Below are 55,275 nucleotides of genomic sequence, written 5' to 3'. Positions count from 1 at the left end.
CTTCTCGCTCGAAGGTCAGGGCAATGGCGGCGCGGCGGGCTTTGCCAAGGGCGGCGCCGAGGTGGTGCTGACCGAACAGGACGGCGGCACGCTGCTGTCCTATACCGCCAAGGCCGATATCGGCGGCAAGCTGGCGCAGCTTGGTAGCCGCCTGATCCAGAGTACCGCCAAGAAACTGGCCGCCAAATTCTTCAAGAGCTTCTCCGAAGAGATGGAACAGGCCCAAGCAGCCTAAGGATGATTGAGGACCTTTAGGCGGCACTTACTCACAGAACCGAGAGAAGAACGGGGGCGGCGCGCATGTGTCGCCCCCGTTCACCATCTTGAGCAAAGACATGCGCGTTGTTGCCCTCTTGTTGAGAGGGGCGGAACGTGCTTTGTCACAGCCCTGAAATGGATGGAGGAGCCGATGAAAGTGCCAATGAGTGACGAGGCATTGAACCGCATTGCTGAAGCTTTGGAGCGGATGTCGCCAGCACCGCTTGAGGCGCCGGATTTTGATGCGGCCCCTGCCTTTGTCTGGCATGTCTCTCCAGACCGCCTCGCGCCGGTCGAAGCGGTGAGCCGGGTTGATCTGGAGCTTCTGGTTGGCATCGACCGCTCGCGCGATACACTGCTTGAAAACACCCGCCGGTTTGCCGAAGGGGCTGCGGCCAACAATGCTCTCCTGTGGGGCGCACGGGGGATGGGCAAGTCGAGCCTCGTCAAGGCGGTGCACGGCAAACTCGTTGGCGATCACCCCGACCTGAAACTGGTAGAGCTGCAGCGTGAGGATCTGCCATCTGTGGCGCGGCTGCTGAACCATTTGCGCGCCTCTTCCAAGCGGTTCATCCTGTTTTGCGATGACCTGTCTTTCAGCCATGATGATCAGCACTACAAGAGCCTGAAGGCGGTACTGGATGGCGGCATCGAGGGGCGGCCCGAGAATGTGGTGTTCTATGCGACCTCCAACCGGCGCCACCTGATGCCACGGGACATGATCGAGAACGAACGCTCCAGCGCGATCAACCCCTCCGAAGCGGTGGAGGAGAAGGTTTCGCTCTCTGACCGTTTTGGGCTGTGGCTGGGCTTCCATCCTTGCGATCAGGATGAATTCCTGTCGATGATCGACGGTTACTGCGCCGCCTATGGAATCAAGGTCGACCCGGAGGTGCTGCGCGCCGAAGCGGTGGAATGGCAGGCAACCCGCGGCGCGCGCTCGGGCCGGGTGGCGTGGCAGTATTTCACCGATCTGGCCGGACGGCACGGCGTATCGCTGCGCTGAGGCATGAAAGCGCGCGAGGACAGATATCAGGGTGGATGCCTGTGCGGCGCGGTGCGGCTTTTGGCCCATGGTACGCCGCTGCGGGTGGGGATTTGCCACTGTCTTGACTGCCGCAAGCACCATGGCGCGCTGTTTTATGCCGCCGCCGTATTCTCTGACGGGGTGGTCACGGTCACCGGAGACACGGGGTCTTACAAGGGGCGCCATTTCTGCCCGCGCTGTGGCTCTTCTGTGTTTGCCCGCAGCGATGGCGAGGTTGAGGTGCATCTTGGCGCGCTGGATGCGACGGGCGGGTTGGTGCCGAGCTATGAGCTTTGGGCGCAGCGCCGGGAGGGCTGGCTACCGGAGTTTCCCGGCATGACAGGGTTCGCAGGTAATCGCCCGGATGCGGGCGATACAGATACGTGATCCCCCCGTCTGTCAGTCTGAGGATAGCGGTCAGTTCAGATAGACCATTGGGTCCAGGCTCTCGGTGCCGGAACGCACCTCAAAGTGCAGAAAGGCGTCATCCCCAGGGCGCAGCTTCGCAATGGGCTGCCCACGTTTGACACGCTCGCCCTTCTTGACCGAGATGTCTGTGACGTTGATGTAAAGGGTCAGCAACTCTTTGGAATGGCGTATCACCAGGATGGGGATGTTGTTGGAATCCTTGGTGATGACGGCAACCGTTCCTGCCTCTGCGGCTTTCACCTCCTGACCGGGCTTGCCGGCAATATCGATCCCGTCATTGCTGCCTTTGGAGTAGGTCGAGATGATCTTGCCCTGCAGCGGATAGGCCAAGGCCGCGTCGCTGCTGCGGGTGGGTTCGGGAACCTCTACCGTTGGCAATGGACCGGCCCCTTCCGAGGCAGGTGCCACCTCTTCGGTGGGCAGCGGTTTGGTGGCACTTGGGGGCGTCGGGGTTGCGCTGCCTGCACCGGGTGCTGTCACTGCGGCTGTGGCTGTTGGGGCGGGCTGATCCTTGAGGGGGATCAAAAGGTACTGTCCCTCGCGGATCGCGAAATCGCTGCCCAGACCGTTCCATTCGGCCAGAGATCTCACGGGGACCTGATAGAGGCGGGAGATAGTATAGGCGGTTTCTCCGCGCACGACCTTGTGGCGGACCGGCTCAGGCCCGTCCTGAACCTGCACCGTGTCAGCAGGGCGTGCCGTGGGTTGCAACGTGGTTGTCGTGACCGATCCTGGGCTCGGCGTGGTACTGGGCGAACGGTCAATGGCCTGACCGGCCAGCGAAGCAATATCAACGCCGCCTGGCTCGGGGGTTCCAGAGCGCGCGGGGCTATCGGGCGCGCGTCGGGGCAGGGCCAGAACCTCGTCCTTACGCAGGGTGTCGCTGGGCTCCATGCCGTTGAACCGCGCGACCTCACCGGGCGTTAGGCCAACTCGTGTGGCCACATCCGCCACTGTGTCGCCGCGCTGAGCCACGGCAACCTGGTAGGAGGGATAGGTGATCAGCCCGCGGGAATCCGGCATCGGCCGGTCGGCCGTGGCACTCTGCGCCGCCGGGGCGGTGCTGAACCCTCCAAGCTGGCCTCTGAGGTCATAGTCCAGTGGGCCATCACAGGCCGCGACCAGCGCTGCGGCGGGAAGCAGGGTCAAAAGCCGTGCCGCGCGGCGGGGCAGGATGGGGGCTGTCTTGTTCATCTCGCTCTCCTGGAAACACGTTTCTTGATCACGGTCTGCCGTCTTCATGGTGCTCCATCTATGTATCTTTGCCCAAACCCTCAAGCAGGGGAACAAAGCGCACAGGGCGCAACTCATCATACTCAAGCCCGGCCTCGGTTTTACGCACCCGGATCAGGGTTTGCACGGTATCCGACTGGCCCACGGGCACCACCATGATGCCGCCGGGTTTGAGCTGGGCGAGAAGCGGGCCCGGCGGGTCTTCGGCTGCGGCGGTCACGATGATACGGTCGAAGGGCGCCTGATCCGGCAGGCCGTGGCTGCCATCGCCCACAAGCGAGGTGACATTCGGCAGGCTCAGGGCCTCAAAAAGGCCACGTGCCTCCTGCACCAGCCGGGCGTGGCGATCAATCGTGTAAACGCGGCGCGCCAGTTTCGACAGGATCGCGGCCTGGTACCCCGAACCCGTGCCAACCTCCAGCACCGTATCGCGGGGCGAGACCTGCAGCGCTTGCGTCATCAACCCAACGACCGAAGGCTGGGAAATCGTCTGGCCACATGCGATTGGCAAGGGCGTATCTTCATAGGCGCGATCAGCAAAGATGCCGCGCACAAAAGGGCCGCGATCGATCTGTTCCATTGCGTCCAGAACCTGCGCGTCCGTCACCCCGCGCGAACGCAGCGCAAAGAGGAACTGCATCTTTGTTTCGGGATCAGGGCCTGTCATTCAAGAACCTTGAGTGCCTGGAGCGCATCATGCGCGGTCAGATCCGCGCGCATGGGCGTGACCGAGATGAAGCCTTCGAGATTGACGGCAGCATCGGTGTCGGGCGCGGTGTGTACGTGCTGATCGCCGCCTTTGATCCAGACATAGCGCCGACCGTTGGGGGAAAGCTGCTCTTCTGCCGAAAAGCGCGGACCGGCCCGAAGCCCTTGGGGAACAGCCCTTGCGCCTTTGACGGCGGTGGCGGGAACGGGCGGAAAATTGATGTTGTAGAACAGCCGGTAGTCACCGGCGGCGTCCTGAGGGCTTGCCTTGAGTATATCCCGGATCAAGGCGGCGCCATGTTCCGCGGCCGCCTCGAACGGGTTGTCGAGATTGGCATTGTGAGGTCCATAGTACTGCGACAGGGCCATGGCAGGAATGCCTTGCAGCGCGGCCTCCATGGCGCCGCCGAGTGTGCCCGAGTAAAGCGCGTTTTCAGCCGAGTTATTGCCCCTGTTGATACCTGACAGGACGAGGTCGGGCACCACATCCTCCATCGCCACATGCACCCCGGCCAGGACACAGTCCGCCGGAGAGCCTTCGGTCGCAAAGCGCCGCTCGCCAAGCTGGCTCAGCATGGAGGGGCGTGTGTAGCTGATGCAATGGGCAACGCCAGATTGCTCAAAGGCGGGCGCCACAGTCCAGACTTCCCCTTCCGGGCCTGCGACCTCTCGGGCAATGGCTTCAAGAACCAGAAGCCCCGGTGCATTGATACCGTCGTCATTGGTCACGAGAATGCGCATAGGTCCCCCTGGCTACCGATTTGGTGTTCTGATCTGAATAGGACGTTGAAAATACTGGAGCAAGCCTTTCACGGGCGGGCGTTCTGCTATCTTGCTGGCGGGGCATAGGTGCCACAGCTTTAAGCTGCCCACCCTTAGGTGCTTTGGGGGCATCCAAAGGATGTCCCCGCGCAGTTCGGCGTGGCAGGATGACGCGTGCGGATCTGGGGCAACGGCCCCCGATGGTGCATCCGCGCCGCGCCAACTTTGCGGCGTCCGGCCCAAGGCCGAACCGCGAATCTGTGATGCGATAGAGAGGGTGCCGCAGCGCTTCGGGCTTGCTGATCTGCGAAGGTCGAGGCTATTGAGAGCCCAGGATCAGCGGCATCAGACGCGCGGCCTCGTCCTGTACGGGCGTGAGGCTTTCGCGGTCTTCGCCGGGGTAAAAGCGTGCGCGCAGGGCGGTAGGCATCGGTTTGGGTTCCAGAACCAGAACTTCGGGGCCGGTTTTGGCGCTTTCGGCTTGCCAGCTGCGCGCCAAAGAGATCTGCGCGGCTTTGGTTGCGCCGTAGATGCCGAAGAACTTCTCACCCGCGCGCGGATCATCAAAGAACACCGCCCGGCCAGACTGATTAAGCAGGGGCGCCACATACGGGATCAGCACCGAAGTCGCGGTTGCATTCACGGCAAGCGACTTTTCCCAATCCTTTGCTGCGACAAAGGGGGCCGGGGTCAGCGGGGCTGCGTGAATCGCAGTGTGCAGCCACAGATCAAGCTGCCCCCAGCGATCATGAATGCCGCGGCACAGGGTGGCCATGGCTTCCGGAACGGTGATGTCCATGGGGGCAAGCGTGGCGCTGCCGCCCTTTGCCTTGATCCGGTCATCAAGCTCTTCCAAGGCGCCGGTGGTCCGGGCCACGGCCACGATGTGATGCGTCGGGGCGAGCGCTTCTGCCAGGGCGGCGCCAAGGCCGCGCGATGCGCCGGTGATAAGAGCGAGTTTCTGTGTCATGGCAGCCTTTTGGAGCCGTTGGCCGGAAGGGTCAAGAGGAGCAGCGGGGCGCGATGCCCCCTGCGGCGATTAGGCATCGTAGACCAGCGACGGCAGGTCGTGCCCATAGGCATAGAGCAGTTCCAGCAGCTCTTCCAGTTGCAAGCCGTTCTGCTGGAGGCGGGCCAGGGGGTGATTGGGTTCGGAGACCTGCAGTTCGGGATATTCCCCCTCGGGACGCATATGCAGCATGCAGGCAACCGGCGCGCCGCTTTCGGGCGGGATTGAATTGGCCAGCCAGGCAGGGCGGCTGCCGAGGCTTTCCATCTCGCGCATCTCGAACAGGTCGAGATAGGCGTCGAAATCGTCCACGCTGAGGCTGGCCCAGGTGCCCAGGATGAACTCGGCCCCGCGGCTGGCCTCAATCGGGAGCGCCAGGACCGCGCGCACAAAGCGCAGATCACCGATGCGGCAGAAATCCTCGGTCAGCACGTCGCCCCGGTCCGTCAGAACGGCCGAATTGTCCTGAACCACCAGATCGTCCGGGCAGGAATCCGGCCTGTCACAGCTGAGGCTGAGCAGTTGTGCAAAGGTGGCGCCACAACAGCGGCAGGTGCGCGCAGAGGTCAGCATTCGGGCAAGGTGGGCGTCCAAGGAAAGGCCTTTCGTCGTGATCGAGTTTTGATAGCCAAAGGAAAGGGCGCCGATCCCGCGGATCAGCGCCCTCCCTGACTGTGCCTGGCGTCCTCTTACTCTGCCGCGGCCTTCATTTCAAACCCCCGTTCGATCATATCCGACGGGGTCACGGGATATTCACCCGAGAAGCAGGCATCGCAGTATTGTGGGCAGGCTGTATCGCGACCTGTGCTTTCACCCACCGCGCGGTACAGGCCATCGAGCGAGATGAACTTGAGGCTATCGACGGCCAGGTGTTCGGCCATTTGCTCTTCGGTCATCGTGGCGGCCAGCAGCTTGTCGCGGTCCGGCGTGTCCACCCCATAGAAACAGGGCCAGGCGGTCGGTGGAGAGGCAATGCGGAAATGCACCTCCTTGGCGCCGGCATCCAGGATCATCTCCTTGATTTTACGGGACGTCGTGCCGCGTACAACCGAGTCGTCCACAAGGATCACCCGCTTGCCTTCGATCAGGGCGCGGTTGACGTTCAGCTTGAGGCGTACACCCATGTTGCGGATCTGTTCGGTCGGCTCGATGAAGGTGCGGCCCATGTACTGGTTGCGAATAATGCCCATCGCATAGGGAATGCCGGACGCCAGCGAATAACCGATGGCGGCGGGCGTGCCGCTGTCTGGTACCGGGCATACGAGGTCTGCCTCGACCGGATTTTCCTTGGCAAGTTCCCGCCCAATCGCTTCGCGGGTTTCATAGACCGAGCGGCCGCCAAGGATCGAATCGGGGCGCGAGAAATAGACATGTTCGAAGATGCAGAACTTCGAAGGCTGGCGGCGGAAGGGGAAATGGCTTTCCACGCCCTTGTCGTTGATCACGACCATCTCGCCGGGTTCGATCTCACGGATAAATTCGGCGCCGATGATATCCAGCGCGCAGGTTTCAGAGCTGAGCGCATAGCCCTCACCAATCTTGCCGAGCACCAGCGGGCGTACGCCCAGGGGATCGCGCACACCGATCAGTTTGGTGCGGGTCATGGCGACAACCGAAAAGGCACCTTCGACCTTGCGCAGCGCTTCTTCCATGCGGTCCGGGATCGACCGGCCCATGGAACGGGCCATCAGATGAATGATGCATTCGCTGTCCGATGAGCTTTGGAAGATCGAGCCGCGCTCGATCAGCTCGCGGCGCAGGGCGTTGGCATTGGTTATATTGCCATTATGGGCAATGGCCGCGCCGCCCATTGCGAATTCGCCAAAGAATGGCTGTACATCCCGGATCGCTGTCTGGCCTTTCGATCCGGCGGTGGAATAGCGCACATGGCCGATGGCCAATGGGCCGGGCACCGTGGCCATAACATCCTGCGAGGTGAAATTGTCGCGCACATAGCCAAAGCGGCGCACGCTGTTGAAGCCTTCGACAGGGTCGTGGGAGACGATGCCGCCCGCTTCCTGTCCGCGGTGCTGCAGCGCGTGCAGGCCGAGAGCAACAAAATTTGCGGCGTCCTTGACGCCTACGACGCCGAACACGCCGCACTCTTCGCGCAGTTTGTCGTCGTCAAAAGGATGGGCGGGGGGCATCTGCGGCATCGGCAAGGCGTGTGGCTCCGAATCCGGGAATGGGTGATGGCCCTCACATAGTGCCTTAAAACCGGGATGTCATCAAAGGATCACATTACAATCGGTAAAGGCGGATTTGTCGCGCATGAAAAAGGGGCACGGTCCTTTGACCTTGTGCCCCTCGGGCTGTACACCCAGTTGCTGCTGCTCGCTATGCGGGTTTGCCTGTTATCCCGTCATCTTTCACTATGCCGCCAGCGCGGGTGCAAAAATCTCGTCAAACGGGGCAGGGTAGCGCGCGTCTTCGTGGCCCATGCCGGTGTGCGACAGGGCGCGGCCTTCTTCGCTGGCCAGGACCTGGCGCACTTCGGTCAGGGACAATTCGCAAAATGCCCCGTCCGTGCCACCTTCGCCGGACAGAACCAGCATGCCGCTTTCGGCCCAGATGAGTTCTTCTTCTTCGCAGGTGATGTGGATACGGCCGATGCTTTCCGGCGCGGAGGCCGTGATGCCCTTGTAGCCTGTCAGATGCACCAGCTTTGCAGTGATCAGTGGCACACCAAACAGGCGCTCGGCTGCGTCCAATTCAAGTGCGACGGTCTGATCGGCGGGCAGCAGAAGATCGGTGTCATTGCCAAGCGCGCCGGCGGGCACATGCATCAACGTGGTCAAGCGCGGGACCGCGTGGCGGATGGCTTTGACCTCTTGGGCGCCGCCATCGAAGGTATAGATCATGTCCCCAGGCTTGACGTCACGGGCTTGCACAAAGCCGCGGTCTGTCTCGACCAGAGTGGAGGGCAGGAACCCGCCTTCGCGAGGACGCAGAGGCTCTGCGTCAAAGGAAGAGGTCAGCAGGGACGTGCTTTGAAACAGGGAAAAATCCAACAGCATGTCCACCGGCTGGTAGTCGGTAAAAGAGTTGAAGTGATCCAGCAACATTTTCGTGTCCCTTCTGAGAGCGAGCGGCTTTCTGCCTGTCGTTGGATCTAATTGGCCTTCGAATTTGGCCGAAAATGGGGCAAGGGTGCGCCAATTTCGAGTTAGGGCAAATTTTCGGGGACAAATGCGTGATTTTTCCCTGGATTGTTAACCAATTTCCGGTGGCGAATGAGGTTTTGTTAACTTTTGGCCCTTGTCAGCGTGAACTTGCCGTAAACGGTCACGGTTCGCGATTCTTTGCTTATGGATAGCTGCGAATCGCGCGATGACGTGTCTGACGCTGAGACGTTTGCCGTAAGGCGGCAGGAGGGGATCTGCTTTTAAGCCCCCGGAAACAAAAGAAAAGAGCGCCAAAGTGGCGCTCCTTGCATCCTGTCTTTGTCTGGAGCGCTGTATGCGTCAGCCCTCACACGCGCCGATCAGAGCCTCGTATTGCTGTGTGACCCAGCCAAGAACCTCTTCGGGATTGCGCTCTTCAATCTTGCCGATCATCCGTTCGAACACCGCAGCAGAGCGGCTTTCGTCAACGATTGTAAAGCTCTGCCCTGTCATGACGACATTGTAGAGGAAGAAGGCAATCGCCACCAAAAGGATGCCGCGCAACACACCGAAGAAAAAGCCCGCGCCCTGGTCCAGCCCGCCAAGAGCCGAGCGCTGCACCAGCGAGGCGAAAAGCGGCGTGAAGAAAGAGGCAACGATCAGCGCCAGTGCAAAGACCGCGGCAAAAGCGGCGATGATCGAAAGTTCGCAGCTGTCGGCGATGAATTCGCCTACTACCGGGATCTCGGCCATGAGGGGTTCGACTTGCGGAGCAAACATGAACGCAAGGATGCCGGCCACGACCCACCCGGCGATCGCCATGGCCTCGCGCACGAGCCCGCGCGAATAGGCCAGCAATGCCGATACCACGATGACCAGGGCAACGACCCCGTCGATAATTGTGAAACCTTCCATGTCCCTCGCCCGTTAGCCCACAGTGAAAGTCTTTTGGCGACCTTAGCCTGCCCCAAAGAATTCGCCAACAAATCCGGACAGGTCATTCACCTTGCGCTGGGCAATGCCCTTGACCGATACGGATTTGCCGCCACCGGGGGCAATGGCTGAGGTGAAACCAAGTTTTTGCGCCTCTTTCAACCGGTTTTCTGTCTGCGGGGCAGGTCTGAGGGCACCAGATAGCGAGATTTCTCCGAATATTGCCGTATCAGCGGGAAGCGGCGTATCTTCACGGGCGCTGAGAAGGGCTGCGGCGACTGCCAAGTCGGCGGCGGGTTCCGAGATCTTCATGCCGCCGGCGACGTTAAGATATACATCAAGCCCGGCGAAAGGAATGCCGCAGCGCGCCTCAAGCACCGCAAGGATCATGGCAAGGCGGGACGAATCCCAGCCCACCACCGCGCGGCGGGGCTGTGAATGCGGAGAGGGGGCCACCAGCGCCTGAAGTTCGACCAGAACGGGGCGGGTGCCTTCGATGCCGGCAAAGACCACCGAGCCGGGCGAGGGCTGACCGCGCTCCGATAGGAACAGGGCTGAAGGATTCACCACCTCGGCCAGACCGCCGCCGGTCATCTCGAAGACGCCGATTTCATCTGCCGGGCCAAAGCGGTTTTTCACGGCTCGCAAGATGCGGAACTGGTGGCCGCGCTCGCCCTCGAAATAGAGGACGGTGTCGACCATATGCTCCACCACTCGGGGGCCCGCGATCTGGCCTTCCTTGGTGACATGGCCAACCATGATGATGGAGATGCCGTTGGTCTTGGCAAAGGTGGTCAGCTCGTGAGCAGCGGCGCGCACCTGGCTGACGGAGCCCGGCGCGCTGTCCACGTGATCGGCCCACATGGTCTGAATGGAATCGATAATGGCAAGCTGGGGTTTTTCCGCCTCCAGAGTGGTCAGGATATCGCGCAGGTTGGTTTCGGCAGCAAGTTTCACCGGCGCCTGTGCCAGCCCGAGGCGCTGCGCCCGCATGCGCACCTGGGCGCTGGCCTCTTCGCCGCTGACATAGACGGTTTTGAGCCCCGCCTTGGCAAAGCGCGCCGCGGCCTGCAAAAGAAGCGTCGATTTGCCGATGCCGGGATCGCCGCCGACCAGGATTGCGGAGGCAGGCACCAGCCCGCCGCCCAGGACGCGGTCGAGTTCACCAACGCCCGAATGGCTGCGTGGGGGCGGGGTTTCCTCGGTTGCAAGATCGGTGAGGGGAATGGTGCGCCCACGCCGCGCGCCGAGGCTTTTTTTTGCCGGCCCGCCGGTGGAGAGGCCTTTGTCCTCGGTGATGGTATTCCATTCGCCACAGCCTTCGCAGCGGCCGGACCATTTGGAAAAGCTGGCGCCACAGGCCGAGCAGGAGAAGGAAGATGATTTTGCCATGGGGATGTTCTGCCTGATGTTCAGGGTTTGTTCAAGTCGGGAAACAGGCGCTCCCGCCCGTCGCTGGATCCCTGTTGGGATCCGCTCCCGTTGGGCCCGGCACCGCTGCCGCGGTGCCGCCGAATCAGGAAAGCACCGCTGCCGCGGTGCCGCCGCTGGCGCGGCGAAAAGGATTTGCTGAGACGCGATTTAGGGGCAGGTTTGCCCTGAATGCGCGAGTTCGAGTGTAGGGGGATCACATCCGCGTCAATGATCTGCGACCTTGCTGCGCAAGGCGGCGCCTGCGCGCCGTCATTGACCCGGATGTGATCGCATGTGGCGTTGTGTCAGCAGGCCAAGCGCGATGGAGGCGAGGATGCAGGCGGAGAAAAGGTAGAGGCCCCAGCCTGTTTCTATGGTCACATAGCCGATGCCCTTGGCAATCGTGATGTAGAGCGCCACGAGGAAGATATCGGCCATGGCGAGTTTGCCGAGGATGTGCAGAACGGGCTGGGCGCGGGGATCGAGGAAGCCCCATTGCACCAGGGCAAGGCCGATTGTCTTGAGGTAGGGGGCGAAGATGGCGAAGAAAGTGACCAGCAGCGCCAGCACCACATCGCTACCCCACAAGGATTGCAACCCGGTGATGACGCTGATCTCGCTGAGGCCGAACAGCGGCAGAAGGCCCGCACGCATCAGTGGCGCGAACCAGGCGATCGGGTAGAGGATCAGCAGCGAGAGGGTGGCGAAGCGGAGGATCATGGGGCTCTGACTCAGTGGCTTTGCCTAGATGTGTGCCTTTTGCCTCCTTTTTGTAAGGGGAAAGGTGCTCTGGGCTGATCGACCGCAGTTTTGGTCTGGGGGCGTGTTTCCGCGTCGGCAAAGGATAAGGTTCAACACACGACGGTCAATGAGACGTCTCTAATCCGTCCTTGATTGGGCCTCGTCACAAAAAGCTGGTTGAGGGGCCTGATAGCTCAAATAGCCGACTATCGGGATGGCAAGGATTATCAACAGGGCGATAGCATCCCAAAGGAAAGGGCGCATCCGACTGCGGACAGCCTGGATCGTCCAGTCGTACATCACACTTAGGAACAACAGGAGCAATATCAGACTGCCGATCTCAAGTGGGATAACTCTGGAGCGATAACTCGGAACTACTAGTGGACCGATGAGCAGCACAGTCCACAAGACGGCTGAGATGATTCCGATACAGACTCGTTTCGAGGTCTGTCCCGTCAGCCGTTTTGCAAGAAGTGCTACTCCTGCCGCAATCGGCAGTGCGTACAGAAGATATGCCATTAGATAGAAGTACGGGGGCAAGGGCCTGCCGATCAGCCCGTATGCTTCGAGGCAATCATCGGTCATGGCCTACCGCACCGCCTCGATCGGACCCTCCGCGCGGCCGTGGATGAACTGGTCGAGGTAGGGATCGCCGGAATTGTCCATCTGAGAAACGGGGCCGGTCCATTTGATCACGCCGTCATGCAGCATGGCGATATTGTCGGCGATTGCACGGACCGAGGTCATGTCGTGGGTGATGGTCATGGCGGTGGCGCCCATCTCGACCACGATCTCGCGGATCAGATCGTTGATCACCCCCGCCATGATTGGATCGAGGCCCGTGGTGGGCTCGTCAAAGAAGATGATTTCCGGCTCGGCAGCGATGGCGCGGGCCAGGCCCACGCGTTTCTGCATGCCGCCGGACAGCTCGGCGGGCAGGCGGTCGGCCACATCGGGTTTCAGGCCAACGCGGCGCAGTTTCTCGATGGCGATTTCACGGGCCTCTTCGGCAGGGCGTTTCAGCGCGCCGCGCATCAGGCGGAAGGCGACGTTCTGCCAGACGGGTAGCGAGTCAAACAGCGCTCCTCCCTGAAACAGCATGCCAAAACGCGCCAAAAAGGCATCGCGGTCGCCGCTATCTGCCGGTTTACCGTCCACCAGAATGCTGCCGCTGTCGGGTTTGATGAGGCCGAGGATGCATTTTAGGGCCACGGATTTGCCGGTGCCGGAGCCGCCGATGATCACCATGGAGGTGCCTTTGGGAACCTCCAGCGTCATGCCGCGCAGGACCTGGTTGGAGCCGAAGGCCTTATAAACGTTGTCGAGCTTGATCATACCGAGAAGAACGCCCCCGTCAGCAGGAAGTTAGCGGCGAGGATCAGCACGGCGGCGGCCTCGACGGAGCCCTTGGTGGCGCGGCCCACGCCCTGGGCGCCGCGGCCCGACTGCATGCCGTAGTAGCAGCCCATCAGCGCAGCGAGGGTGCCAAAGGCGGCGCCTTTCACCAGCGAGGAAATGATATCGAGCGGCTCAAGGAAATCCACGGTGTTCTTGAGGTATGCGGCGGCATTGAAATCGAGGTTGTGCACGGCAACCGCATAGCCGCCCGCGATGCCGATGATGTCGCCGATCCCGACCAGCAGCGGCACGGTGACAAAGGCCGCCAGAACGCGGGGCGCGACGAGGTATTGCATCGGGTTGGTCGAGAGCGTGACCAGCGCGTCGATCTGCTCGGTCACCTTCATGGTGGCGATTTCGGCCGCGATCGAAGAGGTGACGCGCGCGGCGATCATCAGGCCGACCAGAACAGGGCCAAGTTCGCGCACCATGCCGATGGCGACGATCTGGGGCACCACGGCCTCGGCGTTGAAACGGGCGCCGCCGGCGTAGATCTGCAAGGCCAGCGCGCCGCCGGTGAAGATCGCGGTCAGGCCCACCACCGGCAGCGAGAGCCAGCCGATGTGCAACAAGGCGGTAAGTGTCTCACGGCCATAAAACGGCGGTCGCAGCATGTGGGTGAGTGTGGAGAGCGCAAATAGTGCGACCCGACCGATGGCTGAAAGCCAATCCAGCGCCAGGCGGCCGACGCGGGCAAGAAGCGCGATGGGGTTCATCCCTGGTAGCTCCGGCTGTAGCGATGGCCAAGCGAAGTTAGAATCTCATAACCGATGGTGCCTGCCGCATCGGCAAGGGTGTCGACGGTCTGGATCTCGTTCAACAGGGTCAGCGCGGCGGGGTCTTCGCCAAGCTCGGTCACGTCGATGGTAATGAGGTCCATCGAGATCCGACCAACAACCGGGCAGGGGGTGTCTCCTGCATAGGCCTGAATGCCACCATTGGTCATGCCGCGCAAAAGCCCGTCGGCGTAGCCTGCCGCGACCGTCGCGATGCGGCTCTGGCGGGTGGCAGTCCAGGTGTTGCCATAGCCGACGGTTTCGCCGGGCATCAGGTCGCGGACCTGGATCACCGGCAGGTCAAGCTGCACCACGGGCAGGGCATCGCCAAAGGGCTGGCCGCCGTAAAGGCCGATGCCCGGACGGCAGAGATCGAAGTGATAATCGGGGCCAAGCAGAATGCCGCCGGTGGCCGAGAGCGAGCGCGGCAGCTCGATCCCATCGGTCATCTCCTGGAACGCCTTGAGCTGCTGGGCATTCATAGCATGATCCGGCTCGTCTGCGCAGGCCAGGTGCGACATCAAGAGAACCGGGTTCTGTCCCAGGGCAATATCGCGCACGGCAGCCCATTCGCCGGGCTCCATCCCCAACCGGTTCATGCCGCTGTCGAGCTGCACGCCAAAGGGGTGGCCGGGCAGGCTCTCGAAATGGCGCAGCATCTGGTCGAGGGAGTTGAGCATCGGGGTCAGCTGGAACTCGCGCAGCAGTTTCGCATCATTCTCCATGTGGCCAGAGAAGACCGAAATGCCGGGACCCGGCCCCAGGGCGCGGCGAAGGGCCACGCCTTCCTCGGCCACGGCCACAAAGAAATTGCGCGCTCCGGCCTTGGCCAGGGCGGTTGCGACGCGGCCTGCATCGAGGCCGTATCCGTTCGCCTTGACCACTGCGGCGGTTTCGCAGTTGGTCTTTGCGTCGAGATTGCGCCAGTTGGTCACCAGCGCATCGAGATTGATTGTCAGTCGTGGCGTGCTCATGTGCTGTTCATGACATGCGCGTCGCAGGGGTCAAGTGGAATTCGCTGCCGCGCGGCTGTGTTGCACTCTGCATGGCGCGGTCTTGCCGGTGGCCAGGTATCACTTTGGCATGGTGGCGTTGGAATGCCAGAAGATCCGCACGCAGGCGGCAAGGCCCTGATCGTTTAGCTCCGCCACCAGGATCCCGTCCAGCTCCATCCGGGGCAGCGGATCGCCGGGCTGGCGGTCGGGCAGGCCGGTGCCAGTGGATTTGGCCCAGATCTGGAATAATTCTTCGCTTGCAACTTGATAAGTGACATTCCAATGGCCGATGCCGCCCGCCGGGGTTTCCGCCAACACGCTGGGGGTCAGGCAGATATCCTGCTGCAGCTTGATCCGGTCCCAGTAGCGGGCCAGCTCTTCCGGGCCGGTCTGCACCTGAAAGGGTGTGTTCCAATACTGCCCGTCGGGGGTGCACAGCGCGGCAAAGCCTTCGGAATCCTGCGCCTCCCAAACCCGTTTGTAGGCCTGCATGACGTCGTGGATGCCCATGTGCTGCCCTTTACGGATGGGAGGTTATTCGTAGCCGTCCGGCTGCTGCTGCCAGGACTTGGCGAGGTTGCCAAAGCGGGTGAACTGCGCCTCGAATGACAGTTCCACCGTGCCGATGGGACCGTGACGCTGCTTGCCGACGATGACCTCGGCCTTTGCATGGAGGCGCTCCATCGCGGCCTTCCACTCCTCCATCTTGTCAAGCTCGTGATCGCCGGGTTTTTCGCGTTCCTTGTAGTATTCCTCGCGGAACACGAACATAACCACGTCGGCGTCCTGTTCGATCGAGCCCGATTCCCGAAGATCCGAGAGCTGCGGGCGCTTATCATCGCGGCTTTCCACCTGACGAGAGAGCTGCGAGAGAGCAATCACGGGGATGTTGAGTTCCTTGGCGATGGCCTTCATCCCCATCGAGATTTCCGCGATCTCGTTCACCCGGTTGTCGGACATGCCGCGACAAAGCTGCAGATAGTCGATCACCAGAAGGTCAAGGCCATGGGTCCGCTTCAGGCGCCTTGCGCGGGCCGCCAGCTGCGAGATCGGCAGGGCAGGCGTGTCGTCGATGAACAGCGGGCAGCTTTCCAGATCCTTGGCCGCCTGCACGAAGCGGCGGAATTCGCTTTCGGTCATGTCGCCCTGGCGGATCTTGTGGCTGGAAATCTCGGACGCTTCGGCCAAGATCCGGCCCGCCAGCTGTTCGGCACTCATCTCGAGGGAAAAGAAACCCACCACGCCGCCATCCACGGCGCCTTCGGTGCCGTCAGGCTTGACGCCGCGTTTATAGGCCTTGGCCACGTTGAAGGCGATGTTGGTCGCGAGCGAGGTTTTCCCCATCGAGGGGCGCCCGGCCAGGATCAGAAGGTCCGAGGGATGAAGGCCCCCCAGCTGTTTGTCGAGATCCGCCAGCCCGGTTGAAATCCCCGCCATGCCGCCGCCGCGCTGGTAGGCTTCGTTGGTGACATTAACCGCTTCGGTGACGGCCTTGAGGAAGGATTTAAACCCGCTTTCGGTCTGGCCCTGTTCGGCCAGCTGATAGAGCGACTGTTCCGCTTCGACGATCTGCTCTTTAGGCTCGGACGACACATCGACGCGGCGGGCCTTGTCTGCAATCGATCGGCCCAGGGCAATAAGCTCCCTCCGGATCGCAAGATCATAGATCATCTGCGCATAATCGCGCACCGCAAAGACCGAGATCGACGCGCCCGCAAGTTTTGCCAGATAGGCCGGCCCGCCCAGCTCCTTGAGGCCCTCGTCATCTTCCATGAAGGCCTTGAGTGTCACCGGCGAAGCCAGCGCGTTCTTGGAAATCCGTGCGGCAGCGATTTCATAGATGCGCGCGTGCACCGGGTCGTAGAAATGCGAGGAGTTGATGATCGAGGCGACCCGGTCATAGACATCGTTATTGGTCAGGATCGCGCCCAGAAGCTGCTGTTCGGCCTCCACCGAATGGGGCAGCTCATTTGCCTCCATGCCGCTGGCGGGCTGCCCGGTTTCGGGTTCCGGCATCGGGGCAGGGGGCTGGTCTCCGTCGAAAGGGGTCAATTCGTTCATCGCGGCTCTCTTCAGTCGGTCCGAATAGATAGGGCAATTCGCCAGGCGAAAGCCATCTGGAAATCGCTGTGGGCAGACTGTGGAGAACTGCCCGGCGCCTGTTGATGATTTCCGATGCGGATCCGGAAGCGCGGGCGGCGCGCTATATCCGGTAGCATGACATGAGCGCGCCTCTAAATAAAGGGCTGGGCGCCCTGCGGCCTGTCCTTCCGGCAATCGGGGGCTGATCCGACCCCGATTGCATGGCTGACAGCCGCGCTGGCTTTAGGCGGATTTATGCGCATCCTGCCAGGCGCGGGGATCCTTGAGGAACGTCTCCACCTCGTCCAGCGTTTCGGCACTGAAGGCACCTTGCGCGCGGGCCTCGGCCAGCACGTCCCACCAGGTGCAAAGATAATGCAGTTCCACCCCGTGATCGCCCAGCGTTTTGGTCGTCTCGGGGAAGATGTCGTAGTAGAAGATCACCGCCGTATGCCCGCAGGTCGCGCCGGTCTCGCGGATCGCATCCACGAAAGAGAGTTTCGAGCCGCCATCGGTGGTCAGATCCTCGACCAGCAGCACGCGCTCCCCCTCGCTCATCGCGCCCTCGATACGGGCGTTACGGCCATATCCTTTGGGTTTCTTGCGCACATAGGTCATCGGTAGCGCCATGCGTTCGGCCACCAGCGCGGCAAAGGGAATGCCGGCCGTCTCGCCGCCTGCGATATTGTCAAAGGCCTCAAAGCCCGCATTGCGCATCACCGTAACGGTCATGAAATCCATCAGCGTGGAGCGGATACGCGGAAAGGAGATCAGCTTGCGGCAGTCGATATAGCTGGGCGACGGCAGACCGGAGGCCAGCGTATAGGGCGTTTCGGTGTTGAAGTTCACCGCGCCGATTTCGAGCAGCATCCGGGCGGACAGGCGGGCGATTTCTTCGGCAGACGGGTAGGAGGAGGGGATCATGGGCAGACCTCTATCAGGGACGGATCCCGGCGCTGGGGCGCACCGGGAGATGTATCAGGCGACGGTCCAGTAGACCGGGAAGCCGGGATCAAAGACGGTTACGGGGCCTTCGCCGCTTTCGATTTTCTCAGGGAAGGCAACCGGGGCGTCCTGTTTCACAAGCGTGATCGTCTCGGCGTTTTCCGGCAGGCGGTAGAAGGCGGGGCCGTGTTTCGAGGCGAACCCTTCCAGGCGGTCCAGCGCGTCCTCTTCCTCGAACACATGTGCCAAAAGGGCCATGGTGTTGGTGGCGGTGAAACAGCCGGCGCAGCCGCAGGCGCTTTCCTTGTTGGGGTCGGTATGGGGCGCCGAATCCGTGCCAAGGAAGAAGCGCGCATCGCCCGAGGTGGCAGCGGCGCGCAGCGCAAGGCGGTGCTCTTCGCGCTTGGCCACGGGCAGGCAGTAGTAATGCGGTTTGATCCCGCCCACCAGGATGTGGTTGCGGTTGATGATCAGGTGATGGGTGGTGATGGTCGCGCCGAGGTCTGCCGCATTGGATTTCACATAGTCCACGCCGTCGCGGGTGGTGATATGCTCCATCACGACGCGCAGGCCGGGGGTGGCGCGGCGCACCGGGTCCAGAACACGCTCGATGAACACCGCTTCGCGGTCGAAAATGTCGATGTCAGTGTCGGTGACCTCACCATGCACGCAGAGCGGCAGGCCAATCTCGGCCATCTTCTCCAGCACCGGGCGCACCTTGTCGAAATCGCGCACGCCAGAGGCCGAATTGGTGGTGGCGCCTGCCGGGTAAAGCTTGACCGCCTTCACAAGGCCTGAGGCATGGGCGGCGGCCACATCATCCGGATCGGTATCCTCGGTCAGGTAGAGTGTCATCAGAGGCTCAAAGCTCATCTCGCCGGGTAGGGCCGCCATGATGCGATCACGGTAGGACGCGGCCTGCGCGCCTGTGACCACCGGCGGCACCAGATTGGGCATGATGATCGCGCGGGCGAAATGGCGGGCGGTTTCGGGCAGAACAGCCTGCAGCATGGCGCCATCGCGCAGATGCAGATGCCAGTCATCGGGGCGGGTGAGGGTGAGCGTGTTGGTCATGGCGCTGCGTTAGCACAGGGGCGTGCAAAGGGGAAGCGGCACCGACGCCTTTGCCGCTAGGCTTCGGGCGGCAGGGTGAAATCTCCATCAGCCGCCCGCTGGCGCAGGTTCTGCAGCCGCTGGCGGAACCGGGGCGCGCGCAGCCGCGCCGCGACATTGCGGCACAGAAGCGTCATCAGGTAGGGCCGGTCGGTCTTGTCCAGAAGCGCCATCACATTGCGCAGGTAGGCGGGGTTGTTGCGCCGCGCGCGCAGGAGGCGCGTTAAGGCCTCGTTGCTCAGTTTGTCCGAGCCGACCATGGAGATCACCTGATAAAGGATCTCCATCTCGATCAACCGGGTCTGCACTGCATCGCCGAAATTGGGGAGCCGACGCCGGGTGACGTTGGAGCGTGCAAAAAGCGCCGCGTGCATGGCGTCGAGGCGTTCATAGGGATCGTAAAGGATAAAGGCGTGATCGGCCGCATCCAGCATATCCGGGGCATAGCCGTAGCGATCGGTGAACGAGGTGCGGCGCATTTCCACAAACCGCTCGTCCCACTCGGTCATGCGGGGATCAAGCGTTGCTTGAGGCTGGATGGCAACCACGGTGGCGCCGGGCGCGGCCACGGAATAGGCGCAGGCGGCATAGCCGCAGGGGCCAGCCCCGTAGAAGACGACCTTGTCGAATTCCTCGAAAAAACCGTCGTCGACCAACTGGTCGAAAAAGGCGTAGACCTGGTCATCGCGGAACCAGGTATCCCCGTCGGAGATCAGGCACAGATGTGACCAGCCGAGATTGCGCACCAGATCAAATCCCAAGGGTTGGGCCAGGTCTGACAGGTTCTGAATGCCCTGAATTGTCTCGAAGGTGACCAGAAGCGTGTTGCCTTCGTCGATGAAGGAGGCGCAGTGACGCATGCCAAGGGGCTGGAACAGACCAAGTTCTTCGCTAAGCGCAGCAAGACGGGTTTTCCATTCGGCTGGTTTCAGCCCGGAAAGGTCCGTCTCAAGCGTGTATGCGCTGTCCTGCATGCCTATGCCCTTTTGTCTCCGCAGCTTTTTCGGCGGATGCTTTGGGATCGGGATAGCCCGGAAATGGGGCAAAATTGAGAAAAACTCATGCCAGTTTGCGGCATGGCACTGCGCTTCTGATGACCGGGAGCACCTAGTTTTCCGCCGCCTTGGGCGCGTTCTCTTCGAGACGCCGAACCTCTTCCCGGCGGCCCAAAAGGGCAAACCCGGTGAGGGTGCGTGCGGTCACCGCGTTGATCGGGCGCGAGGGCGGCGTCATCAGAAGGCGCGAAAACAGGGCGCGATAGGGCTCTTCCAGCATCAACTCCCGAAATCGTTGATGTCTCCAGGAAACGGCTTCCTCATGCAGGCGCGCAAGTTTTCCGTCTTCCAGAAACATGGCCCGAATTGCATCGCGGGCCGCAGCGTAGCGGGATATGGAGGTGTCCTCATCGGTGTTGAAATTCCGCTCGACCCAGTAATCCATGCCTAGCATGTGATCGGTGTGTACCGCCCGTCCTCGTTCGGCCTTCAGCACATAACTTTCCATGGCGCCCAGCGGATAGTGATTCATTTGGGCCAGCCGGTGATTGGGCTGACCATAGTCGGAGAACAGCCGCTTTGTCTTGAAGGCCTGCCCCAGCTCGCGCCCTTCGCAGTCGAACCAGCGATAGGCGTTCAGCGCCGCCTCATCGCGTACCCCGCGCGGGCGGTGGACGCCGGTTTTGCGGTAGGTGCCGTTGTTGCGATACAGCGTCTTGAACATGGCCGCGCGCCAGGGCCAGTGGATCACCTGGGGCGCACAGCGGGTGAACTGTTCTGTCACCGGGCGGTCTTCATAGCGTGGGGTGTCGGCATTGCCGAACAGCCGCCAGGTGAGGGTGATGGCATCCGCATCCGGCAGGGCCTCCAGAAGATCGTTCAGCGTGCCGCGCCCGGCGTGGATATTGACGAACTCGTCGATGTCCAACGCTAAAATCCAGTCGGCCTTTTTCACCAGCCGGTGTTTATCGGCCAGTTTCATGGCGGTGAACTGGATACCTCCCTTGCCGTAGGGGCCTTCGTTGCGCAGGTGGGTAAGGTGGCCAAGCGCATCCAGCCGGTCCAGCATCCTGTCGGTGCCATCCTGACAGTCGTTGGAAAAGACAAGGAAATCAGTGAATCCCACCGCGCGGTGATGGGCGAGCCATTCCAGAAGGAAAGCCGCCTCGTTGCGCACTGAGAGAATGGCCAGGAACCGCATCACATCACCAGTCAGAGCGGAACACGGCGACCTTGCCGTGCGACCAGCGCGGAAAGAAGACCAATCCGGCGGCATCAAGGCAGTTAAAGACCCTGCGAATGCCGTCCTTGCCGATCCACTGCGGATGGGTTTCGATCAGTACGGCCCTGAGAGAGGAGAGATCCATCTTGGGCAGCACATCCACCTCTGCGCCTTCGATGTCGCAGATCAGCACGCTGGGTTTCAGCTCGGACATCACCCGGTTCATGTCCAGCGTCGGCACCTCGACCTCGGTCACTTCGGGGCTGTCATCCTCCATCGGGCTGAGGGAGGAGGCGAGGAAATTGGGGCGCACATAAAAAGGAGCGGTGCCGTCCCGCTCGCCCAGAACCGCATGGGTGACCCGCGCTGTCCCGGCGCCGTTCAGGGCATGGACCCGGCGGATATAGGGGATCAGCGCAGGGTTGGCCTCAAACGCATGCACTGCACGGGCGGGTGTTTTCGTTGCGACAAGGGTGGACATGAAACCGATGCCGCCGCCCAGCTCCATCACCACATCACCCTTGCGGATCAGCTTCTGCGCGGCGACGGCCTCTTTCGCCTCATAGGCGCCAGTGCGCAACAGCTTGCGCGCGCGGGGCGGCAGGACCGCCTTATCAAGTGGGAAGCGCATGTCGAGGCAGGTCAGTACGGGTTGGGCAGTCGCGGCGGCGGTCATCTGTTCAACTCTCCATATCCAGCGCCAGCGCATAGGCGACGCGCTCGGTTGCGCTCAGCTTGACCTCAAGCGCCTGTCTGTAAAGGGTCTCGAATTCCTCCATCCCGTGCAACTCTTCCGCCTTGGCGCGGTGCCAGGCAAGACCCTTTTCATGCCAGCTGCGCAAGGTCTCATCCGCCATGAGCCGGTCGAACTCAGTGCGCAGGCGCGGCAGGTTGCGCTGGATGGTGTTATCCTTGTGGTCGTTCCAATCCATTCGGATCCAGTAGTTGAGGCCAATGGAGCGATCCACATGCAGCGCCCGCCCGCGCTGGCGTTTGATCAGAAAGCTCTCGGCCGAACGCAGCGCGTAATGGTTGAGCTGCAAGAGATCATAGCCGACAGAGGCGCGCGATGAGCGCCAGCCGTTGTCGATCGCCTCGCGCGTGATGTCGCGGCCCGAGCCATTCACCCAGGCCACCTGATCGCGCATCGCGTCCTGCAGCTTGTTGGGGCGGTGGCAGCTCAGTTTCTGATAGGCACCGGTGTTTTTGGACATGGTCTTGAAGCCCCAGACGGTGTGCGGCTTGGGGCAATACTTCGGCGCGCAGGCATCAAACTGGCCGATTACAAAATCATCGTTCAGGCCCGTCACGCCGTTGTGGCCGAACAGGCGCCAGGTCATCGCCACGTTTGTGGCCTGTGGTACGCGGTCGATGAAGTCCTGCAAGGTGCCATTTCCGCAGCGCACGTTAATGAACTCATCCACATCGATATGGATGATCCATTCTGCGTTTTGGATCACCGGTTCTTTGAGCGACTGGTTCAGGGCGAACTGCTGCGGAGACTGGCCACGCCAATCATCGTTGTTTCGGTGCTGCAGCACGCCCATTTCCTGCAGCCGGTCCAGGATCTCGGCGGTGCCATCCTCGCAGCCGTTGGTATAGATCAGGAAATTGTCCACGCCGATGGCGCGGTGATAGGCGATCCACTCGACGATATAGGGCGCCTCGTTCTTCATGCAGCCGACGATGACAGTGCCACTGCTGCCTTCCGGCAGGGGGCGGCGGCGCACTTCGGGATAGGGATCGGCGGGCGCGGTCTCGTCCAGCGCGCCCATGTCGTTGTGAGGCCTGAACGGTGAGCCCTGCAGCATTTCAAAATTCTTCAGCGCCAGTGGCGTCATCACTTTTTGGGCGCTGTCACTGGGTTTTGCTGTCGTGGCTGCTGTCTGTGCAGGCTGCCTCGCCGTGTTCGCCGCCTCGATATGGGGCAGGAAGCTTGTCAGGTACTGCGATGCGCGAAAGCCCATCTGCGGGTCGGCTTCTTTCCAGCAATTCTCGCTAGCACCTTCAGGGAAACTCTCGGCGCGCAGACCCGCGTGCTGCGCCACAAGGGCAGCGTTTGCATTGGCAAAGCGCGCGCGGATGGCGCCCAAACTCTCCGGCGAAACTGGATCGCCTTCGACGTGTATCTCATTGAAAAAGGCCTGCCGCATCTTGAGTGGCACCACGCTGCCTTTTTGTGTCGCGTGTCTATCAAGCAGGGCGTTAAGCTGCCGGGCGCGAGTGATCCAGGCGGCGGGCGGCGCAGGAGGCACCTTTACCGGTTTGGAACGCCCGATCTGCGGGGAGATTTCGAACATCTCGCGCAGCTCTTCGGTTGCCTCGGACCCGTAAATTCGTGCCTCATCGTAGGACCGAAACGCGAGCGTGCCGACGCCAAAGACGGCTTCCCAGCGCGCCTGCAGGCCTGCGAAATCAAGCCAGAAGGGTGCCCCGTCCGTTTCTTCGTAAATCCCGGCTGCGGGTGCGCACTTTGGCCGGGTGCCAAGGCTTGCGAGCCACCAGTCTGCGGCTTTGGCAAGCTCCAGGTCCCGCGATAGGGGCGCCGCGCGCCCTGTCAGCACCTGCGCGCCGTAGGTCCGCGCAAGCAGGCGGGCGGGATCATCAATCTGCGCAACGAGGCGAATGTCTTTCGACAGAGGTGTCAGCATATCCCGCAGGCGCTCAAACTCACTGCGGCGAGAAAGTCGCGTGCCCAGTTGTAAGGCGGATAGGATCAACGTATCGGGCCGCGCAGCCTCCACCTCGCGGATCAGATCCTCACTCAGTTTTTCCTGCAAAAATGCCTGTTTTTCGGGGTCGGCAAATCCGCGCGCTGCGCGCAACAGGTCCACGTGCTCCGGGTCTGTCGCTGCCATGAAAAGCCGGGTGTGATTGCTGCCGCCAGGGGCGGTGGGAAAGAGCACGCCCTTGCCGCGCAGCTGGTCGCGTTTGTGCGCCAGCACCTTCTGCAGACGCTCAGCTCCCACATGTTCCAGGCCGATATGAAGAAGGATGCGCATCGCCTAAGTTCCGGCCTTTTTGTTCACATTTGCCTTGCCCCACCAAGGCAGATCACGTCCCAGAAAGGTGCTGATGCGCTCTTGCGCATCGGCATCGGCGACATTGATTTCCAGGTAGTCAGGATCCTCTCGGAACCAGTGTTTCAGCGCCTCGTAATGGCCGTCGATCCAGATCATCTGTTGCTCAGCCGTCTTGCCGTATCCAATCGGCAGGCCGGGTACCGTACTGGCGGGCAGGCGCGCGGTGCCGAGGTTGTTCCAGGCCATGATCGAACGCGAATGACTTTGTGCGTCGCGACGGGTGGCGATGAACTTCAGATCCGGGTTGAGGTCCTTCAGAACCTTCAAAAGCGCGAAATCGAACTGCGGCCAGACCGAGAATTTGCCGTGGATGAAGCTGATCTCGGACAGCGCATCATACTCCTGCAAGTAGGCCATGGGATCGCCGCGCTCGTAGAACCCCTTGTACAACAGGCTGCCCACAAAGATACGCCGCTTGCCGGGCTTGTCCTGTTCGCGGTCACGCAAGCGGTGGTCCGCGACGGTATAGCCCGCCTGCGCCAGCGCCTTGCCCAGGGTCGTGGTGCCCGATTTCGGCAGGCCCAGATTGATGACCTTGAGGCTCATTGGGCTGTCTCCTGATCCCAAAGGCCCAAGTCACGCAAAAGCGCTTCTTCCTGCGGGGGCAGGGTTGGCGTGGCGCGCAACTGCTCGCGCATCGCTTGATAGGTAGGTTGGGTCAGCAACTGATCCCGTTTTTCCCGGTGCAGGCGTACACATTCGTCGTGAAAGGCGGCGATTTCGGGATCGGATTTCAATTCTGCCAGTGCAGCTTTCAGTGCGGGCAGATGTCGCTGGATCGACTGATCCTCGTAGGCGACGTCGTTGCGCTCGCGCCAGTAGGTATCGTCAAAGGTGCGGTTCTCACGGTTCACATCGCCCCGGTCGTTCTTGACCAAGTAGCTGTCCAAAGACCGCAGCGCATAGTGGTTGAGCGTGGCATAGGCACGGGCGCCCTTGGCGGGGAATTTCCGGATGCGATCCCGGTTTGCGGCCACAAGGAACTTGAACGGCACCTGCCGCCCCGCGCCATCCGTCCAGGCGGGGCGTCTGTCCTTGGCGAGCGCCTTGCGAAAGAACGGTCGGTGGGCGCCGTAGTATTGCAGTGGGAAGTCCTGGCGCACCAGGGTCTTCACCTCAATGGACCGGTCGGCGCACCAGATGTCGGGGTTATGGGATCGGGTGAACTGGCTGATGACCGGCTGATCCTCATAGGCCTCAATGCCAGCATTGGCAAAGAACTGGAAGCTGACCGAAATCGCCTGGGGGTCACCGCAGGCTTCGATCAGAGCGGGAATCGTGTGATCGCCCACATGGATGTTGAGGAATTCGTCCACATCGGCAACCCAGACCCAGTCGGCCTTAGTGATGATGTCATGGCGGCGCGCATCCTTCAGCGCCTCCATCTGGTAATTGCGCCCCTCGGCCGGGTTCGGAAGGTGCTGCACCAGCCCCCGCGCGGCCAGCGAATCCAGCAATCTGTCAGTGCCATCGCTGCAATCATTGGAATAGAACAGGAAATCACTGACGCCGATCAGCCGGTTGAAAGCGATCCATTCCAGCAGAAACGGCCCTTCGTTCTTTACACAGGTGACGGCGGTGATGCGCATCATGCATCCCCCCACGCTGTCCCGGCGGTGTCCCGGCGCGAGCTGCCGGGCTGTGTTGGTCCGTGGCACATCATCCGATCTGTTGCCTTGTCGCCTGCATATGCCACTCGTTTCCGCTCAGGTGCCTGTCGCGGTCGGGGCTTTTGTTGTTGCCAAGATCCATGGCAGGGCAGGGGCATTGCGTCAATCATTGCCACGGGTATAGGCGTTAACCCTTGTCGAAGTGTTGCCCAACAACCGAAATCATCACGCAAAGAACGGTGGCAGACCAGCCTTGACCGCGCGCTGCCCCCGTGGCCTCTTGGGGCGAGCTAGCGGGGAGGCAAGGCATGACAGAGGCGCAATCCATCGATCAGGTGCAAAAGATGCTGGCAGAGCAAGGCTATGTCTGCGGCCGGGCGCTGGCCACTGTGGTGTTCCTGTCTCTGCGTCTGGGACGTCCTCTGTTTCTCGAAGGCGAGGCAGGCGTTGGCAAGACCGAGATCGCCAAAGCGCTGTCGGCGGCGCTGGGCCGTCGGTTGATCCGCCTGCAATGCTATGAAGGGCTCGATGCCGCCAGCGCGGTCTATGAATGGAACTTTGCCGCGCAGATGGTGGCAATCCGCACCGCCGAGGCTGCTGGGGGCGCCGACCGCGCGGCCCTTCAGACCGAGCTGTTTTCCGATGAGTTCCTGATCGAGCGGCCCCTGTTGGAAGCCATGCGCCCCGATGAACACGGCGCGCCAGTGCTGCTGATAGATGAGCTGGACCGCACCGATGAGCCGTTCGAGGCGTTTCTTCTGGAGGCGCTCAGCGATTTTCAGGTGACCATCCCAGAGCTTGGCACCATCAAGGCGCCCGAGCCGCCGATCGTGATCCTGACCTCCAACCGCACCCGCGAGGTGCATGACGCGCTGAAACGGCGCTGCCTCTATCACTGGGTGGATTACCCTGATTTCATCCGCGAGGTGGAGATCCTGCGCGCCCGCGTGCCCGAGGCGGCAGAACAGCTCAGCCGCGAGGTGGTCGCCTTTGTGCAGACCCTGCGGACCGAGGATCTGTTCAAGAAACCGGGCGTGGCCGAAACCATCGACTGGGCCAATTGCCTGCTGGCGCTCGATGTGATCGACCTTAGCCCCGAGGTGATTGCCGACACATTGGGCGCGATCCTGAAATACCAGGACGATATCGCGCAATTGCAGGGATCGGAGGCGAAACGTATCCTCGACAAGGCCAAGCAGACACTGGAGGAGACGCCGTGACTTTGGCGCTGATCTGATGGTTGAACTGCCCGAACTCTCGCTGCCGGACGAGCCCAAGCTCGTCCAAAACATCACCCATTTTGCACGCGCCCTGCGCAAGGCGGGGCTGCCCATCGGCCCGGGCCGGGTGATTGATGCGGTTGAGGCGGTGGCGGCGGCGGGCTTCACCAGCAGGCAGGATTTCTACTGGGCGCTGCATGCCTGTTTCGTCACGCGCCCCGAACATCGCACGGTCTTTACGCAGGTTTTCCGCCTCTATTGGCGCGACCCTCGGTTTCTGGAACACATGATGGCGGCAATGCTGCCCGCCATTCGGGGCGTGCAGGAAGAACGCGCCGCCAAACCGGCGGAAAAACGCGCTGCCGAGGCGCTTTTGGATGGGGCCAACGATCAGGTTGACCTCCCCGAAGGCCAGGATGAAGAGGGCACTGAGTTTGAGATCGACGCCTCGCTCACCATGTCCTCGGAGGAGCGCCTGCGCAGCCTTGATTTTGAGCAGATGAGCACCGACGAGGTTGCCAGCGCCAAACGCATCCTTGCGCAGATGCGCCTGCCGGTGCAGCCGATCCAGTCGCGCCGCCTGATGGCCGCCCCGCGCGGCCAGCGCGCCGACTGGCGGCGCACATTGCGCAATGCCGCACGCCGGGGCGGCGACCTTCAGGAAATCGCTCGCGCCAAGCGGCGCATCCGCTGGCCCAATCTGGTGGTGCTTTGCGATATTTCCGGCTCCATGAGCCAATACAGCCGCATTGTGCTGCATTTTCTGCATTCGGTTGCCAACCAAAAGGGGGCGGGCTGGGCCAAGGTGCATGGCTTCACCTTTGGCACGCGCCTCACCAATATCACCCGGCATCTGGCAACGCGTGATGTGGATGCGGCGCTGGCGGCAGCGGGCGCTGAGGCGCAGGATTGGGAGGGTGGCACCCGGATCGGGTCCTGCCTACATGACTTCAACCGCGACTGGTCACGCCGGGTCATGGGGCAGGGGGCGGTGGTGCTGCTGATCACCGACGGGCTGGACCGGGACGATCCGGATCAGCTGGCGGGGGAGATGCAGCGCCTCCACCTGTCATCGCGGCGACTGATCTGGCTGAACCCGCTTTTGCGTTGGGAAGGCTTCGCCCCCAAGGCGCAAGGCATCCGCGCCATGCTGCCCCATGTGGACAGCTTCCGGGCCGGGCATTCCATCGCTTCGCTCGAAGATCTGGCGCGGGTGATCTCCTCTCCGCAGGATCAGGGCGAAAAGGCGCGCCTTATGGCGCTGCTCTGATCAATTCCGAAAATTGAATGTAATTGATCTGGGTCAAGCGTGGTCCGATGCAAGCCTGCTATATTCCAGCGATGGAATGTAAAATGGGAGGCTGATGATGGCCATGAACTGGAAAACCGGAGGGCTCCTGCTGGGGTTCGTCTTCTTCCTGGCGGTGCTGCTGGTCAAACCGATTGGCGTGTCCACGCAATTCGTGATCCTGGACGGGATCATAGGCGATGCGGTGAACAGCGAATTGGTGACCAAGACCGAGGAAGGATACACCTCGACCAATGCCTATCTGGCGAAATCGAACGGCAAATACGCCAAATCCGTGATGAACCCGCTGAACTACAGCTTTGTCTTCGTGCTGGCGATGGCGGTGGGCGGCTTCTTGTCGGTGCTGGCCCGTGGCGGCCTGCCTGAGCGGGAGCGCAGCATCCCCGATCTGTGGCGCGCCAACATGGGTGACGGTGTCGCCCTGCGCTACGGCGCGGCCTTTGTCGGCGGCTTCATCGTTCTTTACGGCGCTCGCCTTGCGGGCGGCTGTACCTCGGGGCACATGATGTCGGGCATGATGCAGACCTCGCTGTCTGGCTACATCTTTGCCGCCGGTGCCTTTGCCGCCGCTGTGCCCGTATCCCTGATGCTGTTCAAGAAGGAGGACTGAGCCATGATGTCTATCGTTCTCGCGATCGTTATCGGTCTGGCCTTTGGTGCGGTTCTGGACCGTATCGGCGCCTCCAACCCCAACATGATCGGCAAGATGCTGAACCTCACCAACCTCAACCTGGCCAAGACCATCCTTCTGGCGATCGGTACCGGATCGGTGCTGATGTTCGCAGGGCAGATGCTGGGCTTTGTCGATGTGGGCCACATGTCAGTGAAGGCCGCCTATGTGGGCGTCTTCATCGGTGGCCTCATGCTGGGCGCGGGCTGGGCGCTGGCGGGCTATTGCCCCGGCACCGGCGTTGTTGCAGCGGCCTCTGGGCGCAAGGATGCGCTGTTCTTCATCGCGGGCGGCCTGTTGGGGGCTGCGGCCTATATGGTCACCTACCCGATGTGGAAATCGAGCGGCCTTCTGGATTCTGTCGCGGGCGGCAAGGTCACCATTGGCACCGTTCCGGGATCGAAGTTCGACGGGATCACGGCCCTGCCGGGCGATATCCTCGGCATTGTTCTGGGCCTCGGTTTCGTCGCGCTGGCCTTTGCCCTGCCGGAGCGGCTGACGCCCTCCAAATCGAACCTGCAACCGGCTGAATAAGCGCCCTCCCGCGCTTGTGACAGGCCAGGACGCCCGCCGGATCCGGCGGGCGTGTTGCGTTTTGGGATGCGTTTTCGGCTTGAAACCGCTGGCCTTCGCGTCAACCTTGGGGGCAATAGGGGCGGAAGACACGCCGGGAGGATTGCATGACAGGGGAACTCGCGCGGTTTGAGAACGCGCCTGAGGTGGCGCTGGACTGGCACCAGAATGGCACGGGGGCAGCCCTGGCCACGGTGGTGCAGACCTGGGGTTCGGCGCCGCGCCGGGCCGGATCGCAGCTGGTCGTGGGCGGTGATGGCCGGATCGAAGGCTCGGTTTCGGGCGGCTGCGTCGAAAGCGCGGTTGTCTTCGAGGCGCTGGAGGCCATTCAGGACGGTCAGCACCGCCTCTTGGAATTCGGGGTCAGTGATGATGATGCCTTTGCCGTGGGGCTCGCCTGTGGGGGCACCATCAAGGTGCTGGTGGAACCCGTGGGCGGAGCCCTGCCGGTCGAACTGCTGGGAGAGCTGGTCGTGGCCCGCAAGGCGCGTCAGGCGCTGGCCTATGAGGTGGATCTGGAAACCGGCGCGCGGCGTCTGGTGCGGGATGGCTATGCGGACCGGTTGCGCATGGATCGCTCAGGGGTTGAGGAAGATGGCAAGACTTTTGTCGCCGTGCACAACCCGCCGCTGCGGCTGATCGTGGTGGGCGCGGTGCACATCGCGCAGGCCTTGGTGCCCATGGCGCGGATCGCGGGCTATGATCCAGTGGTGATCGACCCGCGTGAAGCCTTTGCCGCCGCCGCGCGTTTTCCCGGTGAGCGGCTGATGGACGACTGGCCCGACGAGGCGGTGGAAAAGCTTGGCCTGGATGCGCGCACCGCGCTGGTGCTCCTGACCCATGATCCGAAACTTGACGACCCCGCGCTGGAGGCGGCGCTTGGCGCTGACTGTTTCTATATCGGTGCACTGGGCTCGACCCGCACCCATGCCAAACGGGTGGATAGGCTGACCGCAGGTGGCTTTACGACAGAGCAGATCGCGCGCATCCACGGCCCCATCGGCCTTGATATCGGTGCTGCAGGCCCGTCCGAGATCGCCGTGTCGATCCTGGCCGAAATGACCGCAGTTCTGCGGGGAAAACGGCCATGAGGTTCGGACCTGTTTCGCTGGAACAGGCGGAAGGCACCATCCTGGCGCATTCGCTGCAGCTTCCGACGGGCAAGATCGCCAAGGGCACGTTGCTGAGCGCGCAGCACCTGACCAATCTGGCGGCGAGCGGCTTCGGTGAGGTGACCGTTGCCCGACTTGAGAGAGGCGACCTGCACGAGGATGTGGCCGCCCAGGCGCTTGCCCGTGCCATTGTTCCTGATGAGACCGCGCAAGGACTGCGTATTTCCGGCGCCGGGGCCGGGCGTGTGAACCTGTACGCGAAAAGCTGCGGCATCGTCGCGCTGGACCGCCCGCGGCTGGAGGCGGTCAATGCCGTGGATCCGATGATCTCTATCGCGACGGTGCCAGAGTATCACCGAGTGGATGCGGAGGGTATGGTCGCCACCATCAAGATTATTGCCTACGGAGTACCCGAGGCGCAGCTGTCTCATGCCGCAACCGGTGCGGGCGGCGCATTACGCGTGCTGCCGCCAGTTTACAGAACGGCAACCCTGATCGAAACCCGTGTGAGCGAGGAGATCCCGTCGGACAAGGGGCGTAGGTCTATGGCCGGGCGGCTTGAGCGTATGGGGATGGAACTGACAGACCGCATGGTGATTCCGCACCGGGAAGGGGAGTTGGCCGAGGCCATTGCATATGCTCCGGGTGAGGTAATCCTGATTCTTACTGGCTCCGCCACATCCGATCCCATGGACGTCGCGCCGCAGGCCCTGCGTGATGCGGGCGGGCAGGTGACGCGCTTTGGCATGCCTGTGGATCCGGGCAATCTGTTGTTTATCGGCAAGCTTGGAGAAAAATCGGTGATCGGTCTGCCGGGCTGTGCCCGCTCTCCGGCGCTCAATGGGGCCGATTGGGTGCTTGAGCGGGTGATTTGCGGGATTGAAGTGACATCGGCAGATATAGCCGCAATGGGAGTCGGCGGACTGCTGAAAGAGATTCCCACCCGCCCCTTGCCGCGCCGCTCCGGCTGGAACGGGACAGGATGACCGAAAGCGCCACGGACGTGACGTTCTAATGTTCAGAATGTCCGGGAAGCTCAGGCGGTTATACGCCTGATTTGACCGTTTGACAAAAATGTTGGGGGCGAATGCATTTCAGGGGGTTCGCGCAAAGGGGATCCCGTGCTTAACTCCCTCTCAGCCAACAAAAGTAGCGAATGGGAGGAATTCATGGCGAAGGTCTCAATGACCGTGAACGGCAAATCCGCCAGCGGTGATGTCGAGGGGCGCACGCTTCTGTCGTCATTTCTGCGCGAGGATCTGGGTCTCACGGGAACACATGTGGGCTGTGACACCAGCCAGTGCGGCGCCTGCGTGGTGCATGTCAACGGCAAGGCAGTCAAATCCTGCACCATGCTGGCCGCCGAGGCCGATGGCGCAGAGGTTTCGACCATCGAAGGGCAGGCTGCCCCGGATGGAACGCTCAACGCGATTCAGCAGGCGTTCCAGGATCATCACGGGCTTCAATGCGGATTCTGCACGCCGGGCATGGTGATGTCGGCAGCGGCGCTGCTGAAAGACAACCCCAAGCCGACCGAGGCTGAGGTGCGCGCCTATCTGGAAGGCAATATCTGCCGCTGCACCGGCTACCACAACATTGTGAAAGCGATCATGGCTGCATCCGGTCAGGACGTCTCGGCCATTGCTGCCGAATAAGTCAATGGGCTGAGGGCCACGCAGGGAGGCGTTGCCCCGGTAAAAGAATTTGCATGACCAAGAGATGCGCATCAGACGCATCATCCAGGGAGGAGAATTGGAATATGCCAAAGGATAGTGGCATCGGCGCCAGCCCCAAACGGCGCGAAGACCTGCGGTTCCTGACGGGAACCGGCAATTACACCGACGACATCAACCTGCAAGGCCAGGCCTATGTGCATTTCCTGCGCTCGGACGTGGCCCATGGCAAGATCAACGGCATCGACACCACCGCGGCTGCTGCCATGCCCGGCGTCATCCGCATCTTCACCGGAGCCGATTTCGAAGGCGTGGGATCCATCCCCTGCGGCTGGCAGGTGACAGACCGCCATGGTGAACCGATGCAGGAACCGGCCCACCCGGTGCTGGCCCAGGGTAAGGTCCGCTATGTGGGCGATGCCATCGCAGCCGTCGTGGCCGAAAGCCGCGAACAGGCCCGCGACGCGGCAGAGGCGATCGAGCTTGATATCGAGGAACTGCCCGCCGTCATCGACATGAAGGAGGCCGTCAAGGAGGGCGCCCCCAAGGTGCATGACGATCTCACCTCGAACCTTTGCTATGACTGGGGTTTCGTGGAAGAAAACAAACCGGCGGTCGAGGAAGCCTTTGCCAAGGCCGCCCATGTGACCACGCTGGAGCTGGTCAACAACCGTCTGGTCGCAAACCCGATGGAGCCGCGCGTGGCGGTGGGCGATTTCAACCGTGCCACCGGGGAATCGACGCTTTATACCACCTCGCAGAACCCGCATGTGATCCGCCTTCTGATGGGCGCCTTCGTCTTGGGCATCCCTGAGCACAAGCTGCGCGTCATCGCCCCCGATGTGGGCGGCGGTTTCGGTACCAAGATCTTTCACTACGCCGAAGAGGCCTTCTGCACCTTCGCGGCCAAGGCGCTGAACCGGGCGGTCAAATGGACCTCCACCCGGTCAGAAGCCTTCATGACCGATGCTCACGGGCGCGACCATGTGACCAAGATCGAATTGGCGCTGGACGCAGACAACAACTTCACCGCGCTGCGCACGGATACCTACGCCAATATGGGTGCGTATCTGTCGACCTTTGCGCCCTCGGTCCCCACCTGGCTGCATGGCACGCTGATGGCGGGCAACTACAAGACGCCGCTGATCTATGTGAACGTGAAGGCCGTCTTCACCAACACCGTGCCGGTGGATGCCTATCGCGGTGCGGGCCGCCCCGAGGCGACCTTCCAGCTGGAGCGGGTGATTGACAAAGCTGCGCGCGAGCTGGGCGTGGATCCCGTTGCGCTTCGCCGTCAAAACTTTATCACCGAATTCCCCTATGCCACCCCGGTGGCGGTGGAATATGACACCGGTGATTACAACGCGACCATGGACAAGCTGGAAGAGGTTGCCGATTTCGCCGGGTTCGAGGCGCGCCGCGCCGAGAGCCAGAAGAACGGCAAGCTGCGCGGCCTTGGCGTCAACTGCTACATCGAGGCCTGCGGCATCGCTCCGTCGAACCTCGTGGGGCAGCTTGGTGCGCGCGCTGGTCTTTACGAAAGCGCCACGGTGCGGGTCAATGCGACCGGCGGTCTGGTGGTGATGACCGGCAGCCACAGCCATGGGCAGGGGCATGAAACCTCCTTCCCGCAGGTGATCGCGGATATGATCGGTATCGACGAAAGCATGGTCGAGATCGTTCATGGCGACACTGCCAATACGCCGATGGGCATGGGCACCTATGGCTCGCGCTCCCTCGCCGTGGGTGGCTCGGCCATGGTGCGTGCGACCGAAAAGATCATCGCCAAGGCCAAGAAGATCGCCGCCCATATCCTGGAAGCGTCTGATGCGGATATCGAGCTGAAGGATGGCCAATTCTCGGTTGCGGGCACGGACAAATCCCTTGCATGGGGTGATGTCACGCTGGCGGCCTATGTCCCCCACAACTACCCGCTTGAGGATATGGAGCCGGGGCTGGAGGAAACCGCCTTCTACGATCCGGCGAACTTCACCTATCCCTCGGGCGCCTATGCCTGCGAGGTGGAGGTCGATCCGGAAACCGGAAAGGTAACCATTGAGCGTTTCGCTGCGGCGGATGACTTTGGAAATATCGTCAACCCGATGATCGTGGATGGCCAGGTGCACGGTGGGATCGGTCAGGGCATCGGTCAAGCGCTGCTCGAAGGGTGTGTCTATGACGAGAACGGCCAGCTGCTGTCGGCGTCTTACATGGATTACGCGATGCCGCGTGCGGATGATGTGCCCTTCTACCAGGTGGATCACTCCTGCCAGACGCCTTGCACCCACAACCCATTGGGCGTGAAGGGCTGCGGTGAGGCCGGCGCCATCGGATCGCCCCCGGCGGTGGTCAACGCGGTGGTGGATGCGCTGCAGGCCGCTGGCAAGGATGTGACCCATATCGACATGCCGCTGACCCCAAACCGGGTCTGGACGGCGCTGAACAGCTGAACCGGGGCAGGGGCGCAGGCTGCGCCCCTCCATCCCGATAGTTTTGGACAAAAGAACAAGGGGCCACGCCCTGGAATTCTTTGGGAAGGAAAACGGAATGTATAATTTCGAGTTTGAAAAACCGGCCACCATTGCCGATGCGGTTGCCGCGCTCGGCGCGGAGGACGCCCAGGCGCTGGGCGGCGGTCAGACGCTGCTGCCGACGATGAAACAGCGTCTTGCGATGCCCTCGAAACTGGTCTCGCTCAGCGGCATCGGAGAGATGCAGGGTGTCTGCCGCAACGATGACGGCAGCCTTTCGATCGGTGGCGCCACCACCCATGCCACCGTCGCAGCCGAGGCCGCGGCCCACTACCCGGCGCTGGCGGATCTGGCCAGCCATATTGGCGATCCTGCCGTGCGCAACCGGGGTACCATTGGCGGCTCGCTCGCCAACAATGACCCGGCGGCCTGCTATCCGGCGGCGGCGCTGGGAAGTGGCGCAACCATCATCACCAATTCCCGCGAGATTGCGGCGGATGACTATTTCCAGGGCATGTTCACCACAGCTTTGGAAGAGGGTGAGATCATCACCGGCGTACGCTTCCCGGTGCCGGAGGCGGCGAACTATCAGAAGTTTGTCCAACCCGCTTCGCGCTTTGCCATGGTGGGCGTTTTTGTGGCTCGGTTCGCTGATGGCGTGCGCGTGGCGGTAACCGGTGCGTCCGAGGAAGGCGTCTTCCGTTGGAGCGAGGCCGAAGCGGCGCTGGGCGGCTCGTTTAGCCCGGATGCCGTGGAGGGGCTGCAGGTGGAACCGTCAAACATGATGGCCGACATTCACGCGACAAAGGAATACCGCGCCCATCTGATCGGCGTTCTGACCAAGCGCGCCGTGGCGGCTGCCAGCTAACTCCAACTCTCAAAATCGGGAAGGGCTTCGCAGCGCGGGGCCCTTTTCGTTTCGGTCAGCCGGGCTTGCGGGCAACGAAATCGATGAGGGCAGACATGCCTTGGTGACCGCGCCCCTCTTGGACTTCACGCTCGTAGGCGCGGTTTTCAAGGATTTCCCAACCGTCGAAATCATCGGCAAGCTGGTCTTCTGTGTACATGTTTTCGGCAAAGGGCGGCCCACCCGTGCCGAACTCCAGCTGCTCCGGTGTGTAACCATGCAACAGCAGCACTCCGCCGGGTTTGAGGCTGCGTTTCATGCCTTCGAACTGAATCTTGCGTGCCTCGGGGCCGACGAACTGGATGAAGATGCCAGCCACCAGATCAAAGGCCCCCTCTGGCCAGTCATGGTTCAGGATATCCACCTCGCGAAAATCCACTGAAACGCCACGCTCGGTGGCCAGATCACGGGCGCGGGCAATGGCGGTGGGGGCGAACTCATAGGCGGTGACATCCATACCTTTTTCAGCCATGTAGACCGAGTTGCGCCCCTCTCCATCGGCAACGGAGAGGGCTGTGTGACCAGCAGTCAGGTAGGCGCTGTGTTCAACCAGAAACTGCGCCGGATCCGTGCCAAAGACATACCCGTCTGACTTTGAATACCGTTCTTCCCACATGCCGAATACTCCGCCCGATCTGCGTCTTTTCAGGCTTCACAATGACCATGCCCCCGGCGCAGTCAAGCGGCGGGGGCATGTCGGCGGGCAGCTCGGCGGGTTGCCGCGTCAGGAGGCCGGCAGCCTGTTTGGATCAAAGCCGCACATGGCGCCGGCTTCGCTCAGAGACGCAGAAAAGCCTTCGCTTGCGAAAGAGCCGTAAAGCCAGACCTCGCCCTTGGCTGGGCGATCGAAATTCACGCTTACGGTGGATCGGGAGGCCTGCAGAGCCGTGATCATCTCGGGCACAAAACCGCCGGTCATGTCGGCGCGGTAGCCATGGAGCCCCTCATCGGTGAACATTTCCTCCCCCAGCCAGATTTCCTGTCCGTCGATCTCAAGGATGACGGAGTCGTCTCGATCCCAAGGGGCGCCGCTTTCGCCCGGCCAGGGGGCATATTCATAGGCAAAGCCTGCGTTGTAGCCGCCAGGGCCAAACGAGAAGACCAAGGCGCCCGAGGTGTCCCGCGCCGCGCGCTGTGTGAAGACATAGCAAACCTGCCCGACCTTGGCCGCAGCCCAATTGCCGCTTTGATAGGTCTGGGCAAGGGCAACCGGAGCGCAAATGGGTGAGAGGGCCAGGCAGGTGCCGATGGCAAGAGAAAGAATGCGCATGGAGTATTCCGTCATATTGAAAGGGCGCAGAGAAGCCTGCGCGGGTTTTTTTCTGACAATGAGCTGATAGTTCTTAAGAATGGATTGTCACAAAATGCAAAACCCGCCCGGATGGCCGGACGGGTCAAATACCGCTACCTGCTGGGTAAGGTCTTACTTCTGCGGAAGCGGGCCGATCATCATGATCATCTGACGGCCTTCCATCTTGGGCATGTTTTCGATCTTGCCGATCTCTTTGACGTCCTCGGCCACACGCTCCAGCAGTTCGCGGCCCAGGTTCTGGTGCGCCATTTCGCGGCCACGGAACCGCAGGGTCACTTTCACCTTGTCGCCGTTTTCAAGGAACTTGAACACATTGCGCATCTTGACGTCATAGTCATGGGTGTCCGTGTTGGGACGGAACTTGACCTCTTTGACCTCGATGATCTTCTGCTTCTTGCGCGCTTCGCTTTCGCGCTTCTGCTGTTCGTACTTGAACTTGCCGAAGTCCATGATCTTGCAGACCGGCGGGTTCGCGTTTGGCGAAATCTCCACAAGGTCCAGACCCGCTTCCGCTGCCATCTCCATCGCCTTGGCGGGGTGGACAACGCCAACGTTCTCGCCTTCGGCGCCGATGAGGCGGATTTCGGGTGCACGGATCTTTTCGTTTGTACGCGGGCCGGTATCACGGGTCGGCGGCGCATTATGAGGTCGGCGGGCTATGGGTTCAATCCTTTGATGGTTGCCAATTTTCGAGCATGAAACCTAAACCGCACGGAAGCGTCTTTCAAGCCGGAACCGTATTGGTGGAACACGAAAAACGCGATCGGAGGCCATCTGGAGGCTGGAACGCCCGGCAAGGCCGACTGCTGTTTCAGCATGCCGAATGGCCGCGGGTCGCTGCTGCGTTCGCTCGCGTCCTTGTCGGAGCGCTGCCCCGGGCTCGATTCGTACCTGTCGGCAATGACCCTTGCGCGAAAGACTGCCGCCCGTGCGGTTGGCCTCTGGCGGTCGTTGGCCGATGCAGCGCATGTCCGGCTTTTCCCCCTTGTGGATGGCATGGTGGAAGATCACCTAGGCCATACGCCACAGATGATGGCCATCGGAATTGAAGGCTCTGCCCGGTCGGAAACCGGTCGCGGATGCCCAGACAGGACAGGAGAACCCTCATGAAACCCGTTGTTGTTACGGTTGCCGCCGCAGTTGTTGCGCTTGGCGCCTACTATGTCTTCAGCACGCAAGGCGAGGACCCTGCGCCCGAGCAGGCCAGCGATGCAGTATCGGTGCCCGCCACCGATCCGCAACCTGTGACCCAGCCCGAGCCGCTCGAGACCCCGGTCGAGCAAGTCGAAACTGCGGTTGAGGACGCGGTTGAGACTACCACCGAAGCCGCACAGGACGCTGTTGATACGGCGACAGAAGCCGCCGAAGACGCCGTTGAGAATGCACAGGACGCGGTAAAAGAGGCCGCCGACGCGGTTAAGGACGTGGTGGAGCAGGCTGGCGCCGAAGCAGCAGAACAAGCGGGCGCAGTCGCCGAGGCCGCTGAGGACTCTGTCGGCAGCGCAACTGAAACTGCATCCGAGGCTGCAGAAAGCGCAACCGAGGCCGTAGAAGGCGCCATGGAAGCGGCCACCGATGCGGCCGCAGAAGCGGCCCCCGGCAGCAACTCATCCGATATCGCCACGCTGCTGACGCCCGAAGGGTTCGACTATGATGCCGTGATTGAGGCGATTGAAGCATCGGATCTGACGCAGTTTCAAAAGACTGCCCTGACCACTACTGTGGAAAAGGCCAAGGACAGCCCCGAGTTGCTGTCAGCTGCGCTTGATCAGGTGAAGGCCGCCTTGGGACTGTGAGCCACAGAACCTGACGCAAAGATACAAAAAGGCCACGCTCCCCGACCGGGGGCGCGGCCTTAATTTTTGGATCTATCGGTCAATACCGAGATCAGTCAAGGAAGGCCTTTTCCACCACATATTGCGCGGGCTTGGAGTTGGCGCCTTCCTCAAGGCCGGCGACTTCCAGCATGTCCTTCAGTTCAAGGTTGAAGGCCAGGTTGCCGCAGATCATTGCGCGGTCGCTCACGGGATTGAGCGGCTCCACGCCCAGATCCTTGTAGGCTTCGCCTGAGTTGATCAGGTCGGTGATGCGGCCCATCTTGGCGCTCTCTTCGCGGGTGGTGGTGGGGTAGTATTTGATCTTCTTCCAGAAGCCGTCGCCGATCAGCTCATTGAGCAGCTCGTCGTCTTTCAGGCTTTCGATCAATTCCCGTCCGTAGGTCAGCTCGCCCGCGGTGCGGCAGGTGTGCGTGATGATCACCTCGTCGTAATCCTCATAGGTTTGCGGCTCGCGCAGCAGCGAAGCAAAGGGTGCAAAACCGGTGCCAGTGGCAAAGAACCAGATGCGTTTGCCCGGCAAAAGCGCGTCATGCACCAGGGTGCCCACGGGCTTGGGGCGCAGGATGATCTCGTCGCCGGGCTGGATGTGCTGCAGCTTTGAGGTCAGCGGGCCGTCCTGCACTTTGATCGAGTAAAACTCCAGCTCTTCATCCCAGGACGGCGAGGCGATGGAATAGGCGCGCAAAAGTGGCTTCTGCTTGCCGGTCTTGGGGTCAGGATCGCCCATCAGGCCGATCATCACAAATTCGCCCGAGCGGAAGCGCAACGAGGCGGGCCGCGTCACCCGGAAGGAAAACAGGCGGTCCGTCCAGTGCTTGACCTCGGTCACGGTCTGGGCGTCCGGCAGGGTCGGGGTCGCCTTTGCAGGTTTTGCGTCTTGGGCAGTCTCGGTCACGGGCGTCATCTCGTTCATCGGTTTCACTGCCGGTCTGTTAAACCGGCACCTCTGATTAATCTTTGATACAGGTCAGGAAAAGCACTGATTTGCATGAGGGCCTGCCGCATGGCGACAGGCCGCCGTGTTTTCCCGCGGGGAAGGAAGGGGCTGGGGCGGCTATTTCGCTGCCCGGGCGCGGCCCAGGCGGGCCTGATAGTCATGGGCCTGCCAGTTGGCGCGGGCCAGCCATTGGGCCTCGGGCTGGCGCGCGGCCAGATCCTCGTCGATCTCCACCTCGTCAAAGCCGCTGCGCCGCGCCATGGCGTATTGATCGGCTAGTACGTGCCCATAGGCGCGCAGGCGCCCCCCATAACCCATGTGCCGCAGCTGACGCGCCAGGGTAAAGCCGCGCCCATCGGCAAAGCTGGGGAAGTGGATGCGGATCATCTCAAGGCCGGGGATGCGGTTCGAGAGGGTCGCCAGATCGGCATCCGGAGCCAGATCCAGTGCGGTCTCCGTATCAAATCCATCGGTCCAGTCCTCGGTTCCAAATCCGGTATCGGTCACGATTACGGTCATCTGTCCATTGCTCCTGTGCGGGTGAGTTTGCCATCCACGATATGGATGCCGCATTCTTCCTTGTTCTGGTTGCGCCAGCGCCCGGCGCGGGGATCTTCGCCCTCTGCCACTTTCGAGGTGCAGGGGGCGCAGCCGATCGAAGGGTAGCCCTGCGCCACCAGCGGGTGACGCGGCAGGCGGTTTTCCTCCATATAGGCGCGCACGTCCTCGGGCGCCCAATGAGCCAGCGGATTCACCTTGATGCGGCCCGTGCCCTCTTCGACCTCGAAGAATTCGAGCGCGGCGCGGCTGCCGGCCTGGAACCGCTTGCGGCCCGTAATCCAGCCATCAAACCCAGCGAGGGCCTTTTGCAGCGGCACGGTCTTGCGCAGGTGGCAGCAGGCATCGGTGTCGGAGAACCGCAGGGCGCCATAAGGGTCCTTCTCGGCGATATCATCGGCGCGGATGATCTGCACGTTGCGCAGGCCCAGCCGCTCGCTTACCTCCTGCTGGTAGATCAGCGTTTCGGTGAACAGCAGCTCTGTGTCCACAAACAGAACCGGCACCGCCGGGTTTATCACCGCTGCCATGTGCAACAGCACCACGGATTCCGCACCAAAGCTGGAGACCAGTGCGATCTCACCGGCATCCTGCAAGGCGCCCTCCATCACGGCGGTGGCCGAATGATGGCGGTAGCGTGCGTTGAGCGCCTCCACCTTGTCGGCCAGGGCCGTGGATTGTGCAGCCCCGGCAGGACCACTTTCAGCGAGGTTCAGCATCGCTCAGGCCACCTTTTTGCGGGCTTCGGGATAAAGCGCCGCCTTGAAAGGATCCATGCCCACACGGCGATAGGTCTCGATAAAGGTTTCCTCTGTGCTGGTCCGCAGGTCCAGATAGGCCTCGATCAGGCGCTCAACCGCGGGCACGATTTCGTCATAGGCAAAGCCGGGACCGGTCCGGGTGCCGATGGCTGCCGTTTCGGTCGCATCCCCGCCAAGTGTGATCTGGTAGTTTTCCACCCCGGCGCGATCCAGACCCAGAATACCGATATGGCCCACGTGGTGATGGCCGCAGGCGTTGATGCAGCCCGAGATCTTGATCTGCAGATGGCCGATGTCATGCTCCAGCTTCAGCTCTTCGAACCGCGTGGCGATGTCCTGCGCAACAGGGATTGAGCGGGCCGTGGCCAGCGCGCAATAGTCCATGCCGGGGCAGGCGATGATATCCGAGATCAGCCCGATGTTAGCGGTGGCCAGCCCCACCTCTTTCAGGCGGGCATGGATCGCGGGCAGGTCTGATTTGTGGACATGCGGCAGGATCACGTTCTGCTCATGGCTGATACGCAGCTCGTCATAGGCGAACTCCTCGGCCAGATCCGCCATCACTCGCATCTGCTCGGCCGTCGCATCACCGGGCGTTGCCCCATGTGCCTTGATCGAGATGGTGACGATGGCGTGATCGTCCTTGCGGTGCTCTGCCAGGTTGGTGTCGGCCCAGGCGCGGAACACCGGATCGCTTTCATAGGCCTCCTGGAAGAGGGCGATCTCACCGCTGCGCAGGGCAGGCGGGGTGAAATGCGCCTTGATCTCTTCCAGCAGCGCACGGTCAGCACCGTTGAACTCGGCGCGGCGTTCGATGAAACGCTCCTCGACCAGCTCGCGGATCTTGTCGATGCCGTTTTCCTGAACGGTGATCTTGATGCGGGCCTTGTACTTGTTGTCGCGCCGACCCAGCAGGTTATAGACGCTGAGCACCGCCTCAAGGTAGGGCAGCAGGTCTTCTTTCGGCAGGAACTCCCGCAGGACTTTGCCGATCATCGGCGTGCGGCCAAGGCCGCCGCCCACGATCACCTCGAACCCGTTTTCACCGTCCTTTGCGACCATGCGCAGCCCGATGTCATGGGCTCGGGTCACGGCGCGGTCCTGTTCGGCACCGGTCACGGCGATTTTGAACTTGCGGCCCAGGAACTGGAACTCCGGGTGGTCGGTGGACCACTGGCGGATCAGCTCGGCATAGGGGCGCGGGTCTTCCAGCTCTTCCCTAGCGGCGGCGGCAAAGTGATCAGAGGTCACGTTGCGCACAGTGTTGCCAGAGGTCTGGATCGCGTGCAGGCCCACTTCGGCCAGGGCGTCCAGCATATCGGGCACATCGCGAAGTTTTGGCCAGTTGTACTGGATGTTCTGCCGGGTGGTGAAATGGCCGTAGCCCTTGTCCCACTTTTCGGCCAGGAGAGCGAGCTTGCGCATCTGGGCGCTGCTGAGCGTGCCATAGGGGATCGCCACCCGCAGCATATAGGCATGCAGCTGCAGATAGAGCCCGTTCATCAGGCGCAGGGGTTTGAACTCGTCCTCGGTCAGGGAGCCGTCGATGCGGCGCTCCACCTGGGCACGGAATTGGGCGTTGCGCTCGGCCAGAAAGGCGGTGTCGAAGTCGTTGTACTTATACATTCTCGAGGGCCTCCAGCTTGGCTTCCTGTTTGCCATGGGCATAGTTCGATGGACCTGTGCGACGGAAATCCTCGCGGAAATGCACAGGCTCGGGGCCGTTCGGGCCTGCTTTTGCGTCGGTCAGGTAGATGCCGACCACGCTGAGGGCGTCACGCTCAGCCTCCAGAAGGCGCAGCTGCGCTTCGGCCTCGTCCACGATCAACTCGGCCTCGGCCAGATTGCGGCTCCAGCTGCCGTTTGCGGTGAAGTAAATCACATCGCCTTCCAAAAGGTCGTTGGCGGTGATGATTTTCGGGGTAAAGGGGCGTGGCATCAGGCAAGCTCCGCTTTCAGTGTGTTTGTGAGGTCGGTCAGCGCGGCAATGCTTTGGCGCGGTGCAAGACCAAGGAAGGTAAGGGCCGGGCCGTCAAATCCGGCAGCGGCAAGATCGGCGGGCAGGTGGTCCAGCGTGGTCTCAAGCACCCGCTGATCGGCGCGCGAGGCGTTTTCGACGATGGTCACCGGGGTTTCGCGCTCAGCGCCATGCATCAGCAGGCGCCCTTGCACGAAGCGGGCGGATTTCTTGCCCATATAGATGGCGGCCACCTCGCCGGGGCGCGCCAGCGCGGCCCAGTCGTGATCGGCAAAGCCGCGCATGTCGTGCCCCGTCAGGAACCGCACCGAGGAATTGCGCCCGCGCTGTGTGAGGCTTTGGCCGATGGCGGCCACGGCGGCTGAGGCTGCGGTGATCCCTGGCAGGATCCTGTAGCCAATCCCGGCTTCGTCGCAGGCGGTCAGCTCTTCATCGAGGCGGCCAAAGACGGTGGGATCACCGGATTTCAGGCGCAGCACCTTCTTGCCAGCCTTGGCATGGGCCACGATGCGGGCGCAGATCTCTTCCTGCGACATGGAGGGGCCAAAGCCCTCCTTCCCCACATCCTCTAGCGTGGCGCCCGGGCCAGAGAGGGCGAGGATCTCGGTGCTGACAAGGCGGTCGAACAGGATCACGCCCGCCTGTTGCATTGCACGCAGCACCTTCAGGGTCAGAAGGTCCGGATCGCCCGGGCCAGAGCCTGCAAAGGCAACCTCACCCGGCGCAGGGCAGCACATGCCGTCCGCATGCCGGGTGCTGGCAGGGGGAAGGATCGGGGCAAAGCTGGACATTTGGCGCCTCATTCGTGCTGTTTGACTTGATGCTCAATATAGGAAATATTCCCGATCAAGCGCCATATGCCTGCCCAAATAAGGACATTTGTTCCAGTGTTGGCGGGGTTCAGCAGTCTCGGTTTCGATGCAGGGGAAAAATTGGAATGACAGTGCGGATTGATGCGACGGATCGGAAAATCCTGGCCGAACTTCAAAGGGATGCCAGTCAGTCACTGGATGAAATCGCCAAGCAGGTGGGCAGTTCCAAGACCCCTGTCTGGAATCGCATTCGCAAGCTGCGCGAGGCAGGAGTGATCGGGCGCCAGACCGTGATTCTGGATGCCGAGGCGCTGGGATTTGAGGCCTGTTTCTTTGTGCTGATCCGCACGTCGGAACATGAAGCGGAGTGGCAGGCGGCCTTTCTCAAGGCGTTGCGTGACCGCCCCGAGGTGCAGGAGGCGCACCGGCTGGCGGGCGACATCGATTACATCCTCAAAGTGCGCGTGCAGAACGCGCGGGCCTATGACAAGTTCTATCAGGCCCTGATTTCAGAGGTGCGCGTCCACAATGTAACGGCGCTGTTGTCGATGGAGGAGATCAAGTCCACTACGCTTCTGCCTTTGGACCCCAAAGTGTGAGCGCGCCAAGGTGCTGTATTAGACTAACCGCACCTTTCCAACGCTTTACCGTTCCACCATCAACCGGATCAGCCCGTGGAAATGGTAGCTGTTTGAATACTCGGGCGCCTCTGCAAGGCGCAGGTCCGGGCAGCGCGCGAACAGGATCGGCAGGGCGATCTGCATTTCCAGCCGCGCCAGCGGCGCGCCGACGCAGAAATGAATGCCGCCGCCGAAAGAGGTGTTCAGCGTGGCTGGACGGGTCGGATCAAACACTTCGGGGTCGTCCAGAACGGCCTCGTCCCGGTTGGCAGAGCCGAGCAGCAGCGCCACCTGATCGCCACGCTTGAAGGTGTGGCCGAAGACCTCGGCCTCTTCATAGGCGTATCGGGTGAACATGTGCAGCGGAGGGTCGTAGCGCAGGATCTCTTCCACCAGTCTTTCGATCCCGTCGGGCGCGAGCCACTCTGGTTTCCAGCCCTGCTGTAGCATGGTTTTCACGCCGTTGCCGAGGGCATGAACCGAGGCCTCGTGCCCGGCGTTCAGCAGCAGGATGCAGGTGCCGATTAACTCGTCCATCGAAAGGCTCTCGCCGTCTTCCTCGGCAGCGATGAGACGGGTTAAAAGATCCTCCTGCGGATCGTCGCGGCGCTGATCGATGTAGGCCCGTAGGTAGTCCGAAAACTCCTGGCTGGCGCGGGCGGCCGCATGTTCCGTCTCGGTGGTGCGCCCGGCCTGGTACATGGCAACCATGCGGTGCGACCACTCCAGAAGCTGCGGCGCCATCGCCTCGGGCACGCCAAGCAGGCGGCAGATGGTCACGATGGGCAACTGCGTGCAAAAGGCCTCGATCAAGTCAAACGGTTGTTTCGGGAAGCGATCGATCAAATCGTGGCAAAGGCGGGTAATCTCGTCTTCCATGTCAGCGATGCTGCGGGAGGTGAAGGCCCGCATCACCAGTCTGCGTAGGCGCGTGTGCCGAGGCGGTTCGGCCTCCAGCATGGAATGGGCTTCTGTCAGCAGGAACGGCGCCAGATGTGCGGGACCTTCGCTGGCCATCTCAGGCGGGATCTCGCGGCCGAAACGCCGGTCCCGCAACAGCATGTGGACGGCCGATTTCCGGAACGCGGCCACCATCTGGTAATCCTGCCAGAAGTGCAACGAACCCGCAGCGCGCGCCTCTTCATAGAACGGGTAGGGATCCTGCACAAAGGCCGGATCGGTGGGGGATTGATGCAGGGTTTTCATCTGTTTCCGTTCTTTGGTCTTCGGGGCGCAACTTTTGCCTTGGCGGCTGGTCTTTGCTAGGCGAGTTTCATAGGGTCCGTCTATGACGCAATACAGCCCGTTTCAATCCTGGCGCCGGGGAGCGGTCCTTTTAGCCTTTGCCGTGGCCGTTGCCGGTCTGGCGGCTGCGGTTTGGGTCTATGGCTACCGGCAGGCGCTGGACTCGCTGGCCGAACGCAGTGCGGCGGATCTGGCGCTGGCCTCTGATCGGGTCAGTACGCAACTTCAGATTTACCAGGAACTGGCGGTATTGATGGCCGACCACCCGGTTCTGAATGCGCTGGACACCGAGGAGGGGCGCCGTGCGGCCGCTCAGCGGCTGCGCGAAGTGGCGGACAAAACCGCTGCGCTGGATGTGTTTTATGCGGATCGATCCGGACAAGTCATGGCCTCGGCCGAGGGGGTGGCAGGAGCGTCGGTCGCCACAGAAGAGTATTTCAAACGCGCTATGCAGGGTGCGCTCGGCACCGGACAGGCGGTGCTGCTGAACGAGGGTAAGCGTGCCTATTTCTATGCTGCACCCACTTTCGCGGTCAGTGGCGGCGTGCTTGGCGCTCTGGTGGTCGTCGCCGATGTCGAGGATGTGGAGCAGACCTGGCGTGGTTCGCTTCCTGCAGTGTTCTTCACCAATCGCAGCGGCGAGGTCTTCATCTCCAACCGCCCCGAGCTGTTGTTCTGGCGTAGGGGCGATGCTTTGCCCGGGGGAGACGCCGAGCAGGGCGAGCCGGTCGCGTTTGTAGAGCGCAGAGTTGGCCCGCATGAGATCTGGCAGATCTCGGGCAGCGCCTATCTCCCCCGTCAGGCGCTGCATCTGACGGTGGATCTGCCGGTGATCGCCTTGCAGGGCGAAATCCTGGTGGATGTTGCGCCGGCCCGGCGCATTGCCGCGCTGCAGGCGGCGGCACTGGCGGGGCTGTGCCTTGCCTTTGGCACGCTTCTGTTCCTCGCAACCGAGCGGCGGCGGACCCTCGCCCGGGCCAATGCGGTTCTGGAAACACGGGTTGCCGCGCGCACCGAAGCCTTGGAGGTTACGAACAGCCAGCTGCGGCGCGAGGTGCGCGAGCGACAAGAGGCAGAGGCGGCCCTGAAACGCGCCCAGGAAGACCTTGTACAGGCGGGTAAGCTGTCGGCGCTGGGGCAGATGTCTGCAGGCATCAGTCACGAGCTGAACCAGCCTTTGATGGCAATCCAGCAATATGCGGAAAATGGCGCGGCCTTCCTTGAGCGGGAAAACCCGGACCGCGCAGCCGACAACCTTGGGCGTATTGCCAGCATGGCCGACCGAATGGCACGGATCATCAAGAACCTGCGTGCCTTTGCCCGCAATGAAAGCGAACCCATGGGGCGAGTCGATCTGGTGCAGGTGATCGATGCGGCGGTGGAGCTGACCGCCGCGCGGCTGGAGGCCGATCAGGTGACGCTGGACTGGACAGCGCCGACAGGCGGGACGCCTGTCTTAGCATGGGGCGGGGAGGTACGGCTGACGCAGGTATTCGTGAACCTGATCAACAACGCCGCCGATGCCATGCTGGGACAAGAGGACCGTGCGATTGCAATCGTGCTTCGCGCGGGGCCGCGCCTGCGTGTCGAGGTGCGCGACATCGGCCCCGGCATCAAGGAGCCGGAAAAGATGTTCGAGCCTTTCTATTCCACCAAGGCGGTGGGCAGCGCCGAGGGGCTTGGCCTTGGCCTGTCGATCTCTTATGGGCTGGTACAGAGTTTCGGCGGTCATATCCGTGGTAGCAACACCGAACACGGCGCGGTCTTTACCGTCGAACTGGATCCCTGGAGCGAGGAAGGTGCCGCATGACCCGGCGGGTGCTGTTTGTGGATGATGATGCCGCCGTGCGTGAGGCGCTGGCGCAGACACTCGAGTTGAATGATGTTGAGGCGGTAACGGCGGGCTCTTTCGTTGCGGCCAAGGACCTGATCACCCCAGAATTCGACGGTGTAATCCTGTCGGACATGCGTATGCCGGGGCGCGATGGCTTTCATTTGCTGCACTACACCCAAGGGGTCGATGCTGAACTGCCCGTGATCCTTTTGACCGGGGAAGGAGACATCCCCATGGCGGTGCGGGCCATGTCTGAAGGCGCGTTTGATTTCCTTGAAAAACCCTGCGCGACAGTGGACTTGCTGGCGGTGGTTGAACGGGCGCTGAAGACCCGTGCGCTGGTGCTGGAGAACCGCCGCCTGAAACGTCAGCTGGAACTGGGCGATCCGGCGGCGCGAATGCTGTTTGGCACATCGCCCCAGTCCGAAGAGCTTCGCAGGCGCGTGCGCACCGTGGCCGCCACTGGGGCCGAGGTGCTGGTGAGCGGTCCCGCCGGTAGCGGCATTTCCAAGGTGGCCGAGGTCATTCACCTGATGTCACCGCGCGCCCAAGGCGCCTTTGTCAAGCGACCTGCTGCGGGCATGACGGCAGAGGGGTTCGAGGCGCTGTGCCAGGAGGCCGCAGGCGGTTCGCTGTTTCTGGATGAAGTATCGGCCCTGCCCGAAGCCGTGCAATATGCGGTGCTCGAAGGACTGGAGCAGGGCACTGATACCCGCGTCATTGCGGGCAGCTCCAGTGATCTGGCCGAACGCGTATCGCAGGGAGGCTTTCACGCTGATCTGTTCTACAAGCTCGACGTTATGCGCGTGCGGATCCCGTCCCTTGCGGAACGTCCCGGTGATATTCCGGTCCTGTTCCGTCACTACGTCGCCCAGGCCGCAGAACAGGCCGGGATCGAGGCGCCAGAGGTCAGCCAGGAACACCTCGCCATGCTGATGGCGCAGGACTGGCCCGGCAATGCGCGCTCGCTGATGTCGGCGGCGATGCGGTTTGTTCTTGGCATGCCAGAAGAGGTCTCGGCCGGGGCGGATCTGGGGTTGGCGGAGCAGTTGGCGCAGGTTGAGCGCTCCTTGCTGATTGCGGCCCTCGGGCGCCAGAACGGGCGGGCTGCGGCGGCGGCTGAGGCGCTGAAACTGCCGCGCAAGACCTTCTATGACAAGCTGGCCCGATATGGCATTCGCCCCGAGGACTACCGGCGTTGAACCGGTCATGATTCCCTGCGGCAGAAGTTCGCGCTAACAGTCGTGCCGGGAACTGTGCGGATTTCCGCACAAAGGGAAGCTGGTCTGTGCGGGTTTTCGCACAGCGTGCAAATGCAGCATCGGCGCCTATTCTGTGAGCACTCGGCATCTCTATGAAAAATTTGTGAAAATTCCGAAATGCGGTGATTCTCGAATCAAGTCTTGAGGGGGGCAGTTCGATTCGTGATCCTTTTGGCGGGGCCTTGGCGCAGGATGCCGGGGCTGTGGAGATAGAATTGGAATGGAACCTGGGAGGATTACCATGAAATTCCTGACTGCGACCGCCGCCGCTCTGGCGATGACTGTATCCGCTGGCGCATTGCAAGCGGCTTGTGACGATGGCGAAATCGTCGTCAAGTTCAGCCATGTGACCAACACTGACAAGCACCCGAAAGGGATTGCGGCAAGCCTCTTGGAAAAGCGGATCAACGAAGAGATGAACGGCACCATGTGCCTGGAGGTCTATCCGAACTCCACGCTCTACAACGACAACAAGGTGCTGGAAGCGATGCTGCAGGGCGATGTGCAGCTGGCTGCGCCTTCGCTCTCCAAGTTCGAAAAATTCACCAAGCAGTTCCGCCTGTTCGATCTGCCCTTCATGTTCAAGAACATCGACGCTGTGGATGCGTTCCAGGCCTCGCCCGATGGCCAGGCGCTTCTGGATTCCATGCAGCGGCGCGGCCTGCAAGGGCTGGCCTACTGGCACAACGGCATGAAGCAGATGTCGGCAAACAAGCCGCTGGTCGCACCGACCGATGCCAATGGCCTGAAGTTCCGCGTGCAGTCCTCTGACGTGCTGGTTGCGCAGATGGAAGCCATCGGTGGCAGCCCGCAGAAGATGGCCTTCTCCGAGGTTTACGGCGCGCTGCAGCAGGGCGTTGTGGATGGTCAGGAAAACACCTGGTCCAACATCTACGGCAAGAAGTTCTTCGAGGTGCAGGACGGTATCACCGAAACCAACCACGGCATCATCGACTATCTGGTGGTGACCTCGGTTGACTGGCTGGACAGCCTTGAGCCGGAGGTGCGCGATCAGTTCCTGACCATCCTTTCGGAAGTAACCGAGGCGCGGAACTCCGAGTCCACCAAGGTGAACAATGAGGCCAAGGATGCGATCATCGCCGCAGGCGGCACCGTGCGCCAGCTGACAGCCGAGCAGCGCCAGGCCTGGGTCGACACCATGAAACCCGTCTGGGCGCAGTTTGCCGATGACGTGGGGCAGGACAAGATCGACGCTGCTCAGGCAATCAACGCGGGCTACTGATAGCCCGACCCCAGAGCGCGACACCCGTCTTTACGGTGATGCGCTCTGTTTTGCAGGCGGCGTGGGGATCCGCCGCCTGCACCTTTTTCCATAACAACAGCATGGGGGACACAGGCATGTCGGCGGCAAGAACCGGCCCGGCCGGGTTTATCAATTCGCTCGAAGAAACGCTGATCGCGCTTCTGCTCGGGCTGATGACCATCATCACCTTCGCCAATGTGGTGGCGCGCTTCGTCTTCAACTCCAACATTCTCTGGGCGCTGGAGCTGACCGTGTTCCTGTTCGCCTGGCTGGTTCTTCTGGGGGCCTCTTATGCGGTGAAAACCCATGCGCACCTGGGGGTCGATGCTATCGTCAACACGCTGGCCGCGCCAGCACGCCGGGTGCTGGGGCTGATCGCGGTGGGCGCCTGCCTCATTTTTTCGCTGCTGCTGCTCAAAGGGGCCTATGACTACTGGGCGGTCTTTGCGGATCTGCCGCCCACATCGGGGCGTTGGTTCCCGACGGGTTTTGACATGAAGGCCCGCAGCCAAAGCTTTTACGAGGTGCAGGACGTGCCGATGATCGGCATTTTCCGCTTCCTTGAGGACCTCATTAACTACGGCGATTCCTACGAGAAACTGCCAAAAGTGGTGCCCTACCTGATCCTGCCCCTGTCGATGCTCTTGCTGGTGATCCGCTTTGCCCAGGCCGCAGTGCGCATCTGGCATGGCAGCGCCGATCGGCTGGTCGCAAGCCACGAGGTCGAAGACGAAATGGACGAGGCTCGCGCCCGCGCGACCGAAGGAGAAAACTGATGGAAGTGGTTCTGCTCTTTGCCATGGTCGTGGGCCTGATGCTGATCGGGGTGCCCATTGCGGTGTCCCTCGGCCTCAGCTCGACCCTGTTTCTGCTGATCTATTCCGATAGCTCACTTGCCTCGGTTGCGGGTACTCTATTCGAAGCCTTTGAGGGACATTTCACCCTGCTGGCGATCCCCTTCTTCATTCTCGCCTCGACCTTCATGTCGACAGGCGGGGTCGCGCAGCGGATCATCCGCTTTTCCATCGCCTGCGTCGGGCACTTCCAGGGCGGCCTGGCGATTGCGGGCGTCTTTGCCTGCATGATGTTCGCGGCGCTCTCAGGATCGTCTCCGGCGACCGTGGTGGCCATCGGGTCCATCGTGATCGCGGCCATGCGCCAGGCTGGCTATACCAAGGAATTCGCTGCTGGTGTGATCTGTAACGCAGGCACCCTGGGCATCCTCATCCCGCCTTCCATCGTGATGGTGGTCTATGCGGCTTCGGTCGATGTGTCGGTGGGGCGGATGTTCCTTGCGGGCATTATTCCGGGCCTTCTGGCGGGCCTTATGCTGATGGTGACGATTTATGTGATCGCCCGCATCAAGAACATGCCCAAGGGGCAATGGGCCGGATGGGGCGAGGTTGGCGCGTCGTTTCGCGAGGCCTTCTGGGGGCTGTTCCTGATCGTGATCATCATGGTCGGCATCTATGGCTACCCCTGGTATTCCGCCGAACAAGGACTTTACAAGGAAGCCGCGATCTTCACCCCGACCGAAGCTGCCGCCGTGGCATCCGTTTATGCCTTCCTCGTGGCAACCTTCGTCTACCGTGACATGGGCCCGCTGGCAGCCACCGACAGTCGCCCGCGCCGCTCCCTGATGCAGGCTCCGCTAGCACTGCTTTCAGTCTGGATCCACAAGGACACCAAGAAGGCGCTGTTTGATGCGGGCAAGCTGACCGTCACGTTGATGTTCGTGATCGCCAATGCTCTGATCCTGAAGCACGTGCTGACGGACGAGCAGGTGCCCCAGCATATCGCCAATGCGATGCTGTCGGCGGGCTTTGGTCCGGTCATGTTCCTCATCGTGGTCAATATCATCCTGCTGATCGGCGGTCAGTTCATGGAGCCCTCGGGCCTGCTGGTGATTGTCGCGCCGCTGGTCTTCCCGATCGCCATCGAGCTGGGCATCGACCCCATTCACCTTGGCATCATCATGGTTGTGAACATGGAAATCGGCATGATCACTCCGCCGGTGGGGCTGAACCTCTTCGTGACCTCAGGCGTTGCGGGGATGCCGATGATGGGCGTGGTTCGGGCGGCGCTGCCCTTCCTTGCCGTGCTCTTCGTCTTCCTGATCATGGTGACCTACATACCGGCACTCAGCACGATGATCCCCAACGCGCTAATGGGTCCGGAGATCATAACCAACTAGGCTTTTGCAAGTTCGATTTGGCGAGTAAGGGCGTTCCGGGCAACCGGGGCGCCTTTTTCATATCCGCTCAAGCAAAAAGGCCCGGCGTTTGCGGCCGAGCCCTTACGTCTGTTTCGAAGCGGTGCGTTAGGCTTTTTCTAGCGCCGCGATGATGGGGGAGAAATCCGCCTCCGTCAGGCTGGCGCCGCCCACCAGGGCGCCGTCGACGTTCGATACCGCAAAGATCTCTGCCGCGTTGCCCGGTTTGACCGAACCGCCGTAAAGCAGGCGAATGCCATCGGCCAGTTGCGCGCCAAACCGAGAGGTCAACTCGGCGCGCAAGAAATCATGCACCTCGGCGATTTGCTCCAGCGTCGGGACCTTGCCAGTTCCAATGGCCCAGACCGGTTCGTAGGCGACAACCAGCGTCGCGCCGGTAACCCCATCGGGCAAAGACCCCGCCAGTTGTTCGCCCACTACGGACAGAGTTTCTCCGCCCTCTCGTTCCGCCAACGTTTCACCGATGCAGACAATTGCAGTGAGCCCGGCCGCAATCGCGGCTTCGGTCTTGGCGCGCACATCTGCGTCTGTCTCAGCGTGGTCTGCGCGTCGCTCGGAATGGCCAAGGATCACCGCAGTCGCACCTGCATCGACCAGCATCTCGGCCGATAGATCGCCGGTGTGCGCCCCCGAGGCTGCTGTGTGGCAATCCTGCCCGCCGATCGTGATGGCCGTGCCCTTGGCAACCTGGGCTGCGCGATAGAGAAGCGTTGCGGGGGGGCAGATCAGGATATCGGTGCCCTTGGGGGCGGGGTGGCTGCCTGCCATGGCTTCCAGTTCGGCCAGGGCCTCTCCGGTGCCATTCATCTTCCAGTTTCCCGCTGCCAGTTTCTGCCGCATGTGTCGCGTCCCCGTTGTTGCTTTGGCGCCGTGGTATCACTCAGCGTCAGGCGGGGCAATTGTGCAAGGTGCCGCTGGTGGCGGGGATAGGAAAGGGCGGCCAAGGCCGCCCCGCAAAAAGTGCCAGTAAAGGTGCCGGTTCAGGTGCCCGGCATGTCCTTGAAGCTGATCGACTCGCCGCAGCCGCAGGCTTCGGAAACGTTTGGGTTGTTGAACTTGAACCCGCTTTCCAGCAGCGAGGTCTCATAGTCGATTTCGGTGCCAAAGAGGAACATCTGCGCCATTGGGGCAATCATCACCCGCGCGCCGTCCTGTTCCACGATCTCGTCGTTGGGATCTGTATCTTCCACGTATTCCATGGTGTATTCCATGCCCGCGCAGCCCCCCTTTTTCACACCGATACGCAGGCCCGCATGGCCTGCTGTCTGCATCAGTTTCGAAATCTGCGCTGCCGCCTTTGGGGTGATGGTCACCGCCTGTTTCCCAGGGATACCGAACATGAACGTCTCCATTTTCGCGCGTTGACTTTAACTTAAGGCTGCATACGCGCAGGCTCAAGGGGGCGAGCGTGAAAGGATCGCACACAAGCCTGTGCAGTCCTTGGGAATTCACTTACAGGCCCATGCAATTGGCATAGTAAGTCACCGTTGCAGGCCAGTCGGAGAACACACCGACCACGCCCACATCCTGCGCCAGAACGTCCAGCACCTGGTAATAGGCCGAGGCATTCGAAATCGCCGGTTTCACAGATTTGTAATACCATCCGCCGCCATTCGTCAGCGGGCCGGAGCGTTCCATCGACCAGGTGATGATCTTGAGGCCAGCCTTCTTGGCCTCAATGGCATAGGGGGAGGGGACCATCTTGCCATCCTCAAGAGTCAGCAGCATCCAGATCGGCGGCGCGATATAGTTCACGCCCATATCCGCCAATTCTTGCATCGACGGTTTGAAGGTCGCGGGAATTGCAGGATCCACCTTGCCCTCATCGGCGTCGGATTTCGAATAGCGATCGTCTAGATAGACCGCCTGGGCGCCGAACGCCGGCTCGTGCTCAATCCAGTACAGGATGTCGCTGAGGTCGAAGCTTTGCAGCCAAACATCCGATGCGGGCACGCCCGCCACCTTGTACTCAACCACCAGCTTCTGCGCGTAGTCTTCCTGCGTGAAGCCGTTGAAGGGCATCTTGAACGCCGGTGCCTTGAGTTCGGGCGTGAATTTCGCGCCGAGAGAGCGGAACAGGGAGATCGACTCCGCATGGGTCATGCTGCGGGCGCCATCCAAATAAAGCGTGCTGCGCCAGGGCGCGGTGCCGCCCTGATAGGCCTCGGGCGTCGTGGCGCTCTTGTCGCGGCTGTCCATCTTGGGGGTAAGGCTGCGGAACTCTTCCAGCGTGATCTCGGAGGTGCGGCACTCGGCCTTGGCCTCCGTGCTGCCGGTGGCGGGGGTAAATGGCGTGATGCAGGTCTCGGCCAGATCAGTGGTCAGAATATTGGTGGTGGTGTGCAGATCGTTCTGGGCATGGCGGCAGACCAGCTCCAGATCCTTGGTGAAGGTTACGTCGCATTCCAGGAGTCCCGCGCCCATCTGCGCGGCGGCCATATTGCTTTCGACGGTATGTTCGGGGAACAAGAGCGGCGCGCCGCGATGGCCGATGGAAAAATTCGTGCGCTGAGGGGTTTGCGCGGCGCAGGAGCGGAGTTTTTCCTTTAGCGCACCCTCAGGCAGCTTGTCGATCAGATAGGCCGGGCGCGGCCCATAGGTGAGGCCGACCTCAAGGGCCAGAACTGGCGACGCGGCGAGTGACAGGATCAGGGCGGGCAAGGATATGCGCAAAACTATTCTCCGGAAAATGAGGGCTGAAAAGAAAATCGCGGCGTCGGGTAACGCCCGTGCCGCGATCCTGTGAAACAATTGTAACGATGCGCGACAGGCGCCCCTACATGAACCCCAGTTCCAGGCGCGCCTCGTCCGACATCATCTCCATGCCCCAGGGCGGCTCCCAGGTGAGTT

The 55,275-nt window shown here is 61.8% G+C and carries 56 protein-coding genes (2 of these 56 running past the window's edge); 19 read left to right on the top strand and 37 right to left on the bottom strand.

Features of this window, described 5'->3' with window-relative positions:
* The 3 genes from INS80_RS18560 to INS80_RS18550 form a co-directional block, all read left to right on the top strand.
* Positions 1 to 235, top strand: the 3' portion of a protein-coding gene (locus INS80_RS18560; protein WP_192967036.1) for an SRPBCC family protein. Its footprint begins 218 nt before the window's first position; 235 of the gene's 453 nt are visible here — the last part of the coding sequence; the start codon falls outside the window, past its left edge; the stop codon is at positions 233 to 235.
* 186 nt (positions 236 to 421) lie between these two features.
* A complete protein-coding gene (locus INS80_RS18555; protein ID WP_192967347.1) occupies positions 422 to 1,264 on the top strand; it encodes an ATP-binding protein in 843 nt (280 codons plus the stop codon).
* 3 nt (positions 1,265 to 1,267) lie between these two features.
* Positions 1,268 to 1,672, top strand: coding sequence for a GFA family protein (locus INS80_RS18550; RefSeq protein ID WP_192967035.1), 405 nt, complete (start codon positions 1,268 to 1,270; stop codon positions 1,670 to 1,672).
* A 30-nt stretch (positions 1,673 to 1,702) separates the two neighbouring features.
* Here the strand turns inward: INS80_RS18550 and INS80_RS18545 are convergent, their stop codons facing one another.
* The 23 genes from INS80_RS18545 to INS80_RS18435 all read right to left on the bottom strand — a co-directional run bounded on the left by INS80_RS18545 (position 1,703) and on the right by INS80_RS18435 (position 25,815).
* Positions 1,703 to 2,908 carry a M23 family metallopeptidase gene (locus INS80_RS18545; RefSeq protein WP_192967034.1) on the bottom strand — a complete coding sequence of 402 codons (1,206 nt, stop codon included), beginning with the start codon at positions 2,906 to 2,908 and terminating at the stop codon, positions 1,703 to 1,705.
* A 58-nt stretch (positions 2,909 to 2,966) separates the two neighbouring features.
* Positions 2,967 to 3,614, bottom strand: coding sequence for a protein-L-isoaspartate(D-aspartate) O-methyltransferase (locus INS80_RS18540; protein ID WP_192967033.1), 648 nt, complete (start codon positions 3,612 to 3,614; stop codon positions 2,967 to 2,969).
* Complete coding sequence (gene surE / locus INS80_RS18535) at positions 3,611 to 4,396, bottom strand: 5'/3'-nucleotidase SurE (protein ID WP_192967032.1); 786 nt, start codon at positions 4,394 to 4,396, stop codon at positions 3,611 to 3,613. The genes INS80_RS18540 and surE overlap by 4 nt, the downstream gene beginning before the upstream one ends.
* Positions 4,397 to 4,736: 340 nt before the next feature.
* Positions 4,737 to 5,387: an SDR family NAD(P)-dependent oxidoreductase gene (locus tag INS80_RS18530; protein WP_192967031.1), complete on the bottom strand. Its 651-nt coding sequence runs from the start codon at positions 5,385 to 5,387 to the stop codon at positions 4,737 to 4,739.
* A gap of 69 nt (positions 5,388 to 5,456) precedes the next feature.
* Positions 5,457 to 5,999, bottom strand: a complete 543-nt coding sequence (locus INS80_RS18525) for a DUF2199 domain-containing protein (RefSeq protein ID WP_192967030.1) — start codon at positions 5,997 to 5,999, stop codon at positions 5,457 to 5,459.
* Positions 6,000 to 6,115: 116 nt separating this feature from the next.
* Positions 6,116 to 7,573: an amidophosphoribosyltransferase gene (purF, locus tag INS80_RS18520; protein WP_439650960.1), complete on the bottom strand. Its 1,458-nt coding sequence runs from the start codon at positions 7,571 to 7,573 to the stop codon at positions 6,116 to 6,118.
* Positions 7,574 to 7,798: 225 nt separating this feature from the next.
* On the bottom strand, positions 7,799 to 8,491 hold the full coding sequence (locus INS80_RS18515) for a Hint domain-containing protein (RefSeq protein ID WP_192967028.1): 693 nt from the start codon (positions 8,489 to 8,491) through the stop codon (positions 7,799 to 7,801).
* Between the two features lie 399 nt (positions 8,492 to 8,890).
* Positions 8,891 to 9,445 (bottom strand): CvpA family protein, encoded by a 555-nt coding sequence (locus INS80_RS18510; protein ID WP_192967027.1) that lies wholly within the window; start codon positions 9,443 to 9,445, stop codon positions 8,891 to 8,893.
* A gap of 42 nt (positions 9,446 to 9,487) precedes the next feature.
* Positions 9,488 to 10,855 carry a DNA repair protein RadA gene (gene radA / locus INS80_RS18505; RefSeq protein ID WP_192967026.1) on the bottom strand — a complete coding sequence of 456 codons (1,368 nt, stop codon included), beginning with the start codon at positions 10,853 to 10,855 and terminating at the stop codon, positions 9,488 to 9,490.
* A 291-nt stretch (positions 10,856 to 11,146) separates the two neighbouring features.
* The gene (locus tag INS80_RS18500; RefSeq protein ID WP_192967025.1) at positions 11,147 to 11,596 is read right to left on the bottom strand and encodes a paraquat-inducible protein A; all 450 of its coding nucleotides are present in this window, start codon (positions 11,594 to 11,596) and stop codon (positions 11,147 to 11,149) included.
* A gap of 609 nt (positions 11,597 to 12,205) precedes the next feature.
* Complete coding sequence (locus tag INS80_RS18495; protein WP_192967024.1) at positions 12,206 to 12,952, bottom strand: ABC transporter ATP-binding protein; 747 nt, start codon at positions 12,950 to 12,952, stop codon at positions 12,206 to 12,208.
* Positions 12,949 to 13,731, bottom strand: coding sequence for an MlaE family ABC transporter permease (locus tag INS80_RS18490; protein WP_192967023.1), 783 nt, complete (start codon positions 13,729 to 13,731; stop codon positions 12,949 to 12,951). The genes INS80_RS18495 and INS80_RS18490 overlap by 4 nt, the downstream gene beginning before the upstream one ends.
* A complete protein-coding gene (gene alr, locus INS80_RS18485; RefSeq protein WP_192967022.1) occupies positions 13,728 to 14,765 on the bottom strand; it encodes an alanine racemase in 1,038 nt (345 codons plus the stop codon). Before alr ends, INS80_RS18490 begins: the two co-directional genes overlap by 4 nt.
* Positions 14,766 to 14,864: 99 nt before the next feature.
* A complete protein-coding gene (locus tag INS80_RS18480) occupies positions 14,865 to 15,296 on the bottom strand; it encodes a YybH family protein (RefSeq protein WP_192967021.1) in 432 nt (143 codons plus the stop codon).
* Between the two features lie 24 nt (positions 15,297 to 15,320).
* Positions 15,321 to 16,847 carry a replicative DNA helicase gene (locus INS80_RS18475; RefSeq protein ID WP_192967020.1) on the bottom strand — a complete coding sequence of 509 codons (1,527 nt, stop codon included), beginning with the start codon at positions 16,845 to 16,847 and terminating at the stop codon, positions 15,321 to 15,323.
* Positions 16,848 to 17,111: 264 nt separating this feature from the next.
* Positions 17,112 to 17,792 carry an orotate phosphoribosyltransferase gene (locus tag INS80_RS18470; protein ID WP_192967019.1) on the bottom strand — a complete coding sequence of 227 codons (681 nt, stop codon included), beginning with the start codon at positions 17,790 to 17,792 and terminating at the stop codon, positions 17,112 to 17,114.
* 54 nt (positions 17,793 to 17,846) lie between these two features.
* A complete protein-coding gene (gene pyrC, locus INS80_RS18465) occupies positions 17,847 to 18,887 on the bottom strand; it encodes a dihydroorotase (protein ID WP_192967018.1) in 1,041 nt (346 codons plus the stop codon).
* Positions 18,888 to 18,943: 56 nt separating this feature from the next.
* The gene (locus tag INS80_RS18460; RefSeq protein WP_192967017.1) at positions 18,944 to 19,900 is read right to left on the bottom strand and encodes a phosphoadenosine phosphosulfate reductase; all 957 of its coding nucleotides are present in this window, start codon (positions 19,898 to 19,900) and stop codon (positions 18,944 to 18,946) included.
* A gap of 133 nt (positions 19,901 to 20,033) precedes the next feature.
* On the bottom strand, positions 20,034 to 21,122 hold the full coding sequence (locus tag INS80_RS18455; RefSeq protein ID WP_192967016.1) for a glycosyltransferase family 2 protein: 1,089 nt from the start codon (positions 21,120 to 21,122) through the stop codon (positions 20,034 to 20,036).
* Between the two features lie 4 nt (positions 21,123 to 21,126).
* Positions 21,127 to 21,819: an FkbM family methyltransferase gene (locus tag INS80_RS18450; RefSeq protein ID WP_226892671.1), complete on the bottom strand. Its 693-nt coding sequence runs from the start codon at positions 21,817 to 21,819 to the stop codon at positions 21,127 to 21,129.
* 4 nt (positions 21,820 to 21,823) lie between these two features.
* Complete coding sequence (locus INS80_RS18445) at positions 21,824 to 24,145, bottom strand: glycosyltransferase family 2 protein (protein WP_192967015.1); 2,322 nt, start codon at positions 24,143 to 24,145, stop codon at positions 21,824 to 21,826.
* Between the two features lie 3 nt (positions 24,146 to 24,148).
* The gene (locus tag INS80_RS18440) at positions 24,149 to 24,772 is read right to left on the bottom strand and encodes a sulfotransferase (RefSeq protein ID WP_192967014.1); all 624 of its coding nucleotides are present in this window, start codon (positions 24,770 to 24,772) and stop codon (positions 24,149 to 24,151) included.
* Positions 24,769 to 25,815 carry a glycosyltransferase family 2 protein gene (locus tag INS80_RS18435; protein ID WP_192967013.1) on the bottom strand — a complete coding sequence of 349 codons (1,047 nt, stop codon included), beginning with the start codon at positions 25,813 to 25,815 and terminating at the stop codon, positions 24,769 to 24,771. The genes INS80_RS18440 and INS80_RS18435 overlap by 4 nt, the downstream gene beginning before the upstream one ends.
* Before the next feature lie 329 nt (positions 25,816 to 26,144).
* On the opposite strand from INS80_RS18435, the gene INS80_RS18430 reads away from it, so the two are divergent.
* From INS80_RS18430 to INS80_RS18390, 9 genes are all read left to right on the top strand, one after another.
* Positions 26,145 to 27,056 carry an AAA family ATPase gene (locus INS80_RS18430; protein WP_192967012.1) on the top strand — a complete coding sequence of 304 codons (912 nt, stop codon included), beginning with the start codon at positions 26,145 to 26,147 and terminating at the stop codon, positions 27,054 to 27,056.
* Between the two features lie 16 nt (positions 27,057 to 27,072).
* Positions 27,073 to 28,326: a vWA domain-containing protein gene (locus INS80_RS18425; protein ID WP_192967011.1), complete on the top strand. Its 1,254-nt coding sequence runs from the start codon at positions 27,073 to 27,075 to the stop codon at positions 28,324 to 28,326.
* Positions 28,327 to 28,423: 97 nt separating this feature from the next.
* Positions 28,424 to 28,975, top strand: coding sequence for a YeeE/YedE thiosulfate transporter family protein (locus tag INS80_RS18420; protein ID WP_192967010.1), 552 nt, complete (start codon positions 28,424 to 28,426; stop codon positions 28,973 to 28,975).
* Positions 28,976 to 28,978: 3 nt separating this feature from the next.
* Positions 28,979 to 29,569: a DUF6691 family protein gene (locus tag INS80_RS18415; RefSeq protein ID WP_192967009.1), complete on the top strand. Its 591-nt coding sequence runs from the start codon at positions 28,979 to 28,981 to the stop codon at positions 29,567 to 29,569.
* 146 nt (positions 29,570 to 29,715) lie between these two features.
* The gene (locus INS80_RS18410) at positions 29,716 to 30,699 is read left to right on the top strand and encodes an XdhC family protein (RefSeq protein WP_192967008.1); all 984 of its coding nucleotides are present in this window, start codon (positions 29,716 to 29,718) and stop codon (positions 30,697 to 30,699) included.
* Complete coding sequence (locus INS80_RS18405; RefSeq protein WP_192967007.1) at positions 30,696 to 31,706, top strand: molybdopterin-binding protein; 1,011 nt, start codon at positions 30,696 to 30,698, stop codon at positions 31,704 to 31,706. Before INS80_RS18410 ends, INS80_RS18405 begins: the two co-directional genes overlap by 4 nt.
* Positions 31,707 to 31,889: 183 nt before the next feature.
* Complete coding sequence (locus INS80_RS18400; protein WP_192967006.1) at positions 31,890 to 32,375, top strand: (2Fe-2S)-binding protein; 486 nt, start codon at positions 31,890 to 31,892, stop codon at positions 32,373 to 32,375.
* A gap of 104 nt (positions 32,376 to 32,479) precedes the next feature.
* On the top strand, positions 32,480 to 34,843 hold the full coding sequence (locus tag INS80_RS18395) for a xanthine dehydrogenase family protein molybdopterin-binding subunit (protein WP_192967005.1): 2,364 nt from the start codon (positions 32,480 to 32,482) through the stop codon (positions 34,841 to 34,843).
* 97 nt (positions 34,844 to 34,940) lie between these two features.
* A complete protein-coding gene (locus INS80_RS18390) occupies positions 34,941 to 35,732 on the top strand; it encodes an FAD binding domain-containing protein (protein ID WP_192967004.1) in 792 nt (263 codons plus the stop codon).
* 55 nt (positions 35,733 to 35,787) lie between these two features.
* Here INS80_RS18390 and INS80_RS18385 read toward each other — a convergent pair whose 3' ends face one another.
* From INS80_RS18385 to infC, 3 genes are all read right to left on the bottom strand, one after another.
* A complete protein-coding gene (locus tag INS80_RS18385) occupies positions 35,788 to 36,387 on the bottom strand; it encodes an SAM-dependent methyltransferase (RefSeq protein WP_192967003.1) in 600 nt (199 codons plus the stop codon).
* A 108-nt stretch (positions 36,388 to 36,495) separates the two neighbouring features.
* Positions 36,496 to 37,041, bottom strand: a complete 546-nt coding sequence (locus INS80_RS18380) for a hypothetical protein (RefSeq protein ID WP_192967002.1) — start codon at positions 37,039 to 37,041, stop codon at positions 36,496 to 36,498.
* Between the two features lie 153 nt (positions 37,042 to 37,194).
* Positions 37,195 to 37,656 carry a translation initiation factor IF-3 gene (infC, locus tag INS80_RS18375; RefSeq protein ID WP_439650959.1) on the bottom strand — a complete coding sequence of 154 codons (462 nt, stop codon included), beginning with the start codon at positions 37,654 to 37,656 and terminating at the stop codon, positions 37,195 to 37,197.
* A gap of 533 nt (positions 37,657 to 38,189) precedes the next feature.
* On the opposite strand from infC, the gene INS80_RS18370 reads away from it, so the two are divergent.
* Positions 38,190 to 38,879 (top strand): hypothetical protein, encoded by a 690-nt coding sequence (locus INS80_RS18370; protein WP_192967001.1) that lies wholly within the window; start codon positions 38,190 to 38,192, stop codon positions 38,877 to 38,879.
* A gap of 91 nt (positions 38,880 to 38,970) precedes the next feature.
* Here INS80_RS18370 and INS80_RS18365 read toward each other — a convergent pair whose 3' ends face one another.
* The 6 genes from INS80_RS18365 to cobA form a co-directional block, all read right to left on the bottom strand.
* Entirely contained in the window at positions 38,971 to 39,834 is an 864-nt protein-coding gene (locus INS80_RS18365) for a ferredoxin--NADP reductase (RefSeq protein ID WP_192967000.1), read from the bottom strand.
* Between the two features lie 141 nt (positions 39,835 to 39,975).
* On the bottom strand, positions 39,976 to 40,377 hold the full coding sequence (locus INS80_RS18360) for a DUF934 domain-containing protein (protein WP_192966999.1): 402 nt from the start codon (positions 40,375 to 40,377) through the stop codon (positions 39,976 to 39,978).
* Positions 40,374 to 41,135: a phosphoadenylyl-sulfate reductase gene (locus tag INS80_RS18355; protein ID WP_192966998.1), complete on the bottom strand. Its 762-nt coding sequence runs from the start codon at positions 41,133 to 41,135 to the stop codon at positions 40,374 to 40,376. The genes INS80_RS18360 and INS80_RS18355 overlap by 4 nt, the downstream gene beginning before the upstream one ends.
* Before the next feature lie 3 nt (positions 41,136 to 41,138).
* Positions 41,139 to 42,803, bottom strand: a complete 1,665-nt coding sequence (locus tag INS80_RS18350) for a nitrite/sulfite reductase (RefSeq protein ID WP_192966997.1) — start codon at positions 42,801 to 42,803, stop codon at positions 41,139 to 41,141.
* Complete coding sequence (locus INS80_RS18345; protein WP_192966996.1) at positions 42,796 to 43,116, bottom strand: DUF2849 domain-containing protein; 321 nt, start codon at positions 43,114 to 43,116, stop codon at positions 42,796 to 42,798. The genes INS80_RS18350 and INS80_RS18345 overlap by 8 nt, the downstream gene beginning before the upstream one ends.
* Positions 43,116 to 43,946, bottom strand: a complete 831-nt coding sequence (gene cobA / locus INS80_RS18340; RefSeq protein ID WP_192966995.1) for a uroporphyrinogen-III C-methyltransferase — start codon at positions 43,944 to 43,946, stop codon at positions 43,116 to 43,118. The genes INS80_RS18345 and cobA overlap by 1 nt, the downstream gene beginning before the upstream one ends.
* 146 nt (positions 43,947 to 44,092) lie before the next feature.
* Here cobA and INS80_RS18335 point away from each other — a divergent pair, with 146 nt between their 5' ends.
* Positions 44,093 to 44,566 carry an Lrp/AsnC family transcriptional regulator gene (locus INS80_RS18335; protein ID WP_192966994.1) on the top strand — a complete coding sequence of 158 codons (474 nt, stop codon included), beginning with the start codon at positions 44,093 to 44,095 and terminating at the stop codon, positions 44,564 to 44,566.
* Between the two features lie 45 nt (positions 44,567 to 44,611).
* Here the strand turns inward: INS80_RS18335 and INS80_RS18330 are convergent, their stop codons facing one another.
* Entirely contained in the window at positions 44,612 to 45,793 is a 1,182-nt protein-coding gene (locus INS80_RS18330) for a cytochrome P450 (RefSeq protein WP_192966993.1), read from the bottom strand.
* 82 nt (positions 45,794 to 45,875) lie between these two features.
* Between INS80_RS18330 and INS80_RS18325 the strand changes: the two genes are divergently transcribed.
* The 5 genes from INS80_RS18325 (at position 45,876) to INS80_RS18305 (ending at position 52,386) form a co-directional block, all read left to right on the top strand.
* Entirely contained in the window at positions 45,876 to 47,642 is a 1,767-nt protein-coding gene (locus INS80_RS18325) for a sensor histidine kinase (RefSeq protein WP_192966992.1), read from the top strand.
* The gene (locus INS80_RS18320; protein WP_192966991.1) at positions 47,639 to 48,868 is read left to right on the top strand and encodes a sigma-54-dependent transcriptional regulator; all 1,230 of its coding nucleotides are present in this window, start codon (positions 47,639 to 47,641) and stop codon (positions 48,866 to 48,868) included. The genes INS80_RS18325 and INS80_RS18320 overlap by 4 nt, the downstream gene beginning before the upstream one ends.
* A gap of 301 nt (positions 48,869 to 49,169) precedes the next feature.
* A complete protein-coding gene (locus tag INS80_RS18315) occupies positions 49,170 to 50,171 on the top strand; it encodes a DctP family TRAP transporter solute-binding subunit (RefSeq protein ID WP_192966990.1) in 1,002 nt (333 codons plus the stop codon).
* Between the two features lie 116 nt (positions 50,172 to 50,287).
* Entirely contained in the window at positions 50,288 to 50,968 is a 681-nt protein-coding gene (locus tag INS80_RS18310; RefSeq protein ID WP_192966989.1) for a TRAP transporter small permease, read from the top strand.
* A complete protein-coding gene (locus INS80_RS18305; RefSeq protein ID WP_192966988.1) occupies positions 50,968 to 52,386 on the top strand; it encodes a TRAP transporter large permease in 1,419 nt (472 codons plus the stop codon). The genes INS80_RS18310 and INS80_RS18305 overlap by 1 nt, the downstream gene beginning before the upstream one ends.
* A gap of 126 nt (positions 52,387 to 52,512) precedes the next feature.
* Here INS80_RS18305 and tpiA read toward each other — a convergent pair whose 3' ends face one another.
* From tpiA to INS80_RS18285, 4 genes are all read right to left on the bottom strand, one after another.
* Positions 52,513 to 53,265: a triose-phosphate isomerase gene (gene tpiA / locus INS80_RS18300; protein WP_192966987.1), complete on the bottom strand. Its 753-nt coding sequence runs from the start codon at positions 53,263 to 53,265 to the stop codon at positions 52,513 to 52,515.
* A gap of 140 nt (positions 53,266 to 53,405) precedes the next feature.
* On the bottom strand, positions 53,406 to 53,765 hold the full coding sequence (locus tag INS80_RS18295; RefSeq protein WP_192966986.1) for a HesB/IscA family protein: 360 nt from the start codon (positions 53,763 to 53,765) through the stop codon (positions 53,406 to 53,408).
* Between the two features lie 112 nt (positions 53,766 to 53,877).
* Positions 53,878 to 55,086, bottom strand: a complete 1,209-nt coding sequence (locus INS80_RS18290; RefSeq protein ID WP_226892670.1) for a glycerophosphodiester phosphodiesterase family protein — start codon at positions 55,084 to 55,086, stop codon at positions 53,878 to 53,880.
* A 115-nt stretch (positions 55,087 to 55,201) separates the two neighbouring features.
* A protein-coding gene (locus INS80_RS18285) for an SUF system Fe-S cluster assembly protein (protein ID WP_192966985.1) crosses the window boundary here: on the bottom strand, positions 55,202 to 55,275 show its 3' end. The gene runs 289 nt beyond the window's last position; the window shows 74 of its 363 coding nt (coding positions 290–363); its start codon lies beyond the right edge, outside the window; it ends in the stop codon at positions 55,202 to 55,204.

Origin of the sequence: Phycobacter azelaicus (genome assembly GCF_014884385.1) — a bacterium.
In the GTDB taxonomy this organism is placed as follows: Bacteria; Pseudomonadota; Alphaproteobacteria; order Rhodobacterales; family Rhodobacteraceae; genus Phycobacter; species Phycobacter azelaicus.
This window is presented reverse-complemented; position numbering and strand designations above follow the sequence as displayed.

What these genes read in the sequence shown, in the direction of transcription:
- INS80_RS18430 (WP_192967012.1), top strand. Translation starts at nt 26,145, where the DNA reads ATGACAGAGGCGCAATCCATCGATCAGGTGCAAAAGATGCTGGCAGAG.
- INS80_RS18455 (WP_192967016.1), bottom strand. Translation starts at nt 21,122, where the DNA reads ATGCGGTTCCTGGCCATTCTCTCAGTGCGCAACGAGGCGGCTTTCCTT.
- INS80_RS18370 (WP_192967001.1), top strand. Translation starts at nt 38,190, where the DNA reads ATGAAACCCGTTGTTGTTACGGTTGCCGCCGCAGTTGTTGCGCTTGGC.
- INS80_RS18445 (WP_192967015.1), bottom strand. Translation starts at nt 24,145, where the DNA reads ATGCGCATCCTTCTTCATATCGGCCTGGAACATGTGGGAGCTGAGCGT.
- INS80_RS18415 (WP_192967009.1), top strand. Translation starts at nt 28,979, where the DNA reads ATGATGTCTATCGTTCTCGCGATCGTTATCGGTCTGGCCTTTGGTGCG.
- cobA (WP_192966995.1), bottom strand. Translation starts at nt 43,946, where the DNA reads ATGTCCAGCTTTGCCCCGATCCTTCCCCCTGCCAGCACCCGGCATGCG.
- INS80_RS18400 (WP_192967006.1), top strand. Translation starts at nt 31,890, where the DNA reads ATGGCGAAGGTCTCAATGACCGTGAACGGCAAATCCGCCAGCGGTGAT.
- INS80_RS18345 (WP_192966996.1), bottom strand. Translation starts at nt 43,116, where the DNA reads ATGCCACGCCCCTTTACCCCGAAAATCATCACCGCCAACGACCTTTTG.
- INS80_RS18495 (WP_192967024.1), bottom strand. Translation starts at nt 12,952, where the DNA reads ATGATCAAGCTCGACAACGTTTATAAGGCCTTCGGCTCCAACCAGGTC.
- INS80_RS18425 (WP_192967011.1), top strand. Translation starts at nt 27,073, where the DNA reads ATGGTTGAACTGCCCGAACTCTCGCTGCCGGACGAGCCCAAGCTCGTC.
- INS80_RS18325 (WP_192966992.1), top strand. Translation starts at nt 45,876, where the DNA reads ATGACGCAATACAGCCCGTTTCAATCCTGGCGCCGGGGAGCGGTCCTT.
- INS80_RS18550 (WP_192967035.1), top strand. Translation starts at nt 1,268, where the DNA reads ATGAAAGCGCGCGAGGACAGATATCAGGGTGGATGCCTGTGCGGCGCG.
- INS80_RS18360 (WP_192966999.1), bottom strand. Translation starts at nt 40,377, where the DNA reads ATGACCGTAATCGTGACCGATACCGGATTTGGAACCGAGGACTGGACC.
- INS80_RS18460 (WP_192967017.1), bottom strand. Translation starts at nt 19,900, where the DNA reads ATGCAGGACAGCGCATACACGCTTGAGACGGACCTTTCCGGGCTGAAA.
- surE (WP_192967032.1), bottom strand. Translation starts at nt 4,396, where the DNA reads ATGCGCATTCTCGTGACCAATGACGACGGTATCAATGCACCGGGGCTT.
- INS80_RS18475 (WP_192967020.1), bottom strand. Translation starts at nt 16,847, where the DNA reads ATGAACGAATTGACCCCTTTCGACGGAGACCAGCCCCCTGCCCCGATG.
- INS80_RS18525 (WP_192967030.1), bottom strand. Translation starts at nt 5,999, where the DNA reads ATGCTGACCTCTGCGCGCACCTGCCGCTGTTGTGGCGCCACCTTTGCA.
- tpiA (WP_192966987.1), bottom strand. Translation starts at nt 53,265, where the DNA reads ATGCGGCAGAAACTGGCAGCGGGAAACTGGAAGATGAATGGCACCGGA.
- alr (WP_192967022.1), bottom strand. Translation starts at nt 14,765, where the DNA reads ATGAGCACGCCACGACTGACAATCAATCTCGATGCGCTGGTGACCAAC.
- INS80_RS18480 (WP_192967021.1), bottom strand. Translation starts at nt 15,296, where the DNA reads ATGGGCATCCACGACGTCATGCAGGCCTACAAACGGGTTTGGGAGGCG.
- INS80_RS18355 (WP_192966998.1), bottom strand. Translation starts at nt 41,135, where the DNA reads ATGCTGAACCTCGCTGAAAGTGGTCCTGCCGGGGCTGCACAATCCACG.
- INS80_RS18435 (WP_192967013.1), bottom strand. Translation starts at nt 25,815, where the DNA reads ATGCGCATCACCGCCGTCACCTGTGTAAAGAACGAAGGGCCGTTTCTG.
- INS80_RS18405 (WP_192967007.1), top strand. Translation starts at nt 30,696, where the DNA reads ATGAGGTTCGGACCTGTTTCGCTGGAACAGGCGGAAGGCACCATCCTG.
- INS80_RS18510 (WP_192967027.1), bottom strand. Translation starts at nt 9,445, where the DNA reads ATGGAAGGTTTCACAATTATCGACGGGGTCGTTGCCCTGGTCATCGTG.
- radA (WP_192967026.1), bottom strand. Translation starts at nt 10,855, where the DNA reads ATGGCAAAATCATCTTCCTTCTCCTGCTCGGCCTGTGGCGCCAGCTTT.
- INS80_RS18500 (WP_192967025.1), bottom strand. Translation starts at nt 11,596, where the DNA reads ATGATCCTCCGCTTCGCCACCCTCTCGCTGCTGATCCTCTACCCGATC.
- INS80_RS18305 (WP_192966988.1), top strand. Translation starts at nt 50,968, where the DNA reads ATGGAAGTGGTTCTGCTCTTTGCCATGGTCGTGGGCCTGATGCTGATC.
- INS80_RS18540 (WP_192967033.1), bottom strand. Translation starts at nt 3,614, where the DNA reads ATGACAGGCCCTGATCCCGAAACAAAGATGCAGTTCCTCTTTGCGCTG.
- INS80_RS18390 (WP_192967004.1), top strand. Translation starts at nt 34,941, where the DNA reads ATGTATAATTTCGAGTTTGAAAAACCGGCCACCATTGCCGATGCGGTT.
- INS80_RS18545 (WP_192967034.1), bottom strand. Translation starts at nt 2,908, where the DNA reads ATGAACAAGACAGCCCCCATCCTGCCCCGCCGCGCGGCACGGCTTTTG.
- INS80_RS18380 (WP_192967002.1), bottom strand. Translation starts at nt 37,041, where the DNA reads ATGCGCATTCTTTCTCTTGCCATCGGCACCTGCCTGGCCCTCTCACCC.
- INS80_RS18470 (WP_192967019.1), bottom strand. Translation starts at nt 17,792, where the DNA reads ATGATCCCCTCCTCCTACCCGTCTGCCGAAGAAATCGCCCGCCTGTCC.
- INS80_RS18385 (WP_192967003.1), bottom strand. Translation starts at nt 36,387, where the DNA reads ATGTGGGAAGAACGGTATTCAAAGTCAGACGGGTATGTCTTTGGCACG.
- INS80_RS18450 (WP_226892671.1), bottom strand. Translation starts at nt 21,819, where the DNA reads ATGACCGCCGCCGCGACTGCCCAACCCGTACTGACCTGCCTCGACATG.
- pyrC (WP_192967018.1), bottom strand. Translation starts at nt 18,887, where the DNA reads ATGACCAACACGCTCACCCTCACCCGCCCCGATGACTGGCATCTGCAT.
- INS80_RS18490 (WP_192967023.1), bottom strand. Translation starts at nt 13,731, where the DNA reads ATGAACCCCATCGCGCTTCTTGCCCGCGTCGGCCGCCTGGCGCTGGAT.
- INS80_RS18335 (WP_192966994.1), top strand. Translation starts at nt 44,093, where the DNA reads ATGACAGTGCGGATTGATGCGACGGATCGGAAAATCCTGGCCGAACTT.
- INS80_RS18320 (WP_192966991.1), top strand. Translation starts at nt 47,639, where the DNA reads ATGACCCGGCGGGTGCTGTTTGTGGATGATGATGCCGCCGTGCGTGAG.
- INS80_RS18530 (WP_192967031.1), bottom strand. Translation starts at nt 5,387, where the DNA reads ATGACACAGAAACTCGCTCTTATCACCGGCGCATCGCGCGGCCTTGGC.
- INS80_RS18330 (WP_192966993.1), bottom strand. Translation starts at nt 45,793, where the DNA reads ATGAAAACCCTGCATCAATCCCCCACCGATCCGGCCTTTGTGCAGGAT.
- INS80_RS18315 (WP_192966990.1), top strand. Translation starts at nt 49,170, where the DNA reads ATGAAATTCCTGACTGCGACCGCCGCCGCTCTGGCGATGACTGTATCC.
- INS80_RS18395 (WP_192967005.1), top strand. Translation starts at nt 32,480, where the DNA reads ATGCCAAAGGATAGTGGCATCGGCGCCAGCCCCAAACGGCGCGAAGAC.
- INS80_RS18310 (WP_192966989.1), top strand. Translation starts at nt 50,288, where the DNA reads ATGTCGGCGGCAAGAACCGGCCCGGCCGGGTTTATCAATTCGCTCGAA.
- INS80_RS18295 (WP_192966986.1), bottom strand. Translation starts at nt 53,765, where the DNA reads ATGTTCGGTATCCCTGGGAAACAGGCGGTGACCATCACCCCAAAGGCG.
- INS80_RS18555 (WP_192967347.1), top strand. Translation starts at nt 422, where the DNA reads ATGAGTGACGAGGCATTGAACCGCATTGCTGAAGCTTTGGAGCGGATG.
- purF (WP_439650960.1), bottom strand. Translation starts at nt 7,573, where the DNA reads ATGCCCCCCGCCCATCCTTTTGACGACGACAAACTGCGCGAAGAGTGC.
- INS80_RS18365 (WP_192967000.1), bottom strand. Translation starts at nt 39,834, where the DNA reads ATGAACGAGATGACGCCCGTGACCGAGACTGCCCAAGACGCAAAACCT.
- INS80_RS18515 (WP_192967028.1), bottom strand. Translation starts at nt 8,491, where the DNA reads ATGTTGCTGGATCACTTCAACTCTTTTACCGACTACCAGCCGGTGGAC.
- INS80_RS18420 (WP_192967010.1), top strand. Translation starts at nt 28,424, where the DNA reads ATGGCCATGAACTGGAAAACCGGAGGGCTCCTGCTGGGGTTCGTCTTC.
- INS80_RS18410 (WP_192967008.1), top strand. Translation starts at nt 29,716, where the DNA reads ATGACAGGGGAACTCGCGCGGTTTGAGAACGCGCCTGAGGTGGCGCTG.
- INS80_RS18440 (WP_192967014.1), bottom strand. Translation starts at nt 24,772, where the DNA reads ATGAGCCTCAAGGTCATCAATCTGGGCCTGCCGAAATCGGGCACCACG.
- INS80_RS18350 (WP_192966997.1), bottom strand. Translation starts at nt 42,803, where the DNA reads ATGTATAAGTACAACGACTTCGACACCGCCTTTCTGGCCGAGCGCAAC.